This is a genomic window from Novosphingobium sp. BAM6 (assembly GCF_057784955.1).
On the sequence record NZ_JBYNTR010000001.1, the window covers coordinates 1,532,567 to 1,585,854 of the forward strand.

The window sequence follows — 53,288 nt, forward strand, 5'->3', positions numbered from 1 at the left end:
TCCGATTGCAGCGGCAGTTGCCGGAGACGCGGGCACACTGTCGGACGTCGTGGGCGAATAGGGCTGCGCATCGCCGAACCAGCGCCCCAGCGCCGCCAGCATCACGGTATCGTCCGCCGCCCCACCCAGCGGCCCCAGATGCGCCACATCGTCGATCGGGCGGTGATACGGCCCCTCGAAGAAGGCACGCAGGCGCGACAGTTCGCCATAGGCCGTCGTCACCATCACCGCAGGCACATCGTGCTGGAGCAGCGCCCAGCCATCCTGACGGCGCACATATTCGTTGGCATCGTCGTTCTGGACGATCTTCACCTTCTGCGCCTTCGCCACCTTTTCGATCTCGGGATCGAGCGCAGTCATCCCGCGCCCGACGATTGCAAACGGTGTGCCGTGCGGTGCGATGGCGGGCGAATCGATGTTGAAGGCCGCCACGAAGCGATCGAGCGGGATCGGCGGATTGTCGGCAAAGGCATGGGCGCCCAGCAGCCCGGATTCCTCGCCCGTGGTCGCCATGAAATAGATATCGCGATCGAGCTGCGGCCCCTTGGCAAGCTGGCGGGCGACTTCGGTGAGCGCCGCCACGCCGCTGGCATTGTCAACCGCACCGTTGCAGATCCGATCCGGCGCCCCTGCAGCGGCACACTCGCCGAAGTGATCCCAGTGCGCCAGAAACAGCACCGCCCCTTGCGTGGGATCGCGCCCCGGCAGCTTGCCGATCAGGTTATGGGTGTGGATCGTCGTCTCGGTCGTCGTCGCCTCCAGCGAGACCGCAATGTCGAGCACGCGCGGCACGAAGCCCGGGGTCGCTGCTTTCGCTTCCAGCTTCTGGAGCGAAAGACCCGCGTGAGCGAGCAACTCGGTCACGCCCTCGCGCGTGGCGTAAGCCTCGATATCGCTGTCGAGCCCCTCGTCGGCCAAGGCATAGCCCGAGCGCTCACGGCGCGCCGCCACATCGGCCAGCGTGCGGTGCCCGTCGAGCACGGTCAGCACCGCCGCCGCGCCCTTTTGCAGCAGCATGTTCTGGCGGCTGCCATCCGTACCGTCGCCATCGAGCAGCAGCGCGACCCGTCCCGCCAGTTCGGCGCGGGTCAGTTCACTCCCCTGCCCGTGCCCGACGAACAGCAACGGCGCACGGCTCACCATCGCGCGTTTACCCCAGGTCAGCGCCAGAACGGACTTGCGATCGAACGGCATCGCCCGCCCCTTGCGCCAGAAGCGTGCGGTGGAAACGGCAGGCTCGCGCACCAGCAGCGTTACCGGCGCGAACCACTCGTTCCCCGGATCATTGGTCCCCGAGACGAGGCCGATGTCGAACCATTCCTTGCCGAGATAATGGAGCGTCTTTGTCTCGCCCTTCGTGCCCGGCTTGCGGCCGTCGAAGTCATCGCTGGCAAGCACGCGAATATCGGCGAGCAGGCGCGCTTCGATATCCCGGCCGCCCCTGTCGATGCGTGGACCGGCGGAAAGCGATCCGCTCGCCGTCAGGGCAGCGGCAAGAACCGCGACAGCAAGTCCCCGCAGCCCACGCCTTGCGGTGCTGCCGAAATACTGCCCCTCGTTGCCCGTATGCCCTCGCATGGTCGTTCTATAAGCGCATTCCATCGCACTTGTCAGGCATGCAACTGCCGTTTTGCGTTGCATGGAGTGCGCTTCGCACTCGATCCATCGCATTTTGCGTCCCACCAGCGGGACGGGAGCAAAAACGGCGCGCGGGGATTACAGCGCGACCGAGCTCGGCTAGAGTCCCGATCACAGGGTCAGGCGGATCAGGCGGGGACACGAATATGCGGCTCAATCAGTTCAATCCGGCGAACATTCGCGTCAGCCAGGGTGAAGGCGGCGGAGGCGGCTTTCCCGGTGGCGGCGGGGGCAAGCTGGGCTGCGGCACACTGGTACTGGTGCTGATCGGCGCGGTCGTGTTCGGCGTCGACCCGCAGCAGATGCTCGGCACGATCGAGAGCGTCCAGACGGCCACACAAGGCGGCAGCGGCGGCCAGTCGCCTTCCTCCGCTCCGGCTGCCGGAACCACCGACGTTACAAAGATCTGCACCCAGAACGCCTATGCGACCGAAGCCTGCAACGCGCTCGATTCGCTCAACCAGACCTGGCAGCCGCGCTTCAGGCAGGCCGGCATCGCCTTCGACCAACCCACCCTGCACTTCTACAACGGCACCGATCGGTCCGGCTGCGGCGTGGCGCAGGCGGCGATGGGGCCGTTCTACTGCCCGGCGGATCAGGGCATCTGGATCGACACCAGCTTCTACGACGAACTTCAGCAGCAGCTCGGCGCCAAGGGCGATTTCGCGCGCTATTATGTGATGGCCCATGAATACGGCCACCACGTCCAGCACCTGACCGGGCTCGACACCAAGGTCCGCCGCGAGCAGCAGGCAAACCCGCAGGCCGCCAATTCGCTACAGGTGCGCATGGAACTTCAGGCGGATTGCTATGCGGGCGTCTGGGCCGCGCGCAACCGCGATCTGATCGAGCCGGGCGACATGGAGGAAGGTATGCGCGCCGCCAGCGCCATCGGCGACGATACGCTGATGCGCAATGCCGGGCAGACCGTGAACGCCGAGCGCTTCACCCACGGCACCAGCGCCCAGCGCATGGAGTGGCTGAAGCGCGGGCTCGACACCGGGAACGAGGACGCCTGCGACACGTTCGCGTCATGAGACAGGCCGCCTCATGAGACAGGGTGCGGAACCGGTTGGCCGCCTACAGGAGACAATGTGACTACCATGCGCAAGTTCGTCGGTGCCGCAGGGGGAGCGGCTGCCGCTCTGGGGCTGCTTATCGCGCCTGCGGCCAACGCTGCCGATCAGCGCCCGATCACCGATCGCTCACCCGATGCAATGGATGTCGCCAAGACCCCGGTCAACGATCTCAACCTCGACCAGCGCAAGATTCCCCAGTTGCTGATCGAGGCGGAGACCAAACCTTATGACCGGGATGGTCTGAACAACTGCACCAGTATCACCGCCGCCGTGGATGCCCTCGACGATATTCTCGGCCCCGATCTCGATCTGCCGCAGGAGGAGCGCGACCGCATCAGCGCCACCCGCGTCGCGAAATATGTCGTCGCCTCGTTCATCCCGTTCCGCGGCCTCGTTCGGGAAGTCTCCGGCGCGCGCAAGCACGATGACGAAGTGACCGCTGCGATCCAGGCGGGACTTGCCCGGCGCGGGTTCCTCAAGGGCCTTGGCGAAGCGCGCCACTGCGCCTACCCCGCCTCTCCCGCCACGCCCAGGGTGATCGCGGCATACAAGGCGAAGTTCGAGAAGGAAGACCGCGAGAAGGCCGCGAAGAAGGCCAAGGCCGAACGGGCGGACGCCGCCAAGAATGAGGAGCGCCGGGCTCGCTCACCAAGCTGACGTCAGGCCAATTCCGCCCGCTCAACGCACGAGCACGCCCACCAGCACAGCGGCGCAGACCAGCACCAGAAAGCCGTTGAAGCCGAGCAGCAACCATGTCGGCAGGCGCGCCATGTCCGTGCGCGGCCGTGGCACGGCGCCGCCGATCTCGCGCCACACGCCTGCCACGAAACAGAACCCCGCGAAGGCCAGCAGGAGAACAGCCGTCGCCGTGGCCAGCCAATGTGCGATCTCGCCATCGAGCAGCGCTTTCGCCCCCACGCCCGAGGCCAGCGCGGCCAGCCCCGTTCGCATCCACGCCGCATAAGTCCGTTCCGAGGCGAGCAGTGTACGGTCCGCCGCCAGTTGCGTGCGGCGGTCCGTACTCTCCTTCGGGTCGCTCGCCATCCGTCGTTATCTCTAAAGCGGTTATCTCAGAGCGGCAGGCCCTTGCGCATGTCGCGCGCGACCACCAGCAGGAACACCCCGCGCACGCCCAGCGTGATCGCGACGATCCCGGCCAGAAAGGCGAGGCTCACCAGCGGCCCTGCGAACATCAGGATCAGCCCGAGAAGAACATCGAGCACGCCCATGCCGATGCGCCAGCCGCGATCGTGACGCGCCCTGAACCCTGCGGCCAGTTGCAGAACGCCCGTCACCAGCAGCCACACGCCGATCGCCCAGACCAGCGAGACCGCGCCAGCCAGCGGATTGAACAGCGAGACCAGCCCCGCGATCAGCGCGACGACGCCAAGGCCGATCTCGATCCAGCGCGCGCGGCTGGACATCGCGGTGAAGCCCGAGGCAATGGCGGCGATACCGTAAAGCGTCAGCACCAGCCCGATCACGAGCCCGGCGGCAACACCCGCAATGGCCGGTTCGACCAGTACCGCCAGCGCGATCAGCAACAGAACGATCCCGTAGGCGAGCACCCAGGCCCAGCCGGAAGGCTCGCGCGCGGCGGCTGATACCAGCGGATCGGCATCGAGCGAGGGATCGAGAGTGGGGTCCATGTGCATCTGCACCATGCGCAATCTCCGATGGAATATGAGGTCGGTTCCCCAGTGCAACGTCCATCACGGCACGGGGTTTCCGCGCCATCCGTCACAAAACATACCACCCGCCATCCGAAATGCGCAGAAAGACTTGCAGCCGATTAGTGCCGTGTTAGCTTGAACGGCCATCCTCGGAAGCCTTGGGAGGCCTGCCGCATATGGAAAATTCGGGCACAACGCCTCTGGCGGCGCCGCATTCGGCGCCTTCCACCAGCACAACCTCGTTAGCCGATCTCCAGCGCGCGATGCTGGATACCACGCCGGACTGCATCAAGGTCATCGCGCCGGACGGCAATCTCGTCACGATGAACCGCGCAGGCTGCCTTGCTCTGGGCGTCGATCCCGCATCGGGCTTCGGCATGCCGTGGGCGCCGCTGCTCCCGCCCGAAATCCAGGCGGCAGCCGAGGCGGCGCTGGAAAGGGCGCGCGCAGGCCATGTGGCCCGCTTCTCCGGCCGCAGCGAGTTCAACGGGCTGGTGTTTTACTGGGACAATCTGCTGACCCCCGTCCTCGATACGAATGGCGCCACGTCCACCATCCTGTGCGTCTCGCGCGACGTCACAGAGACGACGCTGCTCGAACGCCAGCTCGAAGAAGCGGTCGCCCGCGAAAAGCTGATGGCGCGCGAGATCGCGCACCGGATCAAGAACCTGTTCTCGGTCGTCTCCAGCCTGTCTCACTTCGCTGAGCGCGAGGCGCGGGGGAGCGGCGGTAGCAAATCGCCGATGGCGCTGTTCCGCGCCAAGGTGGAAGCGATCTGGCGATCGTTCGACGCGGTATTCTCGGACAATGCCGCGCGGGGCAGCGATTTCGCCCAGCTCGATCTGCAAACGCTGCTGATTTCAGTGCTTCAGCCCTACTACAGCCAGTGCAGCGTCCACGGCGACCGGGTGAGCCTGCCGGAGACCTATCTCTCCACGCTCTCACTGGTCACGCACGAACTGATGACCAACGCGGTGAAGTATGGCGCGATCTCCCGCTCCGATGGCGAGGTGAACCTGCACTGGACCGCGCACGAAGGTATGCTCGATCTCGTCTGGGAAGAACGTGGCGGCCCGCCCCTTGTCACAGCACCCGAGCATCGCGGCTTCGGCAGCGATCTCATCGACCGCCTCCTCGCCACCGCTTCCGGCACGATAACGCGCGAGTGGAACGAACAGGGTCTTAGCGTGCGGATCAGCCTGCCCTTGCGGCCCTGACCGCCGGGCAACGAAAAAGGCCGCCTCTTGCGAGACGGCCCTTTTCATTTTCGCGAAACGCGAGGTCAATCAGGACAAAGCCTCAGTACACGCGGGCCTTGGGCTTGATGTACTCGACATCGTCGGTCAGCGTGTATTCGTGGACCCGGCGGTAGTCGAGACGGACGTCGCCGCCCTTGCCGCCCCAGCCGTCGAACCAGCCCACGGTGTGCTTCATCCAGTTCGCATCGTCGCGGTTCGGGAAGTCCTCGTGCGCGTGGGCGCCGCGGCTTTCCTTGCGGGCGTGCGCGCCGTGCAGCGTGACAGTCGCCTGCGAGATCAGGTTGTCCAGCTCCATCGTCTCGACGAGGTCGGAGTTCCAGATCAGGCCACGGTCGGTAACCTTGATGTCGCTCATCTTCTTGTAGGTCTCGGCGATCGCCGCCTTGCCCTCGGCCATCAGCTCGTCGGTGCGGAACACGGCGGCGTGGGCCGACATGTTGCGCTGCATCTCGGTGCGCAGTTCCGCCGTCGGGGTGCCACCGTCCGCATAGCGGAAGTGATCGAGACGGGTGAGCGCGAGATCCGCCGAATCCTTGGGCAGTTCCGGCTGCGCCTTGCCCGGCGTCAGCAGTTCCTTGAGGCGGTGACCGGTCGCACGACCGAACACCACGAGATCGATCAGCGAGTTCGAGCCCAGACGGTTGGCGCCATGGACCGAAACGCAGGCAGCCTCACCCACCGCGAACAGGCCCGGCACCACGGTGTCCGGATTGCCGTCGGCACCGATGGTGACCACTTCGCCGTGATAGTTACAGGGAATGCCGCCCATGTTGTAGTGTACGGTGGGAACCACCGGCAGCGGCTGGCGGGTCAGGTCGACACCGGCAAAGATCTTGCCGCTCTCGGTGATGCCCGGAAGACGCTCGCCCAGCACCTTGGCGTCGATGTGATCGAGGTGCAGGTAGATGTGGTCCTTGTGCGGACCGACGCCGCGACCTTCACGGATTTCCAGCGCCATCGAACGCGAGACGACATCGCGCGAGGCGAGATCCTTCGCCGAGGGAGCATAGCGCTCCATGAAGCGCTCGCCTTCGGAGTTCGTCAGGTAGCCGCCCTCGCCGCGTGCGCCCTCGGTGATGAGCACGCCCGCGCCGTAGATGCCGGTCGGGTGGAACTGGACGAATTCCATGTCCTGCAGCGGCAGGCCAGCACGCAGCACCATGCCGCCGCCGTCACCCGTGCAGGTGTGGGCCGAGGTCGCGGTGTAGTAGCTGCGGCCATAGCCGCCGGTCGCCAGCACCACGGCCTGCGAGCGGAAGCGATGGATCGAGCCGTCGTCGAGGCACAGCGCGATCACGCCGCGGCACTCACCGTTCTCCATGATCAGGTCGATCGCGAAGTATTCGATGAAGAAGTCCGCGTCGTACTTCAGCGACTGCTGGTAGAGCGCGTGCAGCATGGCGTGGCCGGTACGGTCGGCCGCGGCGCAGGTGCGCTGCACCGGCGGGCCTTCGCCCATGTTCTGCATGTGGCCGCCGAACGGACGCTGGTAGATGGTGCCGTCCGCGTTGCGGCTGAAGGGCACGCCGGCGTGCTCCAGTTCGTAGACCGCTGCGGGTGCTTCGCGCACCATGTACTCGATCGCGTCCTGGTCGCCCAGCCAGTCCGACCCCTTGACGGTGTCGTACATGTGCCAGGTCCAGTGATCGGGCGTGTTGTTCTTGAGGCTGGCCGCGATGCCCCCCTGCGCCGCAACGGTGTGCGAGCGGGTGGGGAACACCTTGGTGATGCAGGCGGTCTTCAGACCGGCCTCGGCCGACCCCATGGTGGCGCGAAGGCCCGAACCGCCGGCGCCGACGACAACAGTGTCGTAGACGTGGTCGATGATCTTGTAGGCAGAGCCCGTGGTATTCTCGGACATCAGGCGTGGGCTCCCAGCGCGAGGCGAATGATGCAGAACACGCCGAAACCGGCGCCTGCGAAGGCAAGGAAGTTCAGCAGCGTAACCAGCGCGAACTTGTTGCCGTGTTCATGGACATAGTCCTCCATGGCGACCTGCAGGCCGAGGCGTGCGTGCCAGAAGGTGGAGATGACGAACAGCGCGATGGCCATCGCCGGGACCGGCTTGACGATCCACTCGATCACCGTCGCATAGCTCATGTTCGGCAGCAGCAGGATCGAGATCACCAGCCAGAGGCCGAGCAGCAGGTTGCCGATGGCGGTGAAGCGCTGGACCAGCCAGTGGCTGACGCCCGTCTTCGCCGAACCCAGGCCGCGCACGCGGCCGATGGAAGTTCCGTTACCCATGTTGTCTTGTCCCCGTCAGCGAAGCAGGATGATCGCCCAGAAGGCGATCGTGAGAACCACGCCCATCACCGGCGAGACGATCGACCAGAAGCGGTTGCTCTTCAGTTCGAAGCCCGCACCGATATCCAGCACGAAGTGGCGCAGGCCGCTCATCATGTGGGTGAAGAAGGCCCAGCTCACGCCGACCATCACCAGATAGCCGATCGGGGTGGTCATCGCCCAGCTGAACGTCGCGTAGGCGTCCGGCCCTGCGGCCAGCGCGCCCAGCCACCACAGCAGCAACGCGAGGCCGCCGACCGAAGTCGCGCCTCCGCTCACGCGGTGGAGGATCGACACGAACATGTGCGGACCCCACTTCCAGATCTGAAGATGGGGCGAAAGCGGTCGGTTCTTTGTCCCGGCGTTTGCCATGCGCGTACGATTCCCCTTAGCCTGTACCTAGAGCGGCGGCACTTGTGCACCGCCTTTGTTTTCAAGTCCCCTTAGCCAAATCACGCCATGGCGCAAGTTCCGAACGCAAGTTTCGCGCGCATTTCCGGCGCTTTCGGTTGCGGCTGGCTCATGCCCCGGTTTCCGGTGTATGGCGCAAAACCATGGTGTTTCCGCTCCCTCGCCCGCTTCGCCTGCGCCCTGCCGCGCTTTTGCTCGCCCCTGCCCTTGCTCTGGCCGCAACGGCAGGCGCAGGTATTGCATCCGCCGCAGCGCAACAGGACAAATCGCCCGAGTCGCCAAAGGAGGCGGCAGACAACGCGCCAAACGATACGGCCCCCTCGCTGCTCAAGGCCTGCGAAGGGCACGATGCCTGGGACTACCCCGCCCCGCCGGTGAAGGTCTACGGCAACACCTGGTATGTAGGCACTTGCGGCATTACCGCCCTGCTCGTCACCTCGCCGCAGGGCGACGTGCTGATCGACGCGGGCGTTGCTGCCGCCGCGCCGCTGGTGCTCGCCAATATCCGCAAGCTGGGCCGGGAGCCGCGCCGCGTGCGGATGATCCTGGCGACGCACGATCACTTCGATCACGTCGGCGGCCTCGCCGCGCTTCAGCGGGCGACCGGGGCGACTGTCGCGGCGCTTCCCGTTCAGGCCCGCGTGCTCGCCACCGGCAGGCCGGAAGAGGACGATCCGCAGGCCGGCGATCTGTCCCCCTTCGATCCGGTCAACGTCACCCGCACGCTGACCGATGGTGTGCCTGTGACCATGGGCAGCCTCAGTTTCACGCCGCATGCCACGCCCGTCCATGCGCCGGGCTCAACGAGCTGGATCTGGCAATCGTGCGAAAAGGACCAGTGCCGCACGATCTCCTATCTCGACAGCGCCTCGACCATATCGGCAGACGGCTACCGCTTTACCGACCATCCCCAGCGCGTGGCAGCTGCCCGCCGTGGCCTCGCGACGATGGCAGCCCTTCCCTGCGGCATCCTGCTCACCCCGCACCCCGGCCAGAGCGACGAATTCGAGCGCCTTTCGGGCGAAAAGCCGCTCTATGACCCCACGGCCTGCCGCACTTATGCGCGCGAAGCAGGCGAGCGGCTGACGAAACGGCTTGCCAGCGAGAGAGGCTGACGGCAGGGAACCGCACATGAGCTGGAAGATCACCGCCTACGCCCCGCGCCTCGTCATCGAAGCCGCCCTCGTCGCGCATGAGGAAGCGTTCGACTGGGATCCCGGCATCGTCCTGTCCGGCTGCGAGATCGCCGAGGACAAGCCCGAGGACTGGCGCCTCGAAGCCTGGCTGGAAGGCAAGCCGACAGCCGCCGAGAAGAAGGCGATCAGCGCGCTGTTCAAGGACGCTCCCGGCATCACCAAGGCTCCCAAGCTGGAAGTGGAGGAACTACCCGAGACCGACTGGCTCGTCACCAGCCAGGAAGGCCTCGAGCCGATCCGCGCCGGGATCTTCCATGTCCACACGCCCGAGCATCCCGCGGCTGACGAGCCGGGCGTCGTCGATTTCGAGATTCCCGCCAGCCAGGCTTTCGGCACCGGCCAGCACGCCACCACGGCTGGCTGCCTTGCCATGCTCACGCACATGAAGCGGCAGGGCGTAATCGTGCGCAACATGGCCGATATCGGCACCGGCACCGGGCTGCTCGCCTTCGCGGCGATGAAGCTGTGGCCGCGCGCCCTCGCGCTCGCCAGCGACATCGATCAGGTCTGCGTGACCGTGGTCGAGGACAATGCCGAGGCCAACCATGTGCCGATGGGTGCGGGCGCCGGGCAACTGGTGATGACCGTCGCCGACGGCATGGAGCACCCGCTGATCGAGGGGCGCGGGCCTTACGATCTGGTGATCGCCAATATCCTTGCAGGGCCGCTAGTCAGCCTCGCCCCCGATTTCGGCAAGGCGCTGGTTCCGGGCGGCCATCTGGTGCTGGCCGGCCTGCTCGAAACGCAGGAAGCCTCCGTGCGCGCCGCCTGCCGCCGCGCGGGCCTCCGCCTTGCAGCGCGTACCGTCAACGGCGACTGGTCGATCCTGTGGCTGCGCAAACGATCGAAGGTCTGAGCCTTCCGCTGCCCTGAATGCCTGCCCGAACAGACCCTGTCCTCAACATCGCTCCAGCGTGACCGGCAACCCTGCGCGGGCCTGATCGGCCAGCGCATGCTCCATGCCCTCGGGCAGAACCTGACGGAACGCGAAGCCGAGACGGTCCTCCAGCACCCAGCGTACCACGCCACGCACCGCCGGGAACGTTGCCACGCTCACCAACAGCGCCTCGCCGGGCTGCAAGTCACCACGCGAGACCAGAAACAGACAGCCTTCTCCGGAGACATGGCGGGCAATTGCTCGAATTGTCGGGTTTACGGCATTTACACGGGCGCCAGCCCCTGCCTGCACGCCCTGCCCTGTCATGGGAGACGCTTTGGCAGGTATCACGCAAGGATCATTGAGGGCGTTGAATATTTCCATGATCGCGACGCTAGTTAAGACAGGTTAACGAGCCGTAAACGATTCCCTTCGCCGCAGCCCTGGATTCCGGCCATTTAACGCAACGGGCTCCGCAAATCCGCCCAGGCAAATGTTAACCAATTAAGGCAAGCCCATCTTAACTCCCGCAAGCAAGACTTTTGGCCAAGGGGGGCTGTTGTCCACAGCTCGAAAGGTCGAAAATGCCAGACACGGAGACGGTCCGGGCCGAGGGTGCCGAGGCCGGAAATTTTTCAGCAACAGCGCCCGGGCCAGCCGCGATCATCGGCCCGGACGGCGAGGAACTCTCGCTGGAGACCCTGCCACCGGTTAACACATCGCGCTGGGTGGTGCGTCGCAAGGCGGAAGTGGTCGCGGCGGTGAACGGCGGCCTGCTGACCGTCTCGCAGGCCTGCGAACGCTATCAGTTGACGCTGGAGGAACTCGCCTCCTGGCAGCGCGCCATCGAGCGCGAGGGCATGGCAGGCCTGCGCGCCACCCGCGTCCAGCACTATCGCCAGTTGCACGAACGCCAGGGCCGCAAGGAATAACGCCCCTCGCCTTCAACGGTGGAACGACAGAACCTCGCCGTCGTAGAGAATACTCTGCGGTGGCCCTGCGCGTGTAAAGGCGATCTCCGTGGCCTGCGCACCCGAGGCAGCGTGAAACCAGAGACGGTTAGCCCGGATCGCGGCAACCGCGCCCATCTGCAAAGGGCCATACTGTCCCAGATAACGCTCCCCGGCGCCTCCACGGCGCTCCACCACGACGATGCGACAGCCACCATGCACGGCACACCCGGCGCACGCCGGTTTCAGCCGAAAGGTATAATCGAACAGCGCGAATAGGCGCCCGCCCGGACCTGACCCAGTCGGTGCCACGTCAGGTGGTTATGATCGCAGTCGATGGAGCCGGTAAAACGGCCTGCGATCAGTTGTGAGGTCAAGTCGCCAAGACATTGATCAGATTGCGCAATGGCCGGACCTACGATGGTCATGACGAGCACGAGCATAACCAACTTCCAACCCACGCCGCGCCTCCGTCGTCGCTATCCCGCTGCCCTGACGATCTCCGCCCAGACCGCCTCGTCGATCACTTCGATGCCGAGGTCCGCCGCCTTCTTCAGCTTCGAGCCTGCCCCCGGCCCGGCCACGACCAGATCGGTCTTGGGCGAGACTGAGCCTGCCGCCTTGGCACCAAGGCGCTCGGCCTGCGCCTTGGCCTCGTCGCGGCTCATCGTCTCCAGCTTGCCGGTGAACACCACGGTCTTGCCCGAGACAGGGCTTTCCTTCGTCTCCACCACATAGGGCGGCGGCGTGACTTCGGAAAGCAGGTCGTTCCACACTTCCAGATTGTGTGCCTCGTGGAAGAAGTCGCCCAGCGCCTTGACCACCACAGGCCCCACGCCGTCGATCGAGATCAGTTCGGCATAAGCGCCGCTTGCCGCGTCTCCAGCCTCCTCGCCCTCTTTCACATGCGCAGCTTCGACCAGATGGCGTAGTGCGGGAAGTGTCTCGAAACGCTTGAGAAGATCGCGCGCGGTCACTGCGCCGACATGGCGGATGCCGAGGCCGAACAGCAGCCGCGCGGCATCGGGACTGCGCTTGTTTTCCACCGCCGCCAACAGGTTGTCCACAGACTTGTCCTTCCAGCCATCGAGCGCAAGGATGTCGTCCCGGCGCTTCCTCAGGCGGAAGATATCGGCGGGGCTTTCCAGCCAGCCGGCCTTGAAGAACTCGTCGATGGTCTTCTCGCCCAGCCCCTCGATATCGAGCGCGGCGCGGCTGACGAAGTGCTTGAGGCGCTCGGTGCGCTGGGCCGGGCAGATCAGCCCGCCGGTGCAGCGCACGTCGACCTCGCCCTCTTCGGCCACCGCTTCGCTGCCGCATTCCGGGCAGTGATCGGGGAACATGTAAGCCTCGCGCACCTCGTCACGGGTCACGTTCTCCACCACCTGCGGGATCACATCGCCCGCGCGCTGGAGCACCACCCGGTCGCCCGGACGCACGCCGAGGCGCACGATCTCGTCGCGATTGTGCAGCGTCACGTTCGTAACGGTGACACCGCCGACCAGCACCGGCTTCAGCCGCCCGACCGGCGTCAGCTTGCCGGTGCGGCCGACCTGAATGTCGATCGATTCCAGCGTTGTCTCGGCGCGTTCGGCGGGAAACTTGTGCGCCAGCCCCCAGCGCGGCGCCTTGGCCACGAAACCGAGACGCCCCTGATACGCAAGGCTGTCCACCTTGTAGACCACGCCGTCGATCTCGAACGGCAGGGCGGCGCGCCCATCACGGATCGCACGATAGGCGGCCAGCATCTCGTCCAGCGAGTGACACAGCTGGAACTGCGGCGAGACCGGCAGGCCCCAGCTCTCGATCCGGCGGATCACCGCGTGCTGGCTCTCGCCCGGAACGGCACTCGCCGCGCCCCAGCCGTGCGCCCAGAAGCGCAAGGGGCGCCTGGCCGTGACCGAGGCATCCTTCTGGCGCAGCGATCCGGCGGCGGCGTTGCGCGGGTTGGCGAACTGGCGGACTTTCGCCGCCGCATCCTCGTCGAACGCCTCGCCCTTGCGCTCAGCCTCGGCGCGCGCCTCGTCCATCAAGGAGGCGTTGAGCGCGAGAAACGCGGCCTTCTCCATATAGACTTCGCCGCGCACCTCGAAGACGTCCGGAATATCGTCACCGACCAGTTCCTGCACGATGTCCGCGATATGCGCGACGTTGGCCGTCACATCCTCACCCACCTGCCCGTCGCCGCGCGTCGCGGCGCGCACCAGTTTGCCGTGCTCGTAACGCAGCGAGCAGGAGAGGCCGTCGATCTTGTCCTCCGCCGTCACGGCCAGCGGCGCATCGGCGGGCAGCGACAGGAACCGGCGCACGCGCGCGAGGAACTCGGCCACTTCCTCATCGGCAAAGGCATTATCGAGGCTCATCATCCGAACCTCGTGGCGCACCTTGCCGAGCGGCGAGGACGCAACCTCGTGGCCCACCGTGTTTGCCGGACTGTCGGGCCGCACCAGATGCGGATAGGTCGCTTCCAGTTCGGCATTGCGGCGCACCAGCGCGTCATACTCGGCGTCCGAAATCTCGGGCGCATCCTCGGCATGGTACTTGCGATTGGCCCGCGCGATCTGGCGGGCAAGACGCATCAGCTCGTTGGCGGCGTCGGCCTCGGCCAGATTGCTGGCAGAAAACAGGCTGGGGGTATGGTCGGGCGTATCGGACATGGTTTCGGCGCTATGCCGCAAGCCGACGCCCTAGGGAATGGCAGACAGCACAGATCCTCGCCGCCATCGCTCTCATCGCCGTGGTCACCGAGCAGCGCAAATGGAACCTCAACCTTGGCGTCCAACCGATCATCACCGTTTTGTTGACGAAGCGTATCCTCGCGGACATGGGCCAGCTTGTTCTCGGCCATCTGGCGCAAAATGCCCTCGTCGACCACGCGACCGCGCTCCGGACCATCGGCGAACAGATCGAGCTCGAAACGTCCTTCAGCGGCTCGGTATTCTTCCACGCCGACGAATCGCAGCAGCCGATCGAGCTCGGCATCGCCAACCTTCAGGTAGGCGCGGACCTTTGCCGCCGTGCGCTCCCAGGACTGCTTTCCTGCGAAATGCAGCCATGCCGCCATTTGCAGATCACGGTCTTCGGTTGCAGCATAGGCAGAGGCCTCGTCGAGCGAGATCTTGCCGTCCGCATAGGCAGCGAAGATCCGTTCCGCCAAGGTGCCCAGACGCAGGTTCTGAGCAACGACGAGCGGGCGCTGTCCTATATACAGTATGGCTGGCGCAGCGTTCGGAAGCCCGCGCGGCGCAGGAATGGGCCGACGTGCGCGATGCTTATTATGAGCGCATCGCCAACGACGAGGGGCCGAATGACCCCGATCGCAAATACCTTCACGGCTGGGAAAATCGGAGCGCCAGCTTTCTCGCTGGAACGCCCTGGTGGAGCGCCTGGGCATGAACGACCATTTCAGCGATCGCTACCAGTTCTGGGCTTACCTCGCGACCCTGATCACGCTGGTCGTCGTGTTCGTCGCCGCGCTGCTCGCCTCATGCTTCGTGCCGCAACTCATCGGCAGGCTCGAGGCCTTTGGCCTCGGCACCATCACCGGGGGCCTGATCGGCATCCTGCGCGTGCCTGCCACCTCTCAACGCCCCGCTGCCAATGAGGGCACGGCGGCCGGCGTCAACGTCCCCCCTGCCCCTCCGGAGTAACACCATGAGCATCATCGAAACCGTCGAGAACGTTGCCGAAGAAGTGATTCAGACCATTGTCACCGAAGCCAAGCAGTTCGCGAGCTCCGCCTTTGCCTACGTGAAGGTGGTCGGCGAGGAGGCTCTCGACCTGCTGGTCGCGCGCATCAAGGAGACTACCCTCGGCACCGCAATCGCCAACCTGATCTCGGCCGCCAGCCACACTACCGGCACCGGCTATGAAAAGTTCGCGGCCGTGCTGCTGGCAGCGCAGGAAGCATGGAATGCCTTCGTCGCCAACGGCGGCATCTCTGGCCTGCTGGCCAGCCTGAAGAGTGCCTTCGTCTACGTGGTGCAGAAGATCTACGAACAGATCTTCGGTTCGGTCACCGGCGAGACCGCATGACCTGGCTCTCCGCTATCCTTGCGCTGGTCGTCGGAGCGGTAAAGGGTTGGTTCGGCGCAAAAGCCGAACCAACCACTGCCGATCTGGCGAGCGGTAAGGCCGCAGCCGAGACCGAACTTACCCATCAGGAGCAGGCCAATGTCGTCATATCTGAAGCTGTTGCTGCCCGCGCTGATGCTGATCTGCGCGTCGTGCAGTCCATTGCGCCGAGCGGCGTCGACGCCGACACCAATCAACGCATCGCCCAGCAGTTCCCCGACCAGTTCCGCGACTGAGCGTTACGTGCCTTGCTCTTCCCTCGCGCATGGCAAGCTGAGCCGTCAGGATACAACTGCTACGCTGGCCTGGGCAGCACCGCTGCTGGACACAATCGACAAGGTCTGTGCGCCGGGCTGAAGGAGATGACTGCGGGGTTGTTCGGAGGTCAGCGCAAATGCGTTGTGCTCCGCAGTCGAGGCCGACTGAGTAGCCCCTAGATTTCTGGACGCCTTCTATCCTAATTTTGAGGACAGGAGACGACGATGGGGAAGTCCAATTTCAGCGATGAGTTCAAGCGTGATGCGGTGGCCCAGATTACGGAACGTGGGTATCCGGTAGCGGAGGTATCCGAGCGGCTCGGCGTCAGTCAGCATTCGCTGTATGCCTGGAAGCGACAACTGGCGAAGGTTGTGTCTGGCGATGCCAGCAAGGATGCCGAGATCCGCCAGCTGAAGCGCGATCTGGCCCGGGTGACCGAGGAGCGCGACATCCTAAAAAAAGCCACCGCGTATTTCACCTTTGGTGATTTCATTCCGCCAGGGATGCAAAGTGAGATACGCATTTGTTGCCGAGCATCGTGACCAGTTCGGAGTTTGTCGGTGCCTGCGCATCCAGCCCAGCGGTTTCTATGCTTGGCAGAAGAGCCCACTGAGCACGCGGGCCCAGGAAGACGCTCGGCAGACAGAGTTGATCCGGCAAGCCTGGAACGACAGCGGTAAGGTCTATGGCTACCGCAAGCTGCACGACGACCTGCTGGATCAGGGCGAGACCTGCTGCCCGAACCGCGTTGCCCGGCTGACCAGGCTGGCGGGTATCAAGGCGCAGATCGGCTACAAACGCCAACCGGGGAGCTATGGCGGCAAGCCATCCCTGGCGGTCGACAACACTCTGGATCGCCAGTTCGACGTCGCTGCTCCTGATCGGGCTTGGGTGACGGACATCACCTACATCCGCACCTTGGAGGGCTTTGCCTATCTGGCTGTCGTGATCGATCTCTATTCCCGCCGCGTGGTGGGCTGGTCGATGCAGAGCAGGCAAACCACCGATGCGGTGCTGCAGGCGCTGCATATGGCGGTATGGCGGCGCAAGCCAAAGCAGCGGGTGCTGATCCATTCGGATCAAGGCTCGCAGTTCACCAGCATGGACTGGGCGGCCTTCATCCGGGCTCACAATCTTGAGCATTCGATGAGCCGGCGCGGCAACTGCCATGACAACGCCGTCGCCGAGAGCTTTTTCTCCTCGCTCAAGCGTGAGCGCATTCGGCGCCGCACCTACAAAACACGCGAGGAAGCCCGGCAGGACGTGTTCGATTACATCGAGATGTTCTACAATCCGGTGCGCAAGCAGGTCAGGAACGGGATGCTGTCACCCGCCCAGTTCGAACGGCAGCAGATTTTGAAAGCAGAAGGCGTCTAGAAAACTAGGGGCTACTCAAGACTCGGCCTTAGCCTTGCGTTTCTCGGCCACTAGGTCACGGCCATCTTCGCGAGTTGCCTTGCGGGCTTCGGCTGCCTTGGCTCGGGCCGCAGCCAGCGTGACCAGCTTGGCGCTGCCAAGGCCGATGTCGCGCCGCTTGCCGTCATGCTGGACACGCAGGAGCCAGCTTGCGCCTCCACTCTTGCTAACTTTCAGAAAAAGACCGTCGCCGTCACCATAGGTTCCGGGCTTCGTCAGCGCGGCTTTCACTTCATTGGCAGTCAGCTTGCCCATGCCAGTTCCCCACACAATGAGAGGGAGCTTCCCCACACTCGGGACTTTCCCCACACCGTTCCCCACGTTTTAACGGGGCTGTAGGCGAATATCAACGAACAGGAGCGATTGACGACAACCCGAATAACCGCAGAAAACCGCGCCTTTTGGCGGTCTTCTATGAACACTGGTGAATGGGTAAGTGGCGGAGAGGGTGGGATTCGAACCCACGGTACGGTTGCCCGTACACTGCATTTCGAGTGCAGCGCATTCGACCACTCTGCCACCTCTCCGCAGAAGTGAAACTGGCGAAATATGTTCGCCCGGTCGACTGGAAGCGCGCCGTTAGCCCACCTGTTCGACCTTGCCAAGCCCCAAGTTTCAAAAAATGGGGAGAAAATTTGCGTTTGCTTGTCGGCACTGCCCCCTATCCCTATATTCACAGGCATGAACAGGGCGTCCTTCTTCTCCCCCCAGGCCGGACGCATCATCGATGCGCCGCTCACCAACCGTGCGCGCTTTGCGATCGGTGATGTGGTTCGCCACCGCAACCAGGCATTCCGCGGCGTCGTCTTCGACATCGACCCGGTCTTCGCCAATACCGACGAGTGGTACGAATCCATCCCGCTCGAACTGCGTCCGCAGCGCGAGCAGCCGTACTACCACCTCCTCGCCGAAAGCGATGAGGCGTCGTATGTCGCTTATGTCAGCCAGCAGAACCTCATCGCCGATGCCGAGGGCGGCCCGGTGGAGCATCCTTCGCTGCCGGAGATCTTTGGGACGTTCATCGACGGACGCTACCCATTGCGCCCCGGCATGGCGCATTAAACGCCAACACTCAGGCCAGATACGAAAAAGCCGCCCGGATTACCGAGCGGCTTTTTTGTTATGCGGTCCTCACGACGGCCTCAGCCCTTGAGCTTCCAGCCCGAACGCAGCACGCGGTACGTCACGAAGGCCAGCACGGCATTGGCCACGCCGATGCCGATCGCCCCGTGCAGCACCGCCATATTGGTATCGCCGATGTCGCTGACGCCCAGGAAGCCGAAGCGGAAGCCCGAAATCACGTAGAAGAACGGGTTCGCCCGGCTGATCGACTGGAACGTGGGCGCCAGATTGTCGATGACGTAGAACGTGCCCGACAGCAACGAGAGCGGCTGGATGATGAAGTTGGTGACGGCCGCGTTATGGTCGAACTTGTCCGCCCAGATCGACGACAACAGCCCCAGCAGTGCCAGCAGCGCCGCGCCGTTCAGCCCGAACCACAACACCGCCCAGGGGTGATGGACCGAAAGATCGACACCCGGCCACAGCGCCATCGCCAGCGCCAGCGCGAGGCCGACGAGGATCGCACGGGTCATCGCCGCGCCGACCATCGCCAGCATCAGTTCGCCTTCGGTAAGCGGCGGCATCAGGTAGTCGATGATGGTGCCCTGGATCTTGCCCGCCAGGAACGAGAAGCTGGCATTGGCGAAGGCATTGTTCATCATGCCCATCACGATGAGGCCCGGCGCGATGAAGGTTGCGAAGTTCACGCCCAGCACTTCACGCCCGCCACGCCCCAGCGCGACGGTGAATATCACCAGAAACAGCAGCGTGGTGATCGCAGGAGCCCAGATCGTCTGGGTCTGCACCTTGAAGAACCGGCGCACCTCCTTCATATAGAGGGTCTTGAGCCCTTCCCAGTTCACCTGGTGAAGCTGGGGTTCGCCCTTCGCGGGAAAGTGACGGGGCTGGACGATCCCGGAAGGGGTCGGCAGCTCGGTCGAATTTGTTTGCTCGGCCATGATGGGGCGACTATCGGCTACCGGTCCCTTAGGCAAGCGCCCATAGGCGAGCGGGCGCGCTAAAAATTGGCTCCGGGCCGCGCCTGCGGCTACCGGGGATAACAGGAATTCGAAGGGACGGCACCACGCGGCCATCCCTGTGCAGGAACGGAAACGACATTCAGATGAGCTGGACCGACGAGCGAATCGAGAAGCTGACGAAGATGTGGGAAGGCGGCTCGACCGCCAGCCAGATTGCCGACGAACTGGGCGGCGTGAGCCGCAACGCGGTGATCGGCAAGGCGCATCGCCTCGGCCTCAAGGCGCGCCCTTCGCCGGTCAAGGCGAACGAGAAGCCGGCCAAGGCTACCTCCAGCGCGCCCGCCGCGCCGAAGAAGGCCAAGCCCGCAGAGGCGCCGGAGCCTGCTCCGCGCCCCGTGGCGGCCGCGCCGCAGCCGGCGCCCGCAGCCCCCGCCGCGCCGCGCCCGGCACCGCAGCCCGCTCCGCGTGCAGCAGAGCCCGCGCCCGCCGCTTCGGCGGATGGCGCTCCGGCCCCTGCGCCGCAGCCGCGCATCGTCTCGGTCGGCCCCGGCGGCTTCCTGCGTCAGGGCCCCGGCGACCAGCAGCAGCCGATCCCCCCCGCGCCGCCGCGTCGTCTGGTGCCCGCCAAGCCGAGCGCCGAGATCGCCGACAAGACCAGCCTGCTCGACCTCAGCGACCGTATCTGTCGCTGGCCGATGGGCCATCCGGGCGAACCGGACTTCCACTTCTGCGGCGACAAGGTGAACCCCGGCTTCCCCTATTGCGTCGAGCACTGCGGACGCGCCTATCAGGCACAGCTGCCCCGCGGTTCGCGCCGTCCCCCGCCGCCGCTGCCGTTCGGCGGTCCGCGCGTGCGCTGATCGGCTGATCAGCAGGACAGACATCGAGCGGCGCTCGCACTTCGGTGCGGGCGCCGTTTTCGTGGGCGTGCCCAAGTTCACAGGCCTCCGGGGCTCGACAATCGATGCCGCCTGCCTAGGATGGCCGCCATGTCGCATCGCCTGTTCAGCCGCCTTCCCGCAATCACCCTTGTCGCGAGCGCCCTGGCGCTCACTGCCCCCGCCGTCGCGCAGGATGCCGCGCCCGTCCCGGCGACAACGACGGCGGCGGCGCCCGCACCTGCTCCCGCTGCCGACCCGATCAGCTATGCCTACGTCACGCTGACCACCAGCGTCGGCAAGATCGTGCTGGCGCTCGACCGGACGCATGCACCGCTGACCACCGCGAACTTCCTCAGGTATGTCGACAGCAAGCGGATGGACGGGGCCCTGTTCTACCGCGCGATGCACTTCGACACGGCGCCGAACGAAGGCCTGCTCCAGGGCGGCATCCGCGATGCCGTCAAGCTGCTGCCGCCCATCGCGCACGAGCCGACCAGCAAGACCGGTATCCTCAACAAGGAAGGCACCGTGTCGATGGCGCGGTTCGCACCGGGCACGGCGACCTCTGACTTCCTGATCCTGATGTCGGACATGCCCTCGCTCGATGCCGCGCCGGGCAACGACGGCAAGGAGCCGGGCGCCGGATTCGCCGCCTTCGGCCATGTCGTCTCCGGCATGGACGTGGCGCGCACGATCTGGAACGGCCAGCGCTCGGCCACCAAGGGCGAAGGCGTGATGAAGGGCCAGATGCTGGAGAACGAGGTGAAGATCATCTCGGCCCGCCGCACGCCTGCGCCTGCACCTGCACCTGCACCTGCACCTGCACCTGCGCCTACGCCCTGAAACAAGGTTAACGGTTCCGGCTGTTCACCGGCCTGCCCTCGCAGATCATCCCGCCACCGGCACGCCCTGACGACCACGCGATCTCGCGGCTGAGGCTCGTCTTGTCTCGCTCGCGGGAACCTCTTAGCGCTTTGTTCATTGGTGAACGTAAGTCGCAATTATGCGCGACATCAATGGAAGGGGAAGTTCATGAAGACTCTCGGACTTATCGGCAGCATTCTGGCAGGTACGGCGCTGGTCGCATCGCCGGTTTATGCGCAGGCCTGGAACCAGGGCGGTCACGACCGCGACCACGGCAGCCACAACGATCGCCAGTGGCGCGGCGACGACAAAAACTGGAATCCCTCGGACAGCTACCGCAAGGGTAATTACAAGGAGCGCCGTCTGGGCCGCAACGACCGCATCTATCGCGGCCGTGACGGTCGCGCCTATTGCCGCCGTTCGGACGGCACGACCGGCCTCGTGGTCGGCGCACTGGGCGGTGCGGCGCTCGGCAACCTCGTCGGCGGCGACACCCTCGGCACGCTGGCAGGCGGCGTCGGCGGCGCGCTGATCGGTCGCTCGATCGATCGCGGGAACGTGAAGTGCCGTTGATCGGCTGATACCGGTTTTCCGGGCCTTTCCGCAACGGAAGGCCCGGAAGCGGAACAGAAAAAGGCCCGCGAGGACGATCCTCGCGGGCTTTTTTTCGCATCGGCAAACCGAGGTGGCAGGACCGGCCTCACGAAGAGACCGGTCCCTCACACGATCAGTCTTCCTTGAGGAACGCCGGCATGTGGCTCGGATCGCCGCCTTCGCGGTCGCGGCGCGGGCCACGATCGCGGTCGCCACCGCTACGGGGACGACGACGGTCACCGCCGCGATCGCCGCCACGGTCGCCACGGCCTTCGCCGCCCCGATCGCTACGACCTTCGCGAGGCGCCTTGGGCGGACGGGTGTCCTCCAGCTCGGCACCGGTCTCCTGATCGACGACGCGCATCGACAGGCGAACCTTGCCGCGCGGGTCGATCTCGAGGACCTTGACCTTCACTTCCTGGCCTTCCGACACGACGTCGGTCGGCTTCTCGACGCGCTCGTTCTTCATTTCGGAGACGTGGACGAGGCCGTCCTTGCCACCCATGAAGTTCACGAAGGCACCGAAGTCGACGATGTTGACGACCTTGCCGTTGTAGATCTTGCCGACTTCCGCTTCCTCGACGATGCCGAGGATCCACTTCTTGGCGGCCTCGATCTGCGCGGTGTCCGAGGACGAGATCTTGATCACGCCTTCGTCGTCGATGTCGACCTTGGCGCCCGTCTCGGCGACGATCTCGCGGATCACCTTGCCGCCGGTGCCGATGACTTCGCGGATCTTCGACTTGTCGATCTGGATCGTCTCGATGCGCGGGGCGTGGGCCGACAGTTCGGTGCGCGAGGCGCCCAGAGCCTTGGTCATCTCACCCAGGATGTGCGCGCGACCGGCCTTGGCCTGCTCCAGCGCCTTGCCCATGATCTCGCGCGTAATGCCCGCGATCTTAATGTCCATCTGCATCGTGGTGATGCCGGCCTCGGTGCCTGCGACCTTGAAGTCCATGTCGCCGAGGTGATCCTCGTCGCCCAGGATATCCGACAGGACCGCGAAGTCCTTGCCTTCCAGGATCAGGCCCATGGCGATGCCCGAAACCGGACGGGCCAGCGGCACACCGGCGTCCATCATCGAGAGCGAACCGCCGCAGACGGTGGCCATCGACGAGGAACCGTTCGACTCGGTGATGTCCGAGAGAACGCGGATCGTGTAGGGGAAGTCTTCCTTCGACGGCAGCACCGGGTGCAGCGCACGCCATGCCAGCTTGCCGTGGCCGACTTCGCGGCGGCCCGGCGCGCCGAAGCGGCCCACTTCGCCGACCGAGTAGGGCGGGAAGTTGTAGTGCAGCATGAACGACGAGTACGACAGGCCTTCGAGGCCGTCGATCATCTGCTCGGCGTCCTTGGTGCCCAACGTGGTGGTGCAGATCGCCTGCGTTTCACCGCGGGTGAACAGCGCCGAACCGTGGGTGCGCGGCAGGAAGCCGACCATCGCCTCGATCGGGCGGACCTGCTCCAGCGTGCGGCCGTCGATACGCTTGCCGTCCTTGAGGATGGCGGTGCGAACGATTTCCGCTTCCAGCTTCTTCATGGTCTTGATGGCGACCATCTGCGTCTGCGGGGTCTCGTCGCCGAAGGCTTCCTTGGCCTTGGCGCGCGCGACGTTCAGCGCGGCCGAGCGGGCCGACTTGTCGGTCAGCTTGTAGGCAGCGGCAACGTCCTTGCCGACGGCCTTCTTGAGCTTCGCCTTGATGTCGGCGGTGTTGTCCGACAGGTCGATTTCCCAGGGATCCTTGGCGGCCTGCTCGGCGAGGTCGATGATGAGGTTCACGACCTTCTTGCACTCGTCATGCGCGAACACGACGGCGCCCAGCATCTCTTCCTCGGTCAGCTCCTTGGCTTCCGATTCGACCATCATCACGGCATCGCCGGTAGCGGCGACGACGAGGTCGAGACGGCCGTTTTCCAGAGCTGCCGACTGCTTCGGGTTCAGCGTGTACTCGCCGTCGACGAAGCCGACGCGCGCAGCGCCGATCGGGCCCATGAAAGGCACACCCGAGATGGTCAGCGCAGCCGAAGCGGCGATCATCGCGACGATGTCGGCCTCGGTCTCGCCATCAAAGCTCAGCACCTGAGCGATGACGTTGATCTCGTTGTAGAAACCTTCGGGGAACAGCGGGCGGACCGGACGGTCGATCAGGCGGCTGGTCAGCGTTTCTTTTTCGGTCGCACCGCGCTCGCGCTTGAAGAAGCCGCCGGGGATGCGGCCTGCCGAGGAGAACTTTTCCTGGTAGTGCACGGTCAGCGGGAAGAAGTCCTGGCCTTCCTTCACCGACTTGGCGGCCGTAACGGCGCACAGCACAACGGTTTCGCCGTAAGTGGCGAGGACGGCACCGTCCGCCTGGCGGGCGATGCGGCCGGTTTCGAGAGTGAGCGTCTTGCCGCCCCACTCCATCGATACGGTCTTGACGTCGAACATGAGAATTTCCTTTTCCCACAGGCCCTATTGCCCGCGGGGATCGCTTGCCGGGGATACCGTCCCGGTCCGGTCGGAAGCCTTGTGGCCTCCCGGTCCCCCGCCGGATTGCGGGGATACCCTTGATAAACTTTTCAGGCCCGGCGCGATCCTCTGGCGGATTACGCGGGGCCCACATGCAAGAAGCGGCCCGCTAGGGGCCGCCTCCGCTCAGGTTTACTTGCGCAGACCCAGCTTCTGGATGAGGGCGTTGTAGCGCGCCACGTCCTTCTTCTTGAGGTAGTCAAGCAGCGAGCGGCGCTTGTTGACCATAGCCAGCAGACCGCGACGCGAGTGGTTATCCTTGTGGTGCGACTTGAAGTGCTCGGTCAGGTTGACGATACGCTCGGTGAGGATCGCGACCTGAACTTCCGGGCTGCCCGTGTCGCCAGCGACGCGTGCGTTGTCCGTGATGATTTCCGACTTCTTCTCGGCGGTAACCGACATAATACTACTCCGCGACATCCGTGAGATTGAAGCCGCGAACGACGCGGGCGTCTCCGCCCGTAAGTTCCACCAGAGCAAGGGGGACATGCCCCATACGCGCCCAGTGCAACCCATCTTCGCAAGCCATTCCGGTCAGAACGCGGCCCTGTCGGACCGCCCTTGCCTGCTCCGGATCGAGGTCGATGGCCGGGATGTCGTCCAGCCCCGCCTCCAGCGGCAAGAGTACCTGTTCAAGGGGCGCGCCTTGGCCGATTTCGTTGAGTTTGTCCAGCGAAATCGCCTGTGACAGGTCGAACGGCCCCGCCTTCACGCGGCGCAGCATGGTGACATGACCGACGCTGCCGACCGCCCGCGCGATGTCGCGCGCCAGACTGCGGATATAGGTGCCCTTGGACACTTCCGCCAGCAGGGTCGCGCCGTTTTCGTCATCGAAATCGAGCAATTCCAGCGCGTGGATGGTCACGTCGCGCGACTTCATCTCCACCTCGACACCCGCGCGGGCAAGATCGTAGGCCCGCTCGCCATCGATCTTGAGCGCGGAATAGACCGGCGGCACCTGCGAAATCGGGCCGGTGAACTGCGCCAGCACCCCCTTGATCTCGGCGCGGGTGGGCCGCACCTCGCTGGTCGCCACCACCTCGCCCTCAAGATCGAGCGTCGCGGTTTCGGTGCCGAAGCGCACGGTGAAGTGATAGGCCTTGTCCGAATCGAGCATCCGCCCGGTCAGCTTGGTCGCCTCGCCCAGCGCAATCGGCAGCACCCCGGTCGCCAGCGGATCGAGTGTGCCGCCGTGGCCGACCTTGACCTTACCGAAGCCGCCGCTGCGCAAGTTGCGCTTCACCGCCGCCACGCCCTGCGTCGAGCCGAGTTCGAGCGGCTTGTCGAGAATGATCCAGCCGTGCGGCATCACGCAGCGCCCCCTTCGGCTGGCCACGCCAGCGCGCGGGCGTGATCCGCCACCGCGCGCGGCCACAGCATCGAGAGCGCGTCGAAATTCTCGCGATCACCTGCATAGAGCGCGCGCATCGCTTCCTCGTAGCCGGGGCGGTCGCCCGCCATCACCGTCAGGAAGCGACAGGCGGCATCGCGGCACTCGGCGGGCGAGCGGCCTTCGCGCCGCGCCGCCTCGACCAGCTTACGCAGCGTCACCGAGGCCCCGCCCGGCTGCGCCGCCAGCCATTCCCAGTGGCGCGGCAGCAGTGTGACCTCGCGCGCCTCGACGCCCAGCGCCGGACGACCGCGCGGCCGCGTGACCGGCGCCGGATCGAAATCGAGATCGACCTGCCGCCCGCTCTCGTCATCGAACGCCAACAGATCGCTGCTGCGCGCCAGTTTGAGCTTGCGCACGGAGTCGACGAACGAACGCGGATCGCCCCGCGCGATGACCTCGTCCTTGTAGAATACGGTGACAGACATGGTGAACCTCCGGGGAGGCCCTATATTGATCCGGGTTATTGAAGTCAATTCACCCGGATTAAATTAATCAGGCGCCCGCGATATCGTGGGCAAGGCCAAAGAGCACGCCTTGCGACCACAGCACCGGCGGGGCCACCACCCGGTCGACGATTCCCAGATGCGGGAAGGCCATCGGCAGCGCCACCAGCAGGATCAGCAAGAGCGGCAGGCTGTAGCGCCGCAACCGGCGATAAGGCTTCGCCAGCGAGGCGGGCAGCACGCCCTCGACGATGTGCGAGCCATCGAACGGCGGGATCGGCAACAGGTTGAACAGCGCAAGGAAGATGTTCAGGCGGACGAAGTTGAACAGGTTCATCACCCAGAACGTCAGCAGCAGACCTCCCTGCGCGCCAGCGGCAAATCGCACCGTCAGCCCCAGCAGGATCGTGCCGACCAACGCCAGCACCACGTTGGTCAGCGGCCCGGCAGCGGCCACCACCATCATGCCAAGACGCGGATTGCGCAGCCGCCACTTGTCCACCGGCACCGGCTTGGCCCAGCCGAACACCGGCGCGCCGGTCAGCGCGAGCATCCCCGGCAGGATCACCGTGCCGAAGGGATCGACATGGCGAAACGGGTTGAGGCTGAGGCGGCGCATCTCCTTCGCGGTCGGATCGCCAAGCGCCAGCGCGGTCCAGCCGTGGGCCACCTCGTGAAAAACGATGGCAAGGATAAGCGGAAGGATGAGCGCTGCGGCCTGCAGCCAGGTGTCGGTCATGGCGCTCATCTAGGCGCGAGCGGGCGCTCCGGCAAGACCGGCGCCCCTCTATGCTCAGCTCGCCATTTCCTCCACGAAATGGCGCTTCTAGTTCGCCATTTCCTCCACGAAATGGCGGCGACACAGCGCGACGTAGCGCTCGTTGCCGCCGATCTCGGTCTGCGCGCCCTCGCGCACGGCATGGCCCGCCGCATCGACGCGCATGTTCATCGTCGCCTTGCGCCCGCAGTGGCAGACCGCCTTCAGCTCGACGAGCGCATCTGCGATCCCCAGCAGGACCGCAGCGCCGGGAAACAGCTGCCCCCGAAAATCGGTGCGCAGGCCATAGCACAGCACCGGAATGTCGGCGGCATCGGCGATCCGGGCGCATTGCCAGACTTGCGCTTCGGTCAGGAACTGCGCTTCGTCCACCATCAGGCAGGCGATCGGACGCTGGCGCACGGCGGCGGCGACTTCGGCCCACAGGTCCGTCTCGGACTGGAAGGCATTGGCCGCGCTCTCAAGCCCGATCCGGCTGGCAATGCGCCCGTGCCCTGCCCGATTGTCGAGCCCGGCGGTCCACAACATGGTCTCCATCCCCCGCTCGCGGTAGTTGAAGTCCGCCTGCAGCAGGGTCGAGGATTTGCCCGCGTTCATGCTGGCATAGTAGAAATAGAGCTTGGCCATTGCGCGCGGTGGATAACACCCCTCTTATCGCGCTGCATCGGGGGTTTGCGACTTTCTCCCCGACGAAATGCAGCTTAGCCTGCATTCACGATACCGACCACGCCGGACAGGCCGGATGCGTCCGCTATCGGGGAGCAGGCGTTGAGACGGATCTGGGCGACGATAGCCACTTTCGCGCTGACCGGCGGGGCCACCGTCTGGGTCGTGCTGGCCCCGTTCGCCCATCCCGGCTCGCCCGCGCCGGTTCGCTGGCTCGACGATCTGGCGGCGCACATCACCGACAGGCTGGGCCAGGGCAATGCCGTGCTCGCCGCGCTGACGCTGACGATCGTGCTGACCGCACTGGTCGCGCTCACCGGCTCGCGCCGCCTGCGCCACGAAGCCCTGCCCCCGCCCGAGGCCTTTGCCGACGCATTTCACGACATGGCGGCAGAGGAAGAGCCCCCCGCCCCGGAGCCCGATCTCCCGCCGCCGCCCGCGCCGGTCCTGCTGGTCCGCCGCCCGCGCGACCGGGGCCATGATTGGCTGGCCGAGACCAGCTGGCTCGGCGGACTGCCCCGCCTCGGCCCCGCCTCATGGCCGCGCGGCAGCGACGGGCGCCCGCTGCCCTTCGTCGCGCAGATCGACCTTGCCGAACTGGCACAGATCCGCCCCGAGGTGCCCGAGGGAACCGGGCTTCCTTCGCGCGGCTGGCTGGCGTTCTTCCTTGGCAGCGGCGCCGTCGTGGCCGTGCCGCCGGGCGAGCACGACTTCACCGCGCCGCCGCCCGGCCTGCCGCCTGCCTTCGACGAGGGCGGCTTTCCGCTTCCCGCGCGCGCCTCTGTGCTCAGCCGCCCGGTATTCCCGTTCTGGCCGGTCGAGCATATCGCGCTGGACCTCACCGGCGGTGACCGCGAAGGCGCGCTCGCCGCTTTCCTCACCGAACGTTTCGGCCATTATCCGCGCGCCACCTTCCGCGCGGTCGAGGATGCGCCCGTGCCCGAAGATGGGGAGGGAAACGGGGACGGCGAAACTCCGCCGCCCTCCGAACCCGAGGCGCCACCGCCGCTGTGGTGGCACGCCGTGCGCAATCTGGCGCGCCGGATCGAGATCGCCGCCGCGCTGGCCCCGCGCCAGCTTGGCCAGCGCGAGGTCCGGCTCACCGCCGCGCTCGACACGCTCGATGCCATGCACCGCGAACATCGCGGAACGCTGGAGATCGATCAGGCCGAAGACGTCGCCGCCGCCGCCCGCGCCGATCTCGACCGCTTCACCGAGCAGGTCGACAGCCTGCCGCACATGGCTGCCGCCCTCGCCGATCTCGTATCGGGGCGCGACGACTGGGAGCAACTGACGCCCGATGAAGTCGCGCTGATCGAGGAAATCCTCGCCGAACTGCACGGCCACTACGGCGATACCGTCTCGACGCAGATCCCGGCGGGCATCGCCCAGCTTTCCACGCTCAGCCAGCGCGCCATGGTCAGCGGCGACGACACCGCGCTCGAAGCGCTGCCCGACGACACCCTCGCCCGGATCAACACCGAGCACGCGCTGGCGAACCTGCACCAGCACCGCATCTTCGCACTCGACGAGGACGGCAGACGCGACGTGCTGCTCCTCCAGCTGGGCTACGACGATCTGATGGAATGGCGCTGGAGCGAAATGGGCGCCTGGCGCTTCCGCATCTCCACCGACGCCCTGCGCGCGGAGCGCTGGGACAAGGCAACGCTGGTGTTCGAGACGGCGTGAGGGCAGGCGGCGGTGCAGGCCGCGCATTCAGCCCCCGCGATAACACTAAGGAAACGTCCTCAAGCATGGTGCCGCGCGGCCTTCGACAGGCTCAGGCTGAGCGGGCTTTGGGAACATCCCTCAACCCTCGCGCCTCAATCCTCGTCGAGGTCGCGCTTTACGCGGGGGTCGGAGAGCAGCGCATCGATGCGGCTGGCCTCGTCGAAGGTCTCGTCGGCGTGGAAGCGGATCTTGGCGGCGAAGCGCAGCTTGAGACGCTGGGCGACCTCGCGCTGGAAGAACGCGGTGTTGGTGCGCAACGCCTTGAGCACCGCCTCCTCGTCCTCGCCCAGCAGCGGCTTTACGTAGACGTTGGCCTGCCGCAGGTCCGGCGTCATGCGCACTTCCGTGACCGAGACGGTATGGCCCGAAAGCGTCGCATCGTGGACCTGCTGGCGCGTAAGGATCTCGGACAGCACGTGGCGCACCTGCTCGCCCACCTTCAGGAGGCGGACCGACTGCTGTTCGGGGGTGACTTGCTGGCGTGCCATTTCTCTTAATCCATCACGTAATTTTGCGACAATTTGCAACAATTGAATACGGCACCGTTCAGGTAGCGCTTCGTTAGAGTTCCATATGCTGGCCCCGCCATAGCAAAGCCGCCGTCGCAAGACGAGGCCTCGCTATCACGGCCAGATTTGAAAAGGCCAGATTCAAAAAGGAGAGTGCGACATATGAAGACAATCACCACCGCCCTCGTCGCTGCTGCGATGACCCTGCCCGCCCTGACCGCCGCCGTGCCTGCCATGGCCGCGCCCGGCCATGGTCATTCGCAGATGGACCACTGGAAGAAGGGCGAGAAGTTCGACCGCGGTCACGCCTCGCACTACCAGGTCGTCGACTATCGCCAGCATCGCGGCATGAAGGCCCCGCCGCGCGGCTATCACTACGTCCGTTCGGGCAACGACATTCTGCTCGTGGGCATCACCAGCGGGATCGTCGCCTCGGTCCTGGCCGGGCAGTTCCGTTGAACGCCTGACCTGATCTGAGTGCGACCGGGGCGGCCCCTTTTCATGGTTTGGGGGGCCGCCCCGTCCTTATGTAAGGGGGCAGAACGCCCCGCCCGCATCGAACCTTATCCCATCTTCGCCAGAATACGCGCCAGCGAGCGCACATTGCGCGCAGTACCCGGAAACGCGAGCCGCCGCTCGATGAAGCCCGCCGTCAACCGGCTGCGCCCCGCCCCCTCGACATAATCGATATAGAGGCTGCGCTCACCCGCCGCGAACTTCTCCGGCCCGCGCCCCTGATAGGCCGCGAACAGCGCATCGAACGCCTCGGGCGTCGGCTGCCCGCCCAGAAAATGCGTGTGGACGTTGGCATCCTCGCCGATCCCGGTGAAGGGATTGTCCTCGATCGCCCGGCGCAGTTCCTCGCGCGTGCGGATGGCGACGAAGCTGTCGATATCGAAGCGTTCACGCATCACATAGGCGAACATCTCCTCCAGCCCCTCGGTCGGCCGCTCGTCGTAGTCGAACAGCACGTTGCCGCTGGCGATCACCGTCTCGACGTTCTCGATATCCTCGCGCGCCAGCGCATGGCGCAGATCGGACATGGTGATGCGGTTGCCGGAGCCGACATTGAGCGAACCGAACAGGGCAAGGTATCGGGGCATCGGGAAAGGTCTCTCGCGTCAGGGCCAAAAGGATCGGGCCCAAAAAGGGATGGCGCACCGGGTATCCAACAAAGCAACGGGGGCGGCAACCCATGGTCGCCGCCCCCGCTCTATTCCGTCGCCCGGCCTTAAGACCGGGCGGGCCGTTATCGTCAGCCGATCGTGCGTTCGCGATGGTTGACCTCGAAGACTTCGAGGTGATCGCCTGCACGGATGTCGTTGGTGTCGGCCAGAACCACACCGCACTCCAGACCCGCGCGCACTTCGTCCACGTCGTCCTTGAAGCGGCGCAGCGAGGCGATCTTCGTGGCCGAAACGATGACGTCGTTGCGGGTAAGACGGGCGTAGAGACCCTTGCGGATGACGCCTTCGACGACCAGCAGACCGGCAGCCTTGTCCTTCTTGCCCGCCGGGAAGACCTGCTTGACCTCGGCGCGACCGACCACGTTCTCGACGCGCTCGGGGCCCCAGATACCGGCCATCTGCTTGGCGACCACTTCGGTCAGCTCGTAGATGACGTCGTAGTACAGCATTTCGGTCTTGGTCTTGGCAATCTGCTCGCGCGCCTTGGCGTTCGGACGAACGTTGAAGCCCACGATCGGCGCGCCCGAGGCAGAAGCCAGAGCCACGTCGGTTTCGGTGATAGCCCCGACGCCCGAGTGCAGGATACGCACCTTGATCTCGTCGTTCGACAGGGCATGGAGCGCCGAGTTGATCGCTTCGACCGAACCCTGCACGTCCGCCTTGATGACCACCGGGTACTCGATGACGCTCTGCTTGGCGGCCAGCGCCGAGAACATCGTGTCGAGGCTGGCGGGCGCCATGGCGGTGCGCTTGGCAGTCGCCTGCTCCTGACGGTAGGCCGAAACCTCACGCGCACGCTGCTCGTTCTCGACCACGCTCATCAGGTCGCCGGCCATCGGCACGCCGCCGATACCCAGAACCTCTACCGGCATCGAAGGCGGCGCGGTCTTCACCTGGCGGCCCTTGTCGTCGAGCATCGCGCGAACGCGGCCGCTCTCGGACCCCACCACCAGCACGTCGCCGACCTTCAGGGTGCCGCGGTTGACCAGCACGGTCGCCAGCGGGCCCTTGCCCTTGTCGAGCTTGGCCTCGATCACGGTGGCTTCCGCCATGCGATCGGGGTTGGCGCGCAGTTCCATCAGCTCTGCCTGGAGCAGGATCTTCTCGATCAGCTCGTCGAGGCCCTGGCCGGTCTTGGCCGAAAGCTCGACGTCCTGCACGTCGCCCGACATCGCCTCGACGACGATCTCGTGCTCCAGCAGGCGCTCGCGCACCTTCTGCGGGTTGGCCTCGTGCTTGTCGATCTTGTTGATCGCCACGATCATCGGCACGCCTGCGGCCTTGGTGTGATTGATGGCCTCGATCGTCTGCGGCATGATGCCGTCGTCCGCCGCGACCACCAGGATCACGATATCGGTGACGTTCGCACCGCGCATGCGCATCTGCGTGAAGGCAGCGTGACCCGGCGTATCGAGGAAGGTGACGAGATCGCCGCTCTTCGTCTTGATCTGGTAGGCGCCCATGTGCTGGGTGATGCCGCCGGCCTCGCCCTTCACCACGTCGGTGCCGCGCAGGGCATCGAGAAGCGAGGTCTTGCCGTGATCGACGTGGCCCATGATCGCGACGACCGGAGGACGCGGCTTCAGCGTCTCTTCGGCATCGACGTCCACGGTGTGATCGAGATCGATGTCGCTCTCGGACACGCGCTGGATGTTGTGGCCGAATTCGGTCACGAGCAGTTCTGCGGTATCCTGGTCGATGGTCTGGTTGACCGTGACCATCATGCCCATCTTGAACATCGCCTTCACGAGGTCGGCGCCCTTCTCGGCCATGCGGTTGGCGAGTTCCTGCACGGTAATCGCCTCGGGGACGATCACGTCGCGGACCTGCTTCTCGCGCGGCTGATTACGGCCGCCGAAGTGCGAGCGCCGCTCCTTCTCGCGCGCACGCTTCAGAGCGGCGAGCGAACGGGCGCGGGCGCCCTCGTCGTCGTTCAGCGCACGCGTGACGGTCAGCTTGCCCGACTGGCGACGATCGCCGCCCTTGCGCTCCGCCGAAGCGCCGCGCGGTGCAGGCGCACCCTTCTTGGCAGCGGGTGCCGAAGAGGCGGTCTTGGGGGCACCACCGGTGTTGCCGGTGTTCGACGCGTTGCCACCAGCGGCAGGCGCGGCAGGCTTGCGCACGACCGGCTCAGGACGCTGGACAGGCGTGAAGCGACGCGGCGCGGGCGCAGGTGCGTTCTCCTCGACGGCAGGCGCCGCTTCGGCTGCCTTGGCGACAGGTGCGGCCACAGGCGCAGGCGTATCCACCGGCGCTGCGGCAGGCGCCTCGACAGCAACCGGCGCAGCGGGCGCAGGCTCAGCTGCGGCGGGAGCCTCAGCCTGACGCGCGGCCTCGGCCTGCGCCTTGGCAGCAGCGGCCGCAGCCTCTTCCTGCTCGCGGCGGTTATCCTCGGCGCGGCGCTTCTCGTCCTCGAGCGCACGGGTGCGCGCTTCCTGCTCGCGGCGGGTTGCCTCCTCGAGCATGGCAAGGCGGGCTTCCTCGGCCTCGCGCAGCAGACGGGTCTGCATTTCCTGACGCGTCTCGCCGGGGCGGATCATCGGACGTGCGGGCGCGGCAGGGGCCGCCGGACGCGGTGCCGGGGCAGCAGGCTTGGCCGCTGCCGGAGCAGCCGCCGGGGCCGGAGCCGGTGCAGCGGGGGCTGCCGGGGCCTGCGGGGCCGGTGCAGTGGCTTCCACGCCGCCCTCGCCGGGCTTGCCCAGCACCTTGCGGCGCTTCACCTCGACCACCACCTTGTTGGTGCGGCCATGGCTGAAAGTCTGCTTGACCTCACCCGCTTCCACCGAGCGCTTCAGCCCAAGCGGCTTGCGGCCCAGGGTCGGTTTGTTGTCGGTCTCGCTCATATCTGTCGTCGTGCCCTTCAATCTCAATTCATGTACCCGAAAACGACCGGGTAACGTCGCGGGCGCGCCTTCAGCGAAGACCTGCCCTCGTGTTCGTTCAGTTCAGTACCGTGCCCGCGCTATGAGGCGGGCTCGTGCGCAGCCGGTGGCTCCGCGATCTGCCCCTGGTAATTCAGGAGACGCTCCAGCAAGGAGGCGACCCGTTGGGCCGCGCCAGACTCACCAAGCGCCAGGTGAACGACATTCTCGCGGCCCAATGCCACAGAGAGCGTCGTGCGGTCCAGTGGCAAGCGCACACCTTTCAGACCCGAACCCTCTTCCTCGCGCCCCACGCGCCAGGCCTGATCGAGCTTCCTCGATCCGTCCTCGCGCGCATCGGCAGCGTGGGCGAGCCATTCGACCCGGCCCTCGCGGGCGTTCTGGGCGATACGGTCGGAGCCGAGCAGCAGCCGGCCGGACTTCATCTCCAGCCCGAGGCGGTCGGTCAGGGCTCGGGACAGCGCCGCCGTGATGCGTTCGGGCAGGTCTTCGGGGATCGTCAGCGGCGCACCCTTGTAGGCACGCGCCAGCGCTCCCTTTAACTTGCCCTTGGCAACGGCAATTTCAAGGGCCTCACGCGAAACGCCGATCCATGCGCCGCGCCCGGGGGCACGCGCATGGACGTCGGGAAGGACCAGGCCTTCCGGCGAAATGGCGAGGCGCACGAGGTCATCGCGCGCACCCTTGCGGCCGGAGAGGATGCAGGTCCGCTCCGCGCCGGGGCCATCGATGTCGGAGCTTACGCGCTCATTGTGAGGATCCCGCATCGGCGGCCTCCTCGGATTCAGCCGTTTCGACGGCTTCCAGCGCTTCCGCAGCTTCCGGCTCGTCGTCGAACCAGTGCGCGCGGGCGGCCATGATGATCTCGTTGCCCTGCTCTTCGGTCAGGCCGTATTCGCCGAGCACACCGCCCTTGTCCTCGTCGCGCGAGCGGCGATTGACAGTGCCGTCGCGACGACGCTGCTCGGTGCGCTTCTTGGCGATGAGTTCGTCGGTGGCGAGATCGGCGAGGTCGTCGAGCGTCTTGATACCGGCCTTGCCGAGCACCACCAGCATCGCTTCGGTGAGGTGCGGCAGCTCAGCCAGACCATCCTCGACGCCCAGCGCGCGGCGAGCCTCGCGCGAGGCTTCCTCGCGGCGCTCCAGCGCTTCGAGTGCGCGGTTCTGCAGCTCTTCGGCCAGTTCCTCGTCGAAGCCCTCGATCTGCGCCAGTTCGGCGATGTCGATGTAGCCGACTTCCTCCAGTTCGGTGAAGCCTTCGGCCACCAGCAGCTGCGAAAGCGTCTCGTCAACGTCCAGCTCTTCCTCGAACATCTTCGAACGCTCGACGAATTCCTTCTGGCGCTTCTCCGACGATTCGGCATCGGTCATGATGTCGATCTGCGAGCCGGTGAGCTGCGAGGCGAGGCGCACGTTCTGGCCGCGACGGCCGATCGCCAGCGACAGCTGATCGTCGGGAACCACCACCTCGATGCGGCTCTCTTCCTCGTCGATGACGACGCGGCTGACCGTGGCGGGCTGGAGCGCGTTGACCACGAACGTCGCGGTGTCCTCGCTCCAGGGGATGATGTCGATCTTCTCGCCCTGCATTTCCTGCACGACGGCCTGCACGCGGCTGCCCTTCATGCCGACGCAGGCGCCGACCGGATCGATCGAGTGATCGTGGCTGATGACGCCGATCTTGGCGCGCGAGCCCGGATCGCGGGCAGCGGCCTTGATCTCGATCACGCCATCGTAGATTTCGGGAACTTCCTGCGCGAAGAGCTTCTTCATGAAGTCCGGGTGCGAGCGCGAGAGGAAGATCTGCGGGCCGCGGTTCTGGCGCTCGACGCGCAGCACCAGCGCACGCACGCGCTCACCCACACGGGCAGCTTCGCGCGGGATCTGCTGATCGCGGCGGATCACGCCCTCGGCGCGACCGAGGTTGACGATCACGTGGCCGAACTCGACCGACTTGATCACGCCGGTGATGATCTCGCCCGCGCGGTCCTTGAACTCTTCGTACTGACGGTCACGCTCGGCATCGCGGACCTTCTGGAAGATCACCTGCTTGGCCGACTGCGCATCGATACGACCCAGATCCACCGGGGGCAGCGGGTCGACGATGAAGTCGCCCAGCGCCGCGTCCTTCTGGAGCTTCTGGGCCTGCGCCAGATCGACCTGCTTGAAGTAGTCGTCGACATGCTCGACCACTTCGACGACGCGCCACAGGCGCAGGTCGCCGGTGCGCGGGTCGAGCTTGGCGCGGATGTCGTTCTCGGCACCGTAGCGGTTGCGGGCCGACTTCTGGATCGCTTCTTCCATCGCCTCGATGACGATGGACTTGTCGATCATCTTCTCCGAGGCAACGGAGTTGGCGATCGCGAGCAGCTCGGCGCGGTTGGCGGAAATCGCACTGGCCATGGCTTAGTCTTCCTGTTCCTCGAAAGTGTCGTCATCGATGACGACTTCCTCGTCCGCGCCAGAGGCGTCGAGCGGGCGGGTTGCAGCGATCAGCCGGTCGGTCAGGACCAGCCTTGCGGAATTGACGTGGGCGAGCGGGAAGCTGACGCGGCCGGACTTGCGATCCTCCAGCGTCACCACTTCGGCACCGGCATCGCCCTCGATGCCGACCAGATCGCCGTGGAGCCCCTTGCGGTTGCCTTCCACGGGTTCGGACAGGTTGATCTTGGCCTCGTGCCCGGCCCAGTTCGCGTAATCCTTCACGCGGGTGAGCGGACGGTCGATGCCCGGCGAGCTGACTTCGAGGCGATAGGCCTCTTCGATCAGATCCTCGCCCGCTTCTTCCAGCGCGTCCATGCGATCGGAAATGCGGTGCGAGAGCGTCACGCAGTCTTCCAGCACGAGCTGCCCGGTCTCGGGACGCTCGGCCATGATCTGCAGCGCGATCTCGTCGTCGCCGACTTCGCTCTTGCCGAAGATGCGCACGCGCACGAGATCGAGGCCCAGAGCGGTAACTTCGGGTTCGATCACTTCAACAAGGCGGGCAATATCGGTCAATCGGTATTCCGTTCGTATGTCTTGTCGGCGCATCGCGCCGGATATGTCGGACCGTGCTCGGCAACGCGGTTTCGCGCCGGCCCCTACCGGCGCCAGCCCGTTCGTTGTGTCACCAATTACGGGATGACAAGGCGGATAGGCCCGATTCCGAAAAATTGCAAGGGCGTTGCAACACGCCAAACAGAAGCGCGATCACCCGCCCCGCTGCAGCCCATGCTTCTTCAGGCAATGACGCAGCTGATCGTAAGTGAGGCCCAGCGTTTCGGCGGCCTTGCGCTGGTTCCAGCGCAGGCGCTCCAGCGCGGCAAGGACAAGGCTGCGCTCGTGCGCCTCGACCGCCTCGCGCAAGTTTGCAGGCGATGATGCCGGCGGCGAAGAAGCCGACGCGACCGGGGCAGCGATAGCAACGACACCTCCGGGCACTTCGACCGGAGCCTCTGCATACTTCGCCGCCCAGGGACTGGCGAACGGGTCGAACACAACCTCGCCGATGGGCAATTCCTCGTCACCCCAGCGATAGACCGCGCGCTCCACCACATTGCGCAATTCGCGCACGTTGCCCGGCCATGGATAGGCCTCCAGCGCCGCCATCGCCCCGTCCGCAAAGCCCGGCCAGCGCTCCCAGCCCAGTTCGCTCGCCATCCGGCGACCGTAATAGTCGGCAAGCTGCCCGACATCGCCTTCGCGGGCACGCAGCGGCGGCAGAGTAATGACCTCGAAACTCAGGCGGTCGAGCAGGTCGGCGCGGAACGCACCCTCCTCCGCCATGCGCGGCAGGTCGGCATTGGTCGCCGCGACGATGCGGACATCGACCTGCACCGGACGCGAGGCACCGATGCGCACCACTTCGCCATATTCGATCGCGCGCAACAGCCGCTCCTGCGCCGCCATCGAGAGATTGCCCAGTTCATCGAGGAACAGCGTGCCGCGATCGGCCTCCTCGAAGCGCCCGGCCCGCGCCTTGACCGCGCCGGTAAAGGCGCCCGCCTCGTGCCCGAACAGCTCCGCCTCGATCAGCGTTTCGGGCAACGCCGCGCAGTTGAGCGTCACCAGCGGCTCGTCCCAGCGCGAGGACAGGCGATGGAGGCGCTGGGCAATCAGCTCCTTGCCGGTGCCGCGCTCCCCGATGACCAGCACCGGCCGCCCGACCGGCGCAGCGCGACTGGCCCGCTCCACCGCATCGAGAAAGGCCGAGGACTGGCCGATGAACTGAACGTCGCGCTCCATACCCATAAATTGGCATATTTCACCGATAATTGGCAATCTGTGATTTTTGATCCGCATGTTTCCAGTGCGATAGCCACGCGAATGTGCGCTTTTGTCCATTTGGCACGGGGCTTGCTGTACAATGAACAATCGCTCGGCAGACCCGCCGGGCCGCAACAGGGACCAACCGTCATGCATCCGTTCGAGACCAGTCACCCCGTGGACCGGTGGACAGACCGCGCACCGCTTCCGGTGCGGGACGCCGATGCCGGTGCCAATGCCGATGTCCGCTCGCGTGCCCAGATCGCCCTGTTCGTCGGCCTGCTGGTGCTCGCCGTGTTCAACGTGCTGGCCATGGCCGGACAGATCGGCGCCGCCGATGCGATTGCCGCCCCCGCATCGGCCACCACGCTTTCCAGCGTCCATGCCTGCGGAGCACCGCTTGCATGAGCCGCCTCGACGCCGAGATCGAACGCGCCTCGAACGCGCGTTCCTCTAACTCTGGCCCCTCTAACTCTGGCCCCTCTAACCCCCGCACCGTCACGCTCTACCCGCTTGAAGCGGACTCGGCGGACGAGACGACATTCCGCCACACCTCCTTCGGCAAAACCCGCATCACAGGAACCACCGCCATGGGCATCTTCAGCCGCACCCGCGACATCATCGCCGCCAATTTCAACGACCTGCTCGACAAGGCCGAAGACCCGGCGAAGATGATCCGCCTGATCATTCTGGAGATGGAAGAGACGCTGGTCGAAGTACGCACCTCGTCTGCGCGCACCATCGCCGACCAGAAGGAACTGCGCCGCCACCTGATCAAGCTGGACAAGCTCCAGGCGGACTGGTCCGAGAAGGCGCAACTGGCGCTTTCCAAGGATCGCGAGGATCTGGCCCGCGCCGCGCTGATGGAAAAGAAGAAGGCCGCCGACATGGCCGAGCAGCTGACCGGCGAAGTCGCGGTGCTCGACGATGCGCTGCTCGCCTACGAGCAGGACATCGAAAAGCTGCAGAACCGCCTGCGCGAAGCCCGCAGCCGCCAGAGCGCCATCGCCGCGCGGTTGCAGAGCGCCGAGAATCGCGTCAAACTGCGCACGCTGCTGGCCAGCGAGCGGGTGGACGAGGCTTTGGCGCGCTTCGACCAGCTCGAACGCCGCGTGGACTATGCCGAAGGCCGTGCCGAAGCGCTCTCGCTCGGCGATGACCGCCGCCAGCCCACGCTCGCCGACGAGATCGCCGCGCTGGCCGACGGCGATGCGATCGAGGACGAACTCGCGGCGATGAAGCGCGCGATGACCGACAAGCCGGCGTAAAACCGAAAACACGGTCGAGCGCCGCACGTACACAAGACGCATTTCGGCCGCGGCAGGGCAGTGCCCGGCGGCCTCTGGGGAAGGACAACGGAACGATGTCACGCGGACAGTTCTATCTCGACAAATCGAACGCCAAGATCTGGGGCGTATGCGCCGGGGTCGCCGATTACACCGGCATCGACGCGCTGTGGATTCGCCTCGCCGCCGTGCTGGTGACGCTGATGGGCTCGGGCGTGCCGGTCCTCGTCTACATCGCGGTCGCCTGGCTGGCCGATTCGCGCCCGATGGGGCTCTATGACGAGGCCGACGAAGCGCGCCTGCTGCGCCGGATGGAGCGCCGCCGCGCCCGCGGTATCCGCTCGCCCCACGCCCCGCGCAGTGCCTTCCACGACATCGCGCTGGACCGCGCCTCTCGCTCCGGCACCACCGCGCGCGGCGAGAAGATCGCAGGCGATCTCGACGATTTCGACCGCCGCGTGCGCGATCTGGAAGCGCATTATTCGACCAGCAGCAGTTCGCGCCTCGCCGCCGAGATCGACAGCCTGCGCTGAGACCTTCTGAAGGAACACCCATCATGTTCGATCCCGACCTGCTCGTCCCGATCTTCGCGCTCTCCATCCCGATCGTCGCGATCTGGACGCGCCACCAGCGCCGCATGGCCGAAATCCAGGCGAACACCACGGCCGAGAAGGCCGCGCTCTACGCCACCAGCAATGCCCAGCTCGAAGAGCGCGTGCGCATTCTGGAGCGCATCATCACCGACAACGGCTATGACACCGCACTCCAGATCGAGGCGCTGCGCGACAAGCGCGAGGTGGAGACCGCGCGCGATCCTGCAGCCGGTCAGAAAATCAACTGAGGCCATACTTCCGGGCACGCAACAGGGACACCTCTCGTGGACAACCTCTGGATACTGATACCGCTGGCCCCCTTCCTTCTGGGCGGCTTCTTCATCTGGACCCGGCAGCAGACCCATCTCGCCGAACTGCACATCCAGTCCGCCGCCGATCTCGCCGCCGACAAGGCAGCAGATCGGGCCGCGCGCCACGCCACCACCGTCGCCGAACTGGAAGAGCGCATGCGCGTGCTGGAGCGCATCATCACCGATGGCAGCTATGACACCGCGCTCCAGATCGAGGCGCTGCGCGACCGTCGCGAGGTGGAGGCCGAGCGGACCGCCCCGCCCGTGCCCGAGGATACCCGCCAGTGAGCCCCGGCGATTTCATGGGCTTCTGCGCCTTCCTGATCGCGACGATCATCATCTTCGCGATCCTGGCGGGCGCCTACAAGCGCCGCCTCGCCTTCATGGAGCGCAAGCTGGAGATCACCGCCGGTGCCTCGACAAAGCTGGCGGCGGAAAAGGCCGCGCAGTATGCCGCGCACAATGCACAGCTGGAGAACCGCGTCCGCGTGCTGGAACGTATCCTGACCGACGGCGGCAGCGCGCTGGGCCTTGCCCACCAGATCGAGGCGCTTCGGGACACCTCATCCCACGACACGACGGCGCTTGACGCCCGCCTTCCCTCTGCCGACATTGGACATGAGATCAGCGGCCAAGAGATCAGGAAAGTGACCACGCAATGAGTTTCGGCACCGCCATCGTCGTCCTCTTCGCCATCGGCTGCGTGACCTGGCTGCGTTCGCAGCAGCTTCGTCATGGCGGCAGCACAGACCCGCGCGAGCTGTTCAACTTCGGTCGCCGCCGCAGTCGGCTGGGCCGAACCCCGGGCCGCGACCGCGACCGCGACCGCGATTTCACCCCCTCCGGCCCGACCGACCACGAGCGCGAACTGGAGCGCGAGGTCGAGAAGCTGCGCGAGCGCATCGCCGTCCTCGAACGCATCGCAACCGATGACCGTCACGGCAAGGATCTTGCCCGCGAGATCGAGAAACTGCGCGATTGAAGACAGGCTGGGCCGTCTGGCTACTGCGGCAGTACGCCGTCAATCTGCACGTACTGCCGCTCCTGCCCGGATATACGCAGCTTGCGGCACATATCCGGGGTTCCGATCACGATCCGGACATCCCCCGCTTCGCGCAACGCCTGCGACACATGGGCCAAAGAAGCGCGCTGCACGGAAAGGCCGGCGGCGGCGCTGCCTTGTGCTGCCTGTGCCTGCGAAGGCTGGAAGCACAACAAAAAGGCTGACCAGCGATCGCCATGCCAGGCCTCGTAGGCGGCCTTGACCGCGCTCCGCCCTTCGGCACCGACACCGCCCTGCCCATCCGTAAAGACGATGAAGGGACCGGGATGCGGGTCGTAAGTGGAAGGCGGGGGCGGGGGCGAAGCTGTCAGGCCGAACAATCCCGACAACATGGCCGCTCCAGCCATAAATCCCGATATCATGGCCTCTCCCAACACATTAGCTGCCATCCATCCGAATTTCCCCTTTCGTCATCCCCGCGCAGGCGGGGATCCAGTCCACGGTAACGCTCCACCGTGAGGTCGGAAGCTGGATTCCCGCCTGCGCGGGAATGACGAAGAATGTTGGGGTCGCTTCTCCCCCAATCCGGACCGATCAGTCCTTCGGCACGCCCGCTTCCAGTTCCGCCAGCCACACGGCCGCGCTCGCATCGGAGGGCGCGCGCCAGTCTCCGCGCGGGGACAGCGCGCCGCCGGAGGAGACTTTCGGGCCGTTGGGGATCGCCGAGCGCTTGAACTGGCTGAACGCGAAGAAGCGGTTCAGGAACTTCTCCAGCCACGAACGGATCGTGGCAAGATCGTACGCCTCGCGCGCGTCCTCGGGGAAACCCTCGGGCCAGTTGCCCGCCGCCGCATCGCGCCAGGCGTGCCAGCACAGGAACGCGACTTTCGACGGGCTCTGGCCGAAGCGGGCGATGTGGTGGAGGAAGAAGTCGTTGAGCGCATAAGGCCCGATCTTCGCCTCGGTGCTCTGGATCGCGCCGTCCGCGCCTGCGGGCACCAGTTCGGGCGATATCTCGGTATCGAGGATCGCCAGCAGGATCTGCGCCGTCGCCTCGTCGAACTGGCCGTTCGCGCACCAGCGGATCAGGTACTGGATCAGCGTCTTGGGCACCCCTGCGTTGACCGCGTAGTGGCTCATCTGGTCGCCCACGCCATAGGTACACCAGCCCAGCGCCAGTTCCGACAGGTCACCGGTGCCGAGCACGAAGCCCGCGTGCTGGCTGGCGAGGCGGAACAGGTAATCGGTGCGAAGGCCCGCCTGCACGTTCTCGAAGGTCACGTCGTAAACCGGCTCGCCATCTGCGAAGGCATGGCCGATGTCCTTCAGCATCGTCGTTGCGGCGGGGCGAATGTCGATCTCTTCCGCCGTGATGCCCACAGCGCGCATCAGCGCCCAGGCGTTGGACTTGGTGCCGTCGCTCGTCGCGAAGCCGGGCATCGTGTAGCCGCGAATGAAAGTGCGCGGCAGGCCGAGGCGGTCACAGGCGCGCGCGGCGACGATCAGCGCCTGCGTCGAATCGAGGCCGCCCGAAATGCCGATCACCAGCGACTTCGCGTGGGTCGAGGCAATCCGGCGCATCAGACCATCGACCTGGATATTGAACGCCTCGAAGCAGTCCGCGTCCAGCTTGTCGGCGCGATCGGGCACGAAGGGGAAACGGGCGAGCGGGCGGGCGAGGCCGATATCGCCACTTGCGGGCACATGATCGAACGCCACGGTACGGAACTTCGGCAGGCTCGCGAAGGCGAGGTCGGCGCTATCGGCGAAGGTGGGCGAGCGCAGCCTGTCGAGCGCAATGCGGGTCACGTCCACATCGGCGATACACAGCTCCGGCTCCAGCGCGAAGCGTTCGGACTGCGCCAATAATCCGCCCAGCTCATAGATCATCCCCTGCCCGTCCCAGGCAAGGTCGGTCGTGCTCTCGCCATGCCCGGCGGCGGAATAGATGTACGCCGCCTGCGCACTGGCCGACTGCGCGCGGCACAGGGTGTGGCGCTCGTCGCTCTTGCCGATGACGATGTTCGAGGCCGAGAGGTTGCACAGCACCGTCGCGCCTGCCAGCGCGCCCAGCGAACTGGGCGGGATCGCGGCCCACACGTCCTCGCAGATTTCGGCGAAGAGGCGGAAATCGGGCAACTGGTTGGAGGCAAACACCAGATCGGTGCCGAAGGGCACGTCCTCGCCGTTCACCCGGATAGTTTCGCCGCGCACGCCCTTGCCGCTGGAGAACCAGCGCTTTTCGTAGAACTCGCGATAGTTGGGCAGGAAGCTCTTGGGCACGACACCCAGCAGCCGCCCGTTGGCGATCACAGCTGCGCAATTGTACAGCCGTCCCTCGCGCGCCAGCGCCGCACCCACCAGCAGCACCGGCGAGAGCGCCGCGCTCGCCGCGACCACGCGGGCGATGGCCGCCTCGACGCTCTCGATCATCGCGCGCTGCAGATGCAGGTCGTCGATCGCGTAGGAGGACAGGCACAGCTCGGGGAACACCACCAGATCGACATGCGCGGCATGCGCACGCGCCGCCTCGGCCAGCACCGCCTCGGTGTTGAAGGCAACATCGGCGGTCCGCACGCGCGGCGTGGAGGTGGCGACGCGCACGAAGCCGTGGCGGTGCATCGAGAAGAACGGATGGCTGGAGGCTGATGGCATCGGCTGGAACGTCTCTCTCTTAGTCGTCATCCCCGCGCAGGCGGGGATCCAGTGGCCGGGGCGCCTTGAGCTCTGGATCCCCGCCTGCGCGGGGATGACGAGTTCCTTGTGTTCAGACGCCTTGAACCACGTAAACCTTGCCCTTCCCCTGACAGGAACGCGCGCCCGGCGCAATCGTGCAGGCAGCCCTGCTGCGGCACGTCGGCACCATTCTCCCCCTTGCCCTTCGCGCACCGGCCTCTAAATGCCCTGCCATGCGCAGCCTCGACGATATCCGCGAAGAGTACGAATTCCTCGATGGCGACGAACGCTATCGCCTGCTGATCGAACTGGGCCGCGAGCTGGACCCGATGCCCGATGCGCTGAAGACCGATGCCACCAAGGTACGCGGCTGCTCGGCCAGCGTCTGGGTCTATCCGACCGAAGCCGACAACGGCACGCTGCACTTCCTGGCGGACAGCAACGCGGCCATCACCAAGGGCATCGTCGCGCTGGTGATCGCCGCCGTGCAGGACCGTCCGGCGAAGGACGTCGCCGCAACCGACGTGACCGCCGTGCTCGAACCGTTCGATCTCAAGAGCCAGCTTTCGTCGAACCGCACGCAGGGTGTGCCCAACATGATCGCGCTGATCCGCGAGACGGCGGCGCGGCTGGCGGCGGGGTAAACGCTTTTCTTCGACTTTACCCGCTGACCACCACGCGCGCGGCCCCGGCGGCGGACAGAGTGCCCAGCAGCTCCCAGAACGCCTCGGCAGGGGCCGTGCCGAAATCGACCTGCAATTCGCCCGGCTCGACATAGAGCGCGTGGATGTTCTCCGAAAGTTCGGCCTCGGGATCGAGCCGCAGTTCGTCGGGATCGAACCAGCGTTCGAACCAGTCCTCCAAAGCGGGCGCAGCATCGGGCAGATCGTGGCGCAGCACCGCGCCGTCCCAGCGCAGCCCTTCGAGTTCGAGCGCCATGTCGTTCACCAGCCCCTCGATCCGGTTGAACGAGAGCATCTGTTCGGGATCGAAATCGCTGGCGACGATATCCTCGCCCGAGGTGATGTGATCGACCACGATCAGCCCGCGAAAGGCACTGCCGGGATCGGGTACCTCGAACTTGACCTCGGTGCTGCCTTCCTCGCCTTCGGCGCGCATGCGTGCGGCAAAGTCGCGGAACTGGGCGACGTAGTGGTCGCGGATTTCGATGATGAGGTTTTCGACTTCGACTGGTTCAAGCATCGCTGTGCCAAGATGGCGGCTGATACCGCCCGCGTCCAGCCCTTACCCGATCAATCGTCCGCCACCTCACGCAGCACGGCGATTCCCGCGCGGCGCTGCGCAGCCAGTTCGCGCTTCAGGACGGCAGGATCGCGGGCGATCACGAAGCCGAAGCTCACCCCGCCCTCCTTGCCGATGGTCGCATGGTGGAGGCGATGCGCCTGCACCAGCCGCTTGGCATAGCCGCGCTTGGGCACCCATCGGAAATAGCGCTGATGCACCAGGCCGTCATGGATCAGCGTATAGATCACGCCATAGACCAGCACGCCAAGGCCAATCCACGTCCCCGGCCACCATGCTGCCGCCCCCAGCAGACCACCCATCACCAGCGGCGAGCCGAGCGCGAACATGGCGATGCTGATCGCCGCACCGACCAGCGCATAAAGGTCGTTCTTCTCCAGCAGATTATCGTGCGGCTCATGGTGGTCACGGTGCCACGCCCAGCCGAAGCCGTGCATCACGTACTTGTGGCTGGCCCAGGCGACCAGTTCCATCGCGGCGGCGCTGGCCAGCACGATCGAGAGGGCAAGAACGAAATCCATGCCGCTGCTTCTACGCCCGCGCCGCCTCGCTGTCAGCCCGCCCTGCGTCAGCCCACCGAACAGGCCGATCTTCCCGCGACATTTGGCGACACTTTCCCAAGATCCTGCGACGCCTTGTTTTTCGGACGTTCATCAAAATAGCTCTAAATCTGAATGCAACGGAAAGACAGTCACTCACGACCGCGCTTCCGCCATCAAGAAGGGACACCACGATGACCAAGTTCACCCGCATTCTCGCCCCCGCTCTGGTCGCCGCCATCGGTCTCGGCGCCGCACTTCCCGCCACGGCCGCGCCGGTCGTCCACAAGACCGTCGTGACCCACAAGGTAACGCCCGCCCACCGCGTCGTGACCAAGAAGGTGATGACGAAGAAGGTCGTGCGCCGTGCGCCTGCCCGCAAGGTCGTCCACCGCACCGTTGTCGTCCACAAGGCCCCCGCCCACGCAGCGCATCACACGGTCGTCAAGAAGACCGTCACCTATCGCCACTGATCGTCACGCCACCTGCGCTATCCCCCCCGGCATCTCCCTCCCCCTCCGCTGGGCGGATAGCGCAATGACAAGCACGATAATTGCGCGACAAGGCGCGCCCGTCCCTCTTGAATTGCGGGACCGGCGCGCCTAATCGCCCTTTCACCATGACTGACACCGCACCCCGCACGCTGTACCAGAAGATCTGGGACGCCCACGTCGTCGACAGACGCGACGACGGCACCTGCCTCATCTACATCGACCGTCACCTCGTTCACGAGGTCACGAGCCCGCAGGCCTTTGAAAGCCTTCGCAGCTCCGGTCGCAAGGTACGCCGTCCCGACCTTACGCTCGCGGTGCCCGATCACAACCTTCCCACCACCGCGCGCCGCGATGCCAATGGCAACCGCGTGCCCATCGCCGACTCGCAGAGCGCCCAGCAGCTGGCCGCGCTGGAAAAGAACGCGCCCGAATTCGGCATTCGCTACATCGGCGATGCCGACGCCGAACAGGGCATCGTCCATGTCGTCGGCCCCGAGCAGGGCTTCTCGCTGCCCGGCGCAACGATCGTGTGCGGTGACAGCCACACCGCCTGCCACGGCGGCCTCGGCGCGCTGGCCTTCGGCATCGGCACCAGCGAGGTCGAGCATGTGCTCGCGACGCAGACGCTGCTGCTCAAGCAGAGCAAGACCATGGAAGTGCGCGTCGAGGGCAAGCTCGGCGCCGGGATCACCTCCAAGGACGTGATCCTGCACATCATCGGCGAGATCGGCACGGCCGGCGGCACCGGCCATGTCATCGAGTTCTGCGGCAACGTCTTCGAGGAGATGACCGTCGAAGGCCGTCTGACCGTGTGCAACATGGCCATCGAGGGCGGCGCCCGCGCCGGTCTGATCGCGCCGGACGAGACGACCTTCGCCTACGTCAAGGGTCGCCCCTATGCCCCTGTGGGCGAGGACTGGGACAAGGCCGTCGCGTGGTGGAAGAGCCTCGCGACCGACGCAGGCGCGAGCTTCGACAAGTCCGTCCATATCCGCGCCGAGGACATCCAGCCCACCGTCACCTGGGGCACCAGCCCCGAGGACACCGCCCCCATCGGCGCTCTCGTTCCGGGGCCGGAAGCCTTCGGCGATGCCTCGAAGCGCGACGCGGTCGGCCACAGCCTCGACTACATGGGCCTGACGCCGGGCACGAAGCTGACCGACATCGAGATCCAGAACGTCTTCATCGGCTCGTGCACCAACAGCCGCATCGAGGATATCCGCGCGGCCTGCGAAGTGCTCAAGGGCCGTCACAAGGCGGATAACGTGAAGTGGGCGATCGTCGTCCCCGGATCGGGTCTGGTGAAGGCGCAGGCCGAAGCCGAGGGCCTCGACAGGATCATCGTCGAGGCGGGCCTCGAATGGCGCGAGCCGGGATGCTCGGCATGCCTTGCGATGAACCCGGACAAGGTTCCGGCAGGCGAGCGCTGCGCCTCGACCAGCAACCGCAATTTCACCGGACGTCAGGGGCCGGGTGCGCGCACCCACCTGATGAGCCCGGCGATGGCCGCCGCCGCTGCCGTCACCGGCCACCTGACCGACGTTCGCGAGCTGATGGGATGACCAAGATGTCCGAAGATACCGAAAACAACCTCGCCGGTCGCGCCGCTGTGGCTGCCGGTGCCGCCATCGGCTCGGCCGCGATTTCTGCCGCGCTGCTGTTCGTGAAGCGTCGCCGCGAAAAGGCGCGCGATGCCCGCTCGCTGCCCTCGCCGACGAGTACCGCGCCGCACTTCCCGGCCGAGACGGACTGAGGCACGCAGCGATGAAAGCCATCAACCACGTCGCCGGCAAGGCGATCCCGTTCGGGCGCAAGAACGTCGACACCGATGTCGTCATTCCCGCGCACTGGCTCAAGACGATCACCCGCGAAGGCCTCGGCAAGGGCGCGTTCGAGGCGGTGAAGAAGGAACCGGGCAACGTCTTCACCGACCCGGCCTACGAAGGCGCACCGATCCTGATCGCGGGCGACAACTTCGGCTGCGGTTCGAGCCGCGAACATGCGGCATGGGCGCTGCTCGACATGGGCGTGACCTGCGTGATCGCGCCCAGCTTCTCGGACATCTTCTCGGGCAATGCCTTCAAGAACGGCATCCTCACCGTGGCCCTGCCGCAGGAAGCCATCGACCGCCTGATGGAAGTCGCCGTGGAGCAGCCGGTGGATGTCGATCTGGAAAGCCAGACCGTCACCACGCCCTTTCAGGACCGCTTCACCTTCGAGATCGATCCCTTCCGCAAGCACTGCCTGCTGAACGGCCTCGACGAAGTGGGCCTGACGCTGGCGCAGGACGCCGCCATCGCCGGGCATGAGGCCAAGGCCAGCATCGACCTGCCCTTCCTCGCGAAGGCACCTGTCAGCGCGGCCTGATCCGGATCGCGGGGGAGCGGCCCAACCCTCCCCCCACCTCCCCTGACCCGGCCCGCTTACGGCCCGGCACCTCGAAAGCCTCTTGCCGGAAACGCCCTCCCGGCCCTATGTCGGCGCGAGAAAACCCGCGCACGCCCCAGCTCGCGCAAAACGGCGGCACACAGGACACCATGGACACTGCGAACGACTCTTCGTCGGCACACGGCGGCTTCGAACCGCGCATCGGCCGCGAATCCGAAATGGCGATCCGCATTCAGGCGCGGCGCAACCGCCTGCTGGCCGAATGGGCCGCAGAGCGTATGCAGCTCTCGCAGGCCGAGACCGACGCCTATGCCAAGGCCGTGGTCCAGACCGACTTCGAGGAATCGGGCGACGAGGACGTCGTGCGCAAGCTGCTGGGCGATCTGATCGCCGCAGGCGTAGACGCCAGCGAAGCCGAAGTGCGCGAGGCGCTGGAGGCCAAGCAGGTCGACGCCCGCCGCGCCTTTCTAGGGTAAGCTGCGCGGACTTGCGCACTCCCCTTTCCAGAGAATTTCAGGAGACAATCCCATGGCCATGCCAGCCCACGAAATCGAAGCCCTGATCCTGACCGCGCTGCCCGATGCGCAGGTCACGATCACCGACCTTGCCGGAGACGGCGACCACTATTCCGCGCATGTCGTCTCGGCATCGTTCGCGGGCAAGCCGCGCGTCGCGCAGCACAAGCTGGTCTATGAGGCGCTGGGCGGCCGTATGGGCGGCGTGCTCCATGCCTTGCAACTGACCACCGCAGTTCCCAACTGATCTCCCAGAACGCTTCTCCCAAGGATTTTTCCGCAATGTCCGACGTCAACACCCGCATCGGCGACATCGTCAACAGCAACGACATCGTCCTGTTCATGAAGGGCACGCCCCTGTTCCCGCAGTGCGGCTTCTCCAGCCGCGCGATCGCCATCCTCGATCACCTCGGCGCGACGTACGAGAGCGTGGACGTGCTGCAGGACATGGAAATCCGCCAGGGCATCAAGGCCTACTCCGACTGGCCGACCATCCCGCAGCTCTACGTGAAGGGCGAATTCGTCGGCGGCAGCGACATCATGATGGAGATGTACGAGGCGGGCGAACTGCATCAGCTGTTCATCGACGCAGGGCTCGCCACCAAGGCCTGACAAGGCTGGCTGGGACAAAAACCCCGGCCCGCGAACAGTCTTGCGATCCTGAAGCGCCCGCACGGAAATACCGTCGCGGGCGTTTTCGCATCCAGGCTCAACGATTTGGGGAGTGTCGCGGGGAGGCGGGACCCGGAGACCAATCCGGCCCCGCCTCAACCACTTTGGGTACACCGCTTCTATAGCACGATGCGTGCCAGATTCGGATATAGCGCTGAATTCCGCCGATCCCGCGTTAAAGGCAATTCATCTCTCTTAGCGATTTGTAAAAACGCCCGACACTTGCGTCGGAAGACGTGACGGTCGGAACGCACGATCATCCCCACTTGCGCCTGGCCGCCAAGAGCGCGAGGAGGACCACCATGGAGAGTTCCCCCAGCCACGGTCCAATGCGCCCCGGCCCGATGCAGATGGACGGCGCCGCCTTCGTGCCCACAGCCACGGTCGTGGTCATGCGGCGCGGGAGACACGACCCGGCCCCCGAGCTTCTGATGGTGCAACGCTCGCGCGCGCTGGACTTTGCCGGCGGTGCCGCAGTGTTCCCCGGCGGGCGGGTCGATCCGGGCGATCATGCGCTGGCCGCCATGCTCTCCCCCGGCGAGGAACCCGAACTGGCCGCTGCGCGCATCGCCGCGATCCGCGAAACGCTGGAAGAGACCGGCCTCATGCTTGCGGTACGCGAGCCGGTCAGTGCAGTGCAGGCCGCGCGCGCCCGCGCGCTGCTGGCAGAGGGTATGCCCTTTGCGGAGGTACTCGCCGCCATGCACTGGACACCAGTGCCCGAGCGTCTCGACCTGTTTGCCCACTGGACCCAGCTGGAGGACCGCTTCTTCGACACCCGGTTCTTCGCGATCGATATCGGCAGCGGCGCCTGCGAGGTCAGCGCCGACGAAACCGAGAACACCCGCCTGTTCTGGGCCAGCGCCGCGCAGACGCTGGCGATGGTCGGGCAGCGAGAAGTGGACGTGATCTTCCCCACCCGCTGCAATCTGGAACGGCTGGCGCGGCTGGGCACGCTGGAAGCCATCCGGGATGACGTGGCCGCCCACCCGGTCCGGCGCATCCACACCCGCGTCGAGATGCGCGAGGGGGACGAGGTGATCGCGATTTCGGAAGGGCTCGGTTATCGTTTCACTTCGCAACGGCTCAGCGAAACACGGCGCCGGTAAAATCAGTGACGGTAAGGATCAGCGCCGGTCGGTGAGGACATCCACGCCATGACGGGCGGCCAGTTCCTCGACCAGCATCGGGCGCACCGGCTGGTCGAACTCCACTCCGGCCATCTCGCCGCGCGACCAGCGCACGATACCGCTCTGGCCATCGAGCCCTTCGGGCAGGACCACCACGCGGCCACCGACACGGAAGAACCCCGAAGGCGTGCGCACGCAGCAGCCTTCGAGCGAGATATCGAAAAGCTCGCCCTCCTCGACCTGCCCGTCGAGCGTCCGACAGTGGGCAGCAAGGCGCACCGGGTGGCGGTGCGAGGATCTGGGAACCTGTTGGGTCATGGGCAGATCCTCGCGCAAAGTGTTTGATATTTACCTAAGCCGGCTCACGGCCCGGCCCGTAGAAGGTCAGGCCGAAGCTACCAGCGGTCGGCGGGCGAACCACCCATACGCGCCGATCAGGGCATAGCACAGGGCAGGCAGAGCCATCGCCAGCGCCAGACTATGGGTGATATCAGCAAGATGCCCGGTCAGCGGCGGGATCACCGCACCGCCCACGATCATCACGCAGATAACGCCCGAACCGTCGGCCGCGCGCTTGCCCAGGCCTTCGCTGGCAAGGCTGAAAATCGTCGGGAACATGATCGAGTTGAACAGGCCGATCGACAGATAGCTCCACGCGGCAACGTGGCCGCCGGTGTGGGTCGAGACCAGCAGCAGGACGATGGCAACCACTGCGTTGAAGGCCAGTATCTTGCCCGGATTGACCACACGCAGCAGCGCCGAACCGATCAGGCGCCCGATCAGCGCCCCGCCCCAGTAGAACGGGATCAGCTTGCCTGCCGCGCTCTCGCCCAGCCCCAGCACGCGCCCTTCCATCATGTAGTTGACGATCAGCGAGCCGATGGCGACTTCGGCACCGACATAGAGGAAGATGCAGGCCGCGCCGAACCCGAAGCGCGGGCGCGCCAGCAGGCCGAAGCTGGCCAGCACCGACCCGCCCTCGTGCCGCTCGCCTTTCAGGCGGTTGCGGTTGAACCACACGACCAGCGCGATCACCAGCAGCGCGGCGGCAAGGCCAAGGTAGGAGTGCTCGATCGCAGCGGTTTCAGCGACGCGATAGGCGGTCAGCGCCTCGCCCGTCAGCTTGCCCGCGTCCACCCTGGCAAGGCTGCCCAGCATCACGATGGTGCCGACGTACGGGAAGATCGTCGTGCCGATCGAATTGAACGCCTGCGCGAAGGTCAGGCGCGAACTGGCGGTCTGCGGATGTCCCAGCAGCGAGATCAGCGGATTGGCGACCACCTGGACGATCGTCACGCCCGCGCCCAGCACCAGCATGGCGGCCAGGAACACCGGGAACGTCGCGCTCGACGAGGCGGGAATGAACATCAGGCAGCCTGCCATCATCGTCAGCAGGCCGATGGCCGCACCGCGCATGTAGCCGACCTTCTTGACGATCATCGCGCCGGGGATGCCGACGATGGCATAGGCCACGAAGAACGCCGTCTGCACGCTCAGCGCCTCGGCGTAGTTGAGCGTGAACAGTTCCTTCAGCTTCGGGATCAACACATCGTTGAGCGAGGTGATACCGCCGAAGATGAAGAACAGCGCCATCACGAACCAGCGCAGGCTGGGCGCATCGACGTGTCCGCCGGGCACTTCCTCACCGCTGTCAGGCGCAGCGCCGCCCGACCCCATCATCGCTGCCATCACCATCCCCTTCTCGATCTTATACGGCTTCGTGCATCTCTATGCACCGGCCTGCCTCCTTGCGGGCAAATCCCGAGAAGGGCAAGCACCGAAGATGGCTCGGCCGCGATCCGCGCGGACAGATCAGAAGCTGTAGATCAACGAGGCCCTGGCGATGCGGTCGGTCGTCTTGGCGCCGTCCGACGGATTGCTTTCGTAGTTGATGTTGTACGAAAGCTTGCTCTTGAGCGGGCCGAACAGCGTCGATTCCACAGAGGTTTCCGACGCCACCGTGGTCGCCCCGGCTTCGAGGTAGATCGCCAGCGCTTCCTTCAGGGTCAGCGTCTTGGCCGGCATCCACGCGATATTCGCGCTGCCGCGTGCGGCAAGGCGCGTGGTCATGTCGTCCTCGTAATAGACAGTATGACGGATAGCCGGACCGATGCTGAGATCGATGGTCAGATCCTTGCGGTTCACGGCCTTGATACCGGCACCGGCCGAGACCGTATAACGCTGGCGATAGCCCAGGCTTAGGTCGTGCTCGAACTGGCTCAGGCCATAGATGTAGTTGTTGGCATCGATATTGTAGCGCGGCTGATAGGCCGCCAACGCGCGCTCGGTATCGGTCACGCCGCTGGTCCGGCTGTAGGTGCCCGACATCGTGATGACGTGCTCCCAGTTGATGCCGGTCCGCTTGAGCGAGACATTGGTGTAGATGCCCACCTGGCTGGTATTGCCCGACGTGACGTTGCCGCCCAGTTCCACCGAGCCCGTCCACAATTCGAAGAGACCTGCGGCGCGGATCTTGGCCTTGCGCGCGGCTTCCTTCTCCGCCGTGCTGGCATCGAGCGCGGCGTGATAGCGCTTGCCGATGGCATCGATATCGTCCTTGTAATCGGGCGAGAT

The 53,288-nt window shown here is 65.7% G+C and carries 65 protein-coding genes, 1 tRNA gene and 1 pseudogene (2 of these 67 running past the window's edge); 33 read left to right on the forward strand and 34 right to left on the reverse strand.

The genetic code is table 11. The features are described from left to right. A protein-coding gene (locus AC3EC3_RS07065) for a M28 family metallopeptidase (protein WP_488488890.1) crosses the window boundary here: on the reverse strand, window positions 1–1,578 show its 5' portion. It extends 30 nt beyond the left edge of the window; the window shows 1,578 of its 1,608 coding nt (coding positions 1–1,578); it begins with the start codon at window positions 1,576–1,578; its stop codon lies off the left edge, out of view. Between the two features lie 206 nt (window positions 1,579–1,784). Between AC3EC3_RS07065 and ypfJ the strand changes: the two genes are divergently transcribed. Both ypfJ and AC3EC3_RS07075 read left to right on the forward strand, forming a co-directional pair. Then, the gene (gene ypfJ, locus AC3EC3_RS07070; RefSeq protein WP_488488891.1) at window positions 1,785–2,675 is read left to right on the forward strand and encodes a KPN_02809 family neutral zinc metallopeptidase; all 891 of its coding nucleotides are present in this window, start codon (window positions 1,785–1,787) and stop codon (window positions 2,673–2,675) included. Window positions 2,676–2,741: 66 nt separating this feature from the next. After that, a complete protein-coding gene (locus tag AC3EC3_RS07075; RefSeq protein ID WP_488489224.1) occupies window positions 2,742–3,374 on the forward strand; it encodes a hypothetical protein in 633 nt (210 codons plus the stop codon). A gap of 21 nt (window positions 3,375–3,395) precedes the next feature. Here AC3EC3_RS07075 and AC3EC3_RS07080 read toward each other — a convergent pair whose 3' ends face one another. Both AC3EC3_RS07080 and AC3EC3_RS07085 read right to left on the reverse strand, forming a co-directional pair. Further along, a complete protein-coding gene (locus tag AC3EC3_RS07080; RefSeq protein ID WP_488488892.1) occupies window positions 3,396–3,761 on the reverse strand; it encodes a YidH family protein in 366 nt (121 codons plus the stop codon). A gap of 26 nt (window positions 3,762–3,787) precedes the next feature. Further along, window positions 3,788–4,381, reverse strand: coding sequence for an HdeD family acid-resistance protein (locus AC3EC3_RS07085; RefSeq protein WP_488488893.1), 594 nt, complete (start codon window positions 4,379–4,381; stop codon window positions 3,788–3,790). Between the two features lie 185 nt (window positions 4,382–4,566). Between AC3EC3_RS07085 and AC3EC3_RS07090 the strand changes: the two genes are divergently transcribed. Next, entirely contained in the window at window positions 4,567–5,607 is a 1,041-nt protein-coding gene (locus AC3EC3_RS07090) for a sensor histidine kinase (RefSeq protein WP_488488894.1), read from the forward strand. 82 nt (window positions 5,608–5,689) lie between these two features. On the opposite strand, the gene sdhA is transcribed toward AC3EC3_RS07090, so the two are convergent. The 3 genes from sdhA to sdhC are packed head-to-tail and all read right to left on the reverse strand — an operon-like array spanning window position 5,690 to window position 8,307. Further along, the gene (gene sdhA, locus AC3EC3_RS07095; protein WP_488488895.1) at window positions 5,690–7,510 is read right to left on the reverse strand and encodes a succinate dehydrogenase flavoprotein subunit; all 1,821 of its coding nucleotides are present in this window, start codon (window positions 7,508–7,510) and stop codon (window positions 5,690–5,692) included. After that, window positions 7,510–7,896, reverse strand: a complete 387-nt coding sequence (gene sdhD / locus AC3EC3_RS07100) for a succinate dehydrogenase, hydrophobic membrane anchor protein (RefSeq protein ID WP_488488896.1) — start codon at window positions 7,894–7,896, stop codon at window positions 7,510–7,512. The genes sdhA and sdhD overlap by 1 nt, the downstream gene beginning before the upstream one ends. A gap of 15 nt (window positions 7,897–7,911) precedes the next feature. After that, on the reverse strand, window positions 7,912–8,307 hold the full coding sequence (gene sdhC / locus AC3EC3_RS07105) for a succinate dehydrogenase, cytochrome b556 subunit (RefSeq protein ID WP_260923935.1): 396 nt from the start codon (window positions 8,305–8,307) through the stop codon (window positions 7,912–7,914). A 182-nt stretch (window positions 8,308–8,489) separates the two neighbouring features. On the opposite strand from sdhC, the gene bla reads away from it, so the two are divergent. Beyond that, the gene (gene bla, locus AC3EC3_RS07110) at window positions 8,490–9,461 is read left to right on the forward strand and encodes a subclass B3 metallo-beta-lactamase (protein ID WP_488488897.1); all 972 of its coding nucleotides are present in this window, start codon (window positions 8,490–8,492) and stop codon (window positions 9,459–9,461) included. 16 nt (window positions 9,462–9,477) lie between these two features. After that, window positions 9,478–10,398 (forward strand): 50S ribosomal protein L11 methyltransferase, encoded by a 921-nt coding sequence (locus AC3EC3_RS07115; protein ID WP_488488898.1) that lies wholly within the window; start codon window positions 9,478–9,480, stop codon window positions 10,396–10,398. A gap of 42 nt (window positions 10,399–10,440) precedes the next feature. On the opposite strand, the gene AC3EC3_RS07120 is transcribed toward AC3EC3_RS07115, so the two are convergent. Further along, entirely contained in the window at window positions 10,441–10,746 is a 306-nt protein-coding gene (locus AC3EC3_RS07120; protein WP_488488899.1) for a PilZ domain-containing protein, read from the reverse strand. A gap of 257 nt (window positions 10,747–11,003) precedes the next feature. On the opposite strand from AC3EC3_RS07120, the gene sciP reads away from it, so the two are divergent. Further along, the gene (gene sciP, locus AC3EC3_RS07125) at window positions 11,004–11,351 is read left to right on the forward strand and encodes a CtrA inhibitor SciP (RefSeq protein WP_488488900.1); all 348 of its coding nucleotides are present in this window, start codon (window positions 11,004–11,006) and stop codon (window positions 11,349–11,351) included. Between the two features lie 12 nt (window positions 11,352–11,363). Here the strand turns inward: sciP and AC3EC3_RS07130 are convergent, their stop codons facing one another. The 4 genes from AC3EC3_RS07130 to AC3EC3_RS07145 all read right to left on the reverse strand — a co-directional run bounded on the left by AC3EC3_RS07130 (window position 11,364) and on the right by AC3EC3_RS07145 (window position 14,526). Continuing rightward, on the reverse strand, window positions 11,364–11,591 hold the full coding sequence (locus AC3EC3_RS07130) for a hypothetical protein (protein ID WP_488488901.1): 228 nt from the start codon (window positions 11,589–11,591) through the stop codon (window positions 11,364–11,366). Window positions 11,592–11,614: 23 nt separating this feature from the next. Continuing rightward, the gene (locus AC3EC3_RS07135) at window positions 11,615–11,746 is read right to left on the reverse strand and encodes a hypothetical protein (RefSeq protein WP_488488902.1); all 132 of its coding nucleotides are present in this window, start codon (window positions 11,744–11,746) and stop codon (window positions 11,615–11,617) included. A 102-nt stretch (window positions 11,747–11,848) separates the two neighbouring features. Then, entirely contained in the window at window positions 11,849–14,026 is a 2,178-nt protein-coding gene (ligA, locus tag AC3EC3_RS07140) for an NAD-dependent DNA ligase LigA (protein WP_488488903.1), read from the reverse strand. Beyond that, window positions 13,948–14,526 (reverse strand): hypothetical protein, encoded by a 579-nt coding sequence (locus AC3EC3_RS07145; RefSeq protein WP_488488904.1) that lies wholly within the window; start codon window positions 14,524–14,526, stop codon window positions 13,948–13,950. Before AC3EC3_RS07145 ends, ligA begins: the two co-directional genes overlap by 79 nt. Before the next feature lie 104 nt (window positions 14,527–14,630). On the opposite strand from AC3EC3_RS07145, the gene AC3EC3_RS07150 reads away from it, so the two are divergent. The 5 genes and pseudogenes from AC3EC3_RS07150 (at window position 14,631) to AC3EC3_RS07170 (ending at window position 17,078) form a co-directional block, all read left to right on the forward strand. Further along, window positions 14,631–14,765, forward strand: coding sequence for a hypothetical protein (locus tag AC3EC3_RS07150; protein ID WP_488488905.1), 135 nt, complete (start codon window positions 14,631–14,633; stop codon window positions 14,763–14,765). Then, window positions 14,762–15,019: a hypothetical protein gene (locus tag AC3EC3_RS07155; protein WP_488488906.1), complete on the forward strand. Its 258-nt coding sequence runs from the start codon at window positions 14,762–14,764 to the stop codon at window positions 15,017–15,019. The genes AC3EC3_RS07150 and AC3EC3_RS07155 overlap by 4 nt, the downstream gene beginning before the upstream one ends. Before the next feature lie 4 nt (window positions 15,020–15,023). Then, the gene (locus AC3EC3_RS07160; protein ID WP_488488907.1) at window positions 15,024–15,404 is read left to right on the forward strand and encodes a hypothetical protein; all 381 of its coding nucleotides are present in this window, start codon (window positions 15,024–15,026) and stop codon (window positions 15,402–15,404) included. After that, a complete protein-coding gene (locus AC3EC3_RS07165; protein ID WP_488488908.1) occupies window positions 15,401–15,679 on the forward strand; it encodes a hypothetical protein in 279 nt (92 codons plus the stop codon). The genes AC3EC3_RS07160 and AC3EC3_RS07165 overlap by 4 nt, the downstream gene beginning before the upstream one ends. A 246-nt stretch (window positions 15,680–15,925) precedes the next feature. Beyond that, window positions 15,926–17,078, forward strand: a pseudogene (locus AC3EC3_RS07170) (IS3 family transposase). A gap of 15 nt (window positions 17,079–17,093) precedes the next feature. Here AC3EC3_RS07170 and AC3EC3_RS07175 read toward each other — a convergent pair. Then, the gene (locus tag AC3EC3_RS07175; protein WP_488488909.1) at window positions 17,094–17,372 is read right to left on the reverse strand and encodes an Arm DNA-binding domain-containing protein; all 279 of its coding nucleotides are present in this window, start codon (window positions 17,370–17,372) and stop codon (window positions 17,094–17,096) included. Window positions 17,373–17,554: 182 nt separating this feature from the next. Further along, window positions 17,555–17,644: transfer RNA gene (locus AC3EC3_RS07180), tRNA-Ser, on the reverse strand. 154 nt (window positions 17,645–17,798) lie between these two features. On the opposite strand from AC3EC3_RS07180, the gene hspQ reads away from it, so the two are divergent. Beyond that, window positions 17,799–18,179, forward strand: a complete 381-nt coding sequence (gene hspQ, locus AC3EC3_RS07185; protein WP_488488910.1) for a heat shock protein HspQ — start codon at window positions 17,799–17,801, stop codon at window positions 18,177–18,179. A gap of 80 nt (window positions 18,180–18,259) precedes the next feature. Here hspQ and AC3EC3_RS07190 read toward each other — a convergent pair whose 3' ends face one another. Further along, window positions 18,260–19,138, reverse strand: coding sequence for an ABC transporter permease (locus tag AC3EC3_RS07190; protein WP_488488911.1), 879 nt, complete (start codon window positions 19,136–19,138; stop codon window positions 18,260–18,262). A gap of 164 nt (window positions 19,139–19,302) precedes the next feature. Here AC3EC3_RS07190 and AC3EC3_RS07195 point away from each other — a divergent pair, with 164 nt between their 5' ends. From AC3EC3_RS07195 to AC3EC3_RS07205, 3 genes are all read left to right on the forward strand, one after another. Continuing rightward, window positions 19,303–20,019, forward strand: coding sequence for a GcrA family cell cycle regulator (locus tag AC3EC3_RS07195; protein WP_488488912.1), 717 nt, complete (start codon window positions 19,303–19,305; stop codon window positions 20,017–20,019). A 129-nt stretch (window positions 20,020–20,148) separates the two neighbouring features. After that, window positions 20,149–20,883, forward strand: coding sequence for a peptidylprolyl isomerase (locus AC3EC3_RS07200; protein ID WP_488488913.1), 735 nt, complete (start codon window positions 20,149–20,151; stop codon window positions 20,881–20,883). 189 nt (window positions 20,884–21,072) lie between these two features. Further along, a complete protein-coding gene (locus tag AC3EC3_RS07205) occupies window positions 21,073–21,477 on the forward strand; it encodes a glycine zipper 2TM domain-containing protein (RefSeq protein WP_488488914.1) in 405 nt (134 codons plus the stop codon). 154 nt (window positions 21,478–21,631) lie between these two features. On the opposite strand, the gene pnp is transcribed toward AC3EC3_RS07205, so the two are convergent. The 6 genes from pnp to AC3EC3_RS07235 all read right to left on the reverse strand — a co-directional run bounded on the left by pnp (window position 21,632) and on the right by AC3EC3_RS07235 (window position 27,248). Next, entirely contained in the window at window positions 21,632–23,926 is a 2,295-nt protein-coding gene (pnp, locus tag AC3EC3_RS07210; protein ID WP_488488915.1) for a polyribonucleotide nucleotidyltransferase, read from the reverse strand. Window positions 23,927–24,139: 213 nt separating this feature from the next. After that, a complete protein-coding gene (gene rpsO / locus AC3EC3_RS07215; RefSeq protein ID WP_260924013.1) occupies window positions 24,140–24,409 on the reverse strand; it encodes a 30S ribosomal protein S15 in 270 nt (89 codons plus the stop codon). A gap of 4 nt (window positions 24,410–24,413) precedes the next feature. Beyond that, entirely contained in the window at window positions 24,414–25,316 is a 903-nt protein-coding gene (truB, locus tag AC3EC3_RS07220; RefSeq protein ID WP_488489225.1) for a tRNA pseudouridine(55) synthase TruB, read from the reverse strand. Further along, a complete protein-coding gene (locus AC3EC3_RS07225) occupies window positions 25,316–25,825 on the reverse strand; it encodes a DUF2239 family protein (RefSeq protein WP_488488916.1) in 510 nt (169 codons plus the stop codon). The genes truB and AC3EC3_RS07225 overlap by 1 nt, the downstream gene beginning before the upstream one ends. A gap of 67 nt (window positions 25,826–25,892) precedes the next feature. Beyond that, window positions 25,893–26,582 carry a site-2 protease family protein gene (locus tag AC3EC3_RS07230; protein ID WP_488488917.1) on the reverse strand — a complete coding sequence of 230 codons (690 nt, stop codon included), beginning with the start codon at window positions 26,580–26,582 and terminating at the stop codon, window positions 25,893–25,895. 87 nt (window positions 26,583–26,669) lie between these two features. Further along, window positions 26,670–27,248: a thymidine kinase gene (locus AC3EC3_RS07235; RefSeq protein ID WP_488488918.1), complete on the reverse strand. Its 579-nt coding sequence runs from the start codon at window positions 27,246–27,248 to the stop codon at window positions 26,670–26,672. 141 nt (window positions 27,249–27,389) lie between these two features. Between AC3EC3_RS07235 and AC3EC3_RS07240 the strand changes: the two genes are divergently transcribed. Next, on the forward strand, window positions 27,390–28,976 hold the full coding sequence (locus tag AC3EC3_RS07240) for a DUF1963 domain-containing protein (RefSeq protein ID WP_488488919.1): 1,587 nt from the start codon (window positions 27,390–27,392) through the stop codon (window positions 28,974–28,976). A gap of 134 nt (window positions 28,977–29,110) precedes the next feature. Here AC3EC3_RS07240 and rbfA read toward each other — a convergent pair whose 3' ends face one another. After that, window positions 29,111–29,506 (reverse strand): 30S ribosome-binding factor RbfA, encoded by a 396-nt coding sequence (gene rbfA / locus AC3EC3_RS07245; RefSeq protein WP_488488920.1) that lies wholly within the window; start codon window positions 29,504–29,506, stop codon window positions 29,111–29,113. A gap of 183 nt (window positions 29,507–29,689) precedes the next feature. Between rbfA and AC3EC3_RS07250 the strand changes: the two genes are divergently transcribed. Further along, complete coding sequence (locus tag AC3EC3_RS07250; RefSeq protein ID WP_488488921.1) at window positions 29,690–29,986, forward strand: RcnB family protein; 297 nt, start codon at window positions 29,690–29,692, stop codon at window positions 29,984–29,986. A 104-nt stretch (window positions 29,987–30,090) separates the two neighbouring features. Here AC3EC3_RS07250 and AC3EC3_RS07255 read toward each other — a convergent pair whose 3' ends face one another. The 6 genes from AC3EC3_RS07255 to pspF form a co-directional block, all read right to left on the reverse strand. Further along, window positions 30,091–30,630, reverse strand: coding sequence for a DUF1697 domain-containing protein (locus AC3EC3_RS07255; RefSeq protein WP_488488922.1), 540 nt, complete (start codon window positions 30,628–30,630; stop codon window positions 30,091–30,093). 152 nt (window positions 30,631–30,782) lie between these two features. After that, window positions 30,783–33,557: a translation initiation factor IF-2 gene (gene infB / locus AC3EC3_RS07260; protein ID WP_488488923.1), complete on the reverse strand. Its 2,775-nt coding sequence runs from the start codon at window positions 33,555–33,557 to the stop codon at window positions 30,783–30,785. Window positions 33,558–33,676: 119 nt separating this feature from the next. Continuing rightward, window positions 33,677–34,363 carry a DUF448 domain-containing protein gene (locus tag AC3EC3_RS07265; RefSeq protein ID WP_488488924.1) on the reverse strand — a complete coding sequence of 229 codons (687 nt, stop codon included), beginning with the start codon at window positions 34,361–34,363 and terminating at the stop codon, window positions 33,677–33,679. After that, window positions 34,344–35,999 carry a transcription termination factor NusA gene (gene nusA, locus AC3EC3_RS07270; protein ID WP_488488925.1) on the reverse strand — a complete coding sequence of 552 codons (1,656 nt, stop codon included), beginning with the start codon at window positions 35,997–35,999 and terminating at the stop codon, window positions 34,344–34,346. The genes AC3EC3_RS07265 and nusA overlap by 20 nt, the downstream gene beginning before the upstream one ends. 3 nt (window positions 36,000–36,002) lie before the next feature. Continuing rightward, the gene (rimP, locus tag AC3EC3_RS07275; RefSeq protein WP_488488926.1) at window positions 36,003–36,596 is read right to left on the reverse strand and encodes a ribosome maturation protein RimP; all 594 of its coding nucleotides are present in this window, start codon (window positions 36,594–36,596) and stop codon (window positions 36,003–36,005) included. Between the two features lie 192 nt (window positions 36,597–36,788). After that, window positions 36,789–37,823: a phage shock protein operon transcriptional activator gene (gene pspF, locus AC3EC3_RS07280; RefSeq protein WP_488488927.1), complete on the reverse strand. Its 1,035-nt coding sequence runs from the start codon at window positions 37,821–37,823 to the stop codon at window positions 36,789–36,791. A gap of 171 nt (window positions 37,824–37,994) precedes the next feature. Between pspF and AC3EC3_RS07285 the strand changes: the two genes are divergently transcribed. The 7 genes from AC3EC3_RS07285 (at window position 37,995) to AC3EC3_RS07315 (ending at window position 41,016) form a co-directional block, all read left to right on the forward strand. Next, entirely contained in the window at window positions 37,995–38,252 is a 258-nt protein-coding gene (locus AC3EC3_RS07285; RefSeq protein WP_488488928.1) for a hypothetical protein, read from the forward strand. Continuing rightward, window positions 38,249–39,112, forward strand: coding sequence for a phage shock protein PspA (gene pspA, locus AC3EC3_RS07290; protein WP_488488929.1), 864 nt, complete (start codon window positions 38,249–38,251; stop codon window positions 39,110–39,112). Before AC3EC3_RS07285 ends, pspA begins: the two co-directional genes overlap by 4 nt. A gap of 95 nt (window positions 39,113–39,207) precedes the next feature. Next, entirely contained in the window at window positions 39,208–39,663 is a 456-nt protein-coding gene (locus AC3EC3_RS07295; RefSeq protein WP_488488930.1) for a PspC domain-containing protein, read from the forward strand. Window positions 39,664–39,686: 23 nt separating this feature from the next. Then, a complete protein-coding gene (locus tag AC3EC3_RS07300) occupies window positions 39,687–39,971 on the forward strand; it encodes a hypothetical protein (RefSeq protein WP_260924047.1) in 285 nt (94 codons plus the stop codon). Between the two features lie 36 nt (window positions 39,972–40,007). Beyond that, window positions 40,008–40,322 carry a hypothetical protein gene (locus AC3EC3_RS07305; RefSeq protein ID WP_488488931.1) on the forward strand — a complete coding sequence of 105 codons (315 nt, stop codon included), beginning with the start codon at window positions 40,008–40,010 and terminating at the stop codon, window positions 40,320–40,322. Beyond that, a complete protein-coding gene (locus AC3EC3_RS07310) occupies window positions 40,319–40,696 on the forward strand; it encodes a hypothetical protein (protein WP_488488932.1) in 378 nt (125 codons plus the stop codon). Before AC3EC3_RS07305 ends, AC3EC3_RS07310 begins: the two co-directional genes overlap by 4 nt. Further along, entirely contained in the window at window positions 40,693–41,016 is a 324-nt protein-coding gene (locus tag AC3EC3_RS07315; protein WP_488488933.1) for a hypothetical protein, read from the forward strand. The genes AC3EC3_RS07310 and AC3EC3_RS07315 overlap by 4 nt, the downstream gene beginning before the upstream one ends. Window positions 41,017–41,036: 20 nt before the next feature. Here the strand turns inward: AC3EC3_RS07315 and AC3EC3_RS07320 are convergent, their stop codons facing one another. Both AC3EC3_RS07320 and AC3EC3_RS07325 read right to left on the reverse strand, forming a co-directional pair. Further along, window positions 41,037–41,429 carry a hypothetical protein gene (locus tag AC3EC3_RS07320; protein ID WP_488488934.1) on the reverse strand — a complete coding sequence of 131 codons (393 nt, stop codon included), beginning with the start codon at window positions 41,427–41,429 and terminating at the stop codon, window positions 41,037–41,039. Window positions 41,430–41,631: 202 nt separating this feature from the next. After that, the gene (locus AC3EC3_RS07325) at window positions 41,632–43,692 is read right to left on the reverse strand and encodes an NAD(+) synthase (RefSeq protein ID WP_488489226.1); all 2,061 of its coding nucleotides are present in this window, start codon (window positions 43,690–43,692) and stop codon (window positions 41,632–41,634) included. Between the two features lie 254 nt (window positions 43,693–43,946). On the opposite strand from AC3EC3_RS07325, the gene AC3EC3_RS07330 reads away from it, so the two are divergent. Then, a complete protein-coding gene (locus AC3EC3_RS07330) occupies window positions 43,947–44,357 on the forward strand; it encodes a SufE family protein (RefSeq protein ID WP_488488935.1) in 411 nt (136 codons plus the stop codon). Between the two features lie 16 nt (window positions 44,358–44,373). On the opposite strand, the gene AC3EC3_RS07335 is transcribed toward AC3EC3_RS07330, so the two are convergent. Together AC3EC3_RS07335 and AC3EC3_RS07340 are read right to left on the reverse strand one after the other, a co-directional pair. Next, on the reverse strand, window positions 44,374–44,916 hold the full coding sequence (locus AC3EC3_RS07335) for a hypothetical protein (RefSeq protein WP_488488936.1): 543 nt from the start codon (window positions 44,914–44,916) through the stop codon (window positions 44,374–44,376). Window positions 44,917–44,966: 50 nt separating this feature from the next. Next, entirely contained in the window at window positions 44,967–45,497 is a 531-nt protein-coding gene (locus tag AC3EC3_RS07340) for a sterol desaturase family protein (RefSeq protein ID WP_488488937.1), read from the reverse strand. A 212-nt stretch (window positions 45,498–45,709) separates the two neighbouring features. Between AC3EC3_RS07340 and AC3EC3_RS07345 the strand changes: the two genes are divergently transcribed. The 8 genes from AC3EC3_RS07345 to AC3EC3_RS07380 all read left to right on the forward strand — a co-directional run bounded on the left by AC3EC3_RS07345 (window position 45,710) and on the right by AC3EC3_RS07380 (window position 50,693). Then, window positions 45,710–45,988 (forward strand): hypothetical protein, encoded by a 279-nt coding sequence (locus AC3EC3_RS07345; protein ID WP_488488938.1) that lies wholly within the window; start codon window positions 45,710–45,712, stop codon window positions 45,986–45,988. A 146-nt stretch (window positions 45,989–46,134) separates the two neighbouring features. After that, window positions 46,135–47,571 carry a 3-isopropylmalate dehydratase large subunit gene (gene leuC, locus AC3EC3_RS07350; RefSeq protein WP_488488939.1) on the forward strand — a complete coding sequence of 479 codons (1,437 nt, stop codon included), beginning with the start codon at window positions 46,135–46,137 and terminating at the stop codon, window positions 47,569–47,571. A gap of 5 nt (window positions 47,572–47,576) precedes the next feature. Further along, window positions 47,577–47,762, forward strand: coding sequence for a hypothetical protein (locus AC3EC3_RS07355; protein ID WP_488488940.1), 186 nt, complete (start codon window positions 47,577–47,579; stop codon window positions 47,760–47,762). An 11-nt stretch (window positions 47,763–47,773) separates the two neighbouring features. Beyond that, on the forward strand, window positions 47,774–48,376 hold the full coding sequence (gene leuD / locus AC3EC3_RS07360; protein ID WP_488488941.1) for a 3-isopropylmalate dehydratase small subunit: 603 nt from the start codon (window positions 47,774–47,776) through the stop codon (window positions 48,374–48,376). Window positions 48,377–48,546: 170 nt separating this feature from the next. Beyond that, window positions 48,547–48,873 (forward strand): DUF1476 domain-containing protein, encoded by a 327-nt coding sequence (locus tag AC3EC3_RS07365; protein WP_488489227.1) that lies wholly within the window; start codon window positions 48,547–48,549, stop codon window positions 48,871–48,873. 52 nt (window positions 48,874–48,925) lie between these two features. Then, window positions 48,926–49,159: a BolA/IbaG family iron-sulfur metabolism protein gene (locus AC3EC3_RS07370; protein ID WP_488488942.1), complete on the forward strand. Its 234-nt coding sequence runs from the start codon at window positions 48,926–48,928 to the stop codon at window positions 49,157–49,159. Window positions 49,160–49,194: 35 nt separating this feature from the next. Continuing rightward, on the forward strand, window positions 49,195–49,524 hold the full coding sequence (gene grxD / locus AC3EC3_RS07375; protein ID WP_260924071.1) for a Grx4 family monothiol glutaredoxin: 330 nt from the start codon (window positions 49,195–49,197) through the stop codon (window positions 49,522–49,524). 362 nt (window positions 49,525–49,886) lie between these two features. Beyond that, window positions 49,887–50,693 (forward strand): NUDIX hydrolase, encoded by an 807-nt coding sequence (locus AC3EC3_RS07380; protein ID WP_488488943.1) that lies wholly within the window; start codon window positions 49,887–49,889, stop codon window positions 50,691–50,693. Window positions 50,694–50,711: 18 nt separating this feature from the next. On the opposite strand, the gene AC3EC3_RS07385 is transcribed toward AC3EC3_RS07380, so the two are convergent. From AC3EC3_RS07385 to AC3EC3_RS07395, 3 genes are all read right to left on the reverse strand, one after another. Next, a complete protein-coding gene (locus tag AC3EC3_RS07385; protein ID WP_488488944.1) occupies window positions 50,712–51,032 on the reverse strand; it encodes a PilZ domain-containing protein in 321 nt (106 codons plus the stop codon). A 66-nt stretch (window positions 51,033–51,098) separates the two neighbouring features. Beyond that, window positions 51,099–52,394 carry a sugar MFS transporter gene (locus tag AC3EC3_RS07390; protein WP_488489228.1) on the reverse strand — a complete coding sequence of 432 codons (1,296 nt, stop codon included), beginning with the start codon at window positions 52,392–52,394 and terminating at the stop codon, window positions 51,099–51,101. A gap of 132 nt (window positions 52,395–52,526) precedes the next feature. After that, window positions 52,527–53,288 carry the 3' portion of a DUF481 domain-containing protein gene (locus AC3EC3_RS07395; RefSeq protein ID WP_488488945.1) on the reverse strand. 270 nt of this gene lie beyond the right edge of the window, so the window shows 762 of its 1,032 coding nt (coding positions 271–1,032); its start codon lies off the right edge, out of view; its stop codon occupies window positions 52,527–52,529.

Coding starts and splice junctions, on each gene's coding strand:
- AC3EC3_RS07295 (WP_488488930.1), top strand. CDS start 39,208: ATGTCACGCGGACAGTTCTATCTCGACAAATCGAACGCCAAGATCTGG.
- AC3EC3_RS07120 (WP_488488899.1), bottom strand. CDS start 10,746: ATGACAGGGCAGGGCGTGCAGGCAGGGGCTGGCGCCCGTGTAAATGCC.
- AC3EC3_RS07235 (WP_488488918.1), bottom strand. CDS start 27,248: ATGGCCAAGCTCTATTTCTACTATGCCAGCATGAACGCGGGCAAATCC.
- AC3EC3_RS07285 (WP_488488928.1), top strand. CDS start 37,995: ATGCATCCGTTCGAGACCAGTCACCCCGTGGACCGGTGGACAGACCGC.
- AC3EC3_RS07315 (WP_488488933.1), top strand. CDS start 40,693: ATGAGTTTCGGCACCGCCATCGTCGTCCTCTTCGCCATCGGCTGCGTG.
- AC3EC3_RS07075 (WP_488489224.1), top strand. CDS start 2,742: ATGCGCAAGTTCGTCGGTGCCGCAGGGGGAGCGGCTGCCGCTCTGGGG.
- rpsO (WP_260924013.1), bottom strand. CDS start 24,409: ATGTCGGTTACCGCCGAGAAGAAGTCGGAAATCATCACGGACAACGCA.
- AC3EC3_RS07175 (WP_488488909.1), bottom strand. CDS start 17,372: ATGGGCAAGCTGACTGCCAATGAAGTGAAAGCCGCGCTGACGAAGCCC.
- sdhC (WP_260923935.1), bottom strand. CDS start 8,307: ATGGCAAACGCCGGGACAAAGAACCGACCGCTTTCGCCCCATCTTCAG.
- truB (WP_488489225.1), bottom strand. CDS start 25,316: ATGCCGCACGGCTGGATCATTCTCGACAAGCCGCTCGAACTCGGCTCG.
- bla (WP_488488897.1), top strand. CDS start 8,490: ATGGTGTTTCCGCTCCCTCGCCCGCTTCGCCTGCGCCCTGCCGCGCTT.
- AC3EC3_RS07380 (WP_488488943.1), top strand. CDS start 49,887: ATGGAGAGTTCCCCCAGCCACGGTCCAATGCGCCCCGGCCCGATGCAG.
- AC3EC3_RS07300 (WP_260924047.1), top strand. CDS start 39,687: ATGTTCGATCCCGACCTGCTCGTCCCGATCTTCGCGCTCTCCATCCCG.
- AC3EC3_RS07370 (WP_488488942.1), top strand. CDS start 48,926: ATGGCCATGCCAGCCCACGAAATCGAAGCCCTGATCCTGACCGCGCTG.
- AC3EC3_RS07085 (WP_488488893.1), bottom strand. CDS start 4,381: ATGGTGCAGATGCACATGGACCCCACTCTCGATCCCTCGCTCGATGCC.
- pspA (WP_488488929.1), top strand. CDS start 38,249: ATGAGCCGCCTCGACGCCGAGATCGAACGCGCCTCGAACGCGCGTTCC.
- grxD (WP_260924071.1), top strand. CDS start 49,195: ATGTCCGACGTCAACACCCGCATCGGCGACATCGTCAACAGCAACGAC.
- AC3EC3_RS07345 (WP_488488938.1), top strand. CDS start 45,710: ATGACCAAGTTCACCCGCATTCTCGCCCCCGCTCTGGTCGCCGCCATC.
- pspF (WP_488488927.1), bottom strand. CDS start 37,823: ATGGAGCGCGACGTTCAGTTCATCGGCCAGTCCTCGGCCTTTCTCGAT.
- infB (WP_488488923.1), bottom strand. CDS start 33,557: ATGAGCGAGACCGACAACAAACCGACCCTGGGCCGCAAGCCGCTTGGG.
- AC3EC3_RS07200 (WP_488488913.1), top strand. CDS start 20,149: ATGTCGCATCGCCTGTTCAGCCGCCTTCCCGCAATCACCCTTGTCGCG.
- AC3EC3_RS07250 (WP_488488921.1), top strand. CDS start 29,690: ATGAAGACAATCACCACCGCCCTCGTCGCTGCTGCGATGACCCTGCCC.
- AC3EC3_RS07080 (WP_488488892.1), bottom strand. CDS start 3,761: ATGGCGAGCGACCCGAAGGAGAGTACGGACCGCCGCACGCAACTGGCG.
- AC3EC3_RS07255 (WP_488488922.1), bottom strand. CDS start 30,630: ATGCCCCGATACCTTGCCCTGTTCGGTTCGCTCAATGTCGGCTCCGGC.
- AC3EC3_RS07335 (WP_488488936.1), bottom strand. CDS start 44,916: ATGCTTGAACCAGTCGAAGTCGAAAACCTCATCATCGAAATCCGCGAC.
- ypfJ (WP_488488891.1), top strand. CDS start 1,785: ATGCGGCTCAATCAGTTCAATCCGGCGAACATTCGCGTCAGCCAGGGT.
- AC3EC3_RS07090 (WP_488488894.1), top strand. CDS start 4,567: ATGGAAAATTCGGGCACAACGCCTCTGGCGGCGCCGCATTCGGCGCCT.
- AC3EC3_RS07320 (WP_488488934.1), bottom strand. CDS start 41,429: ATGTTGTCGGGATTGTTCGGCCTGACAGCTTCGCCCCCGCCCCCGCCT.
- sciP (WP_488488900.1), top strand. CDS start 11,004: ATGCCAGACACGGAGACGGTCCGGGCCGAGGGTGCCGAGGCCGGAAAT.
- sdhD (WP_488488896.1), bottom strand. CDS start 7,896: ATGGGTAACGGAACTTCCATCGGCCGCGTGCGCGGCCTGGGTTCGGCG.
- AC3EC3_RS07325 (WP_488489226.1), bottom strand. CDS start 43,692: ATGCCATCAGCCTCCAGCCATCCGTTCTTCTCGATGCACCGCCACGGC.
- AC3EC3_RS07340 (WP_488488937.1), bottom strand. CDS start 45,497: ATGGATTTCGTTCTTGCCCTCTCGATCGTGCTGGCCAGCGCCGCCGCG.
- nusA (WP_488488925.1), bottom strand. CDS start 35,999: ATGGCCAGTGCGATTTCCGCCAACCGCGCCGAGCTGCTCGCGATCGCC.
- leuC (WP_488488939.1), top strand. CDS start 46,135: ATGACTGACACCGCACCCCGCACGCTGTACCAGAAGATCTGGGACGCC.
- AC3EC3_RS07390 (WP_488489228.1), bottom strand. CDS start 52,394: ATGATGGGGTCGGGCGGCGCTGCGCCTGACAGCGGTGAGGAAGTGCCC.
- AC3EC3_RS07385 (WP_488488944.1), bottom strand. CDS start 51,032: ATGACCCAACAGGTTCCCAGATCCTCGCACCGCCACCCGGTGCGCCTT.
- AC3EC3_RS07190 (WP_488488911.1), bottom strand. CDS start 19,138: ATGGCCGAGCAAACAAATTCGACCGAGCTGCCGACCCCTTCCGGGATC.
- pnp (WP_488488915.1), bottom strand. CDS start 23,926: ATGTTCGACGTCAAGACCGTATCGATGGAGTGGGGCGGCAAGACGCTC.
- AC3EC3_RS07160 (WP_488488907.1), top strand. CDS start 15,024: ATGAGCATCATCGAAACCGTCGAGAACGTTGCCGAAGAAGTGATTCAG.
- AC3EC3_RS07265 (WP_488488924.1), bottom strand. CDS start 34,363: ATGCGGGATCCTCACAATGAGCGCGTAAGCTCCGACATCGATGGCCCC.
- AC3EC3_RS07115 (WP_488488898.1), top strand. CDS start 9,478: ATGAGCTGGAAGATCACCGCCTACGCCCCGCGCCTCGTCATCGAAGCC.
- sdhA (WP_488488895.1), bottom strand. CDS start 7,510: ATGTCCGAGAATACCACGGGCTCTGCCTACAAGATCATCGACCACGTC.
- AC3EC3_RS07205 (WP_488488914.1), top strand. CDS start 21,073: ATGAAGACTCTCGGACTTATCGGCAGCATTCTGGCAGGTACGGCGCTG.
- AC3EC3_RS07155 (WP_488488906.1), top strand. CDS start 14,762: ATGAACGACCATTTCAGCGATCGCTACCAGTTCTGGGCTTACCTCGCG.
- AC3EC3_RS07165 (WP_488488908.1), top strand. CDS start 15,401: ATGACCTGGCTCTCCGCTATCCTTGCGCTGGTCGTCGGAGCGGTAAAG.
- rbfA (WP_488488920.1), bottom strand. CDS start 29,506: ATGGCACGCCAGCAAGTCACCCCCGAACAGCAGTCGGTCCGCCTCCTG.
- AC3EC3_RS07365 (WP_488489227.1), top strand. CDS start 48,547: ATGGACACTGCGAACGACTCTTCGTCGGCACACGGCGGCTTCGAACCG.
- AC3EC3_RS07330 (WP_488488935.1), top strand. CDS start 43,947: ATGCGCAGCCTCGACGATATCCGCGAAGAGTACGAATTCCTCGATGGC.
- AC3EC3_RS07355 (WP_488488940.1), top strand. CDS start 47,577: ATGTCCGAAGATACCGAAAACAACCTCGCCGGTCGCGCCGCTGTGGCT.
- AC3EC3_RS07230 (WP_488488917.1), bottom strand. CDS start 26,582: ATGACCGACACCTGGCTGCAGGCCGCAGCGCTCATCCTTCCGCTTATC.
- leuD (WP_488488941.1), top strand. CDS start 47,774: ATGAAAGCCATCAACCACGTCGCCGGCAAGGCGATCCCGTTCGGGCGC.
- AC3EC3_RS07195 (WP_488488912.1), top strand. CDS start 19,303: ATGAGCTGGACCGACGAGCGAATCGAGAAGCTGACGAAGATGTGGGAA.
- AC3EC3_RS07225 (WP_488488916.1), bottom strand. CDS start 25,825: ATGTCTGTCACCGTATTCTACAAGGACGAGGTCATCGCGCGGGGCGAT.
- hspQ (WP_488488910.1), top strand. CDS start 17,799: ATGAACAGGGCGTCCTTCTTCTCCCCCCAGGCCGGACGCATCATCGAT.
- ligA (WP_488488903.1), bottom strand. CDS start 14,026: ATGTCCGATACGCCCGACCATACCCCCAGCCTGTTTTCTGCCAGCAAT.